Genomic DNA, 57519 nt, shown 5'->3' on the forward strand with positions numbered 1-57519 from the left:
GCGGCTGGTGCGGTGCATCGCAAGGCGGAGGATCGGCCTCGTACCGGGCGTACTCGGCCGACTCCGACACCGGGGGCACCTCCCGTGGCCCCCTGGGGCCCACGGGGGAGAGGCGCCGCGCCAGGCGCTGCGGGCCAGGCGGGACTTTCCGGACCCGCCCCAGGCCCTCACGCGCCCGCGACCGTCGCGCGCTCCTCCTCCGGCTCCCCCTCGGGCTGCCGCTCGCCGATGAAGCTGCGCCACAGTCGCGCGTACGAGCCGTCCAGCGCGAGCAGTTCACTGTGCGTACCGTCCTCGACGACCCGGCCGTGGTCCAGCACGACCACCCGGTCCGCGCGCGCCGCCGTCGTCAGCCGGTGCGCCACGACCAGCGTCGTGCGCCGCCCCGACAGCCGGTCCGTCGCCTGGTTGACCAGCGCCTCGGAGGCCAGGTCGAGCGCGGCGGTCGCCTCGTCCAGGAGCAGCACGTCCGGGTCGACCAGCTCCGCGCGGGCCAGCGCGATCAACTGCCGCTGGCCGGCGGAGAGATTGCGGCCCCGCTCGGCGACCTCGTGCAGATAGCCGCCCTCCAGCGTGGCGATCATCTCGTGCGCGCCGACCGCGCGGGCCGCCGCCTCGACCTCCGCGTCGGTGGCGCCCGGCCGCCCGTAGGCGATGGCGTCGCGCACCGTACCGGCGAAGAGGTACGCCTCCTGAGGGACGACGCCGAGCCGGTGCCGGTAGCTGGTCATGTCCAGGTCCCGCAGGTCGGTGCCGTCCGCCGTGACGCGGCCGGACGTCGGGTCGTAGAAGCGGGCGACGAGCTTGACGAGCGTGGACTTGCCCGCGCCCGTCTCGCCGACGAAGGCGACGGTCTGACCCGCCGGTATACGGAGGTTGACGCCCATGAGGGCGGTCTCCTCCTTGACCGGGGCCTTCGTCAGTACGACGGCCTTCTCCCGTTCCACGGCCATCTCCCGTACGACGGCCTCGTCCGGGTCTCCCGCGCCGCCGCCCTCCACCAGGCCACTCTCCAGGGTCCCGTACGCGAAGTGCACGTCCTCGAAGGCGATCTCACCGCGCAGCGACTCGACGGCGAGCGGCTTCCCGGCGGCCTCCGTGGAGGTCGGCTCGCGCAGCAGTTCCTGGATGCGCCCCAGCGAGACCGTGGCCTGCTGGTAGCCGTCGAAGACCTGCGACAGCTGCTGCACGGGGGCGAAGAACAGCTCGATGTACAGCAGATACGCGACGAGTGCGCCGGTCGTCAGCGTCCCCGCCTCCACCCGGCCCGCGCCGACGATCAGTACGGCCGCCGCGGCCACCGAGGACAGCAGCTGGACGAAGGGGAAGTACACGGAGATCAGCCACTGGCCGCGTACCCGCGCCTGCCGGTAGTGGTCGCTGCGGCCCGCGAAGCGCTGCGCGCCGTCCTTCTCCCGGCCGAATGCCTGGACGACGCGCAGCCCGGACACGGACTCCTGGAGGTCGGCGTTGACGACGCTGATGCGTTCGCGCGCCAGCTCGTACGCCTTGACGCTCTTGCGCCGGAAGAAGACGGTGCCGACGATCAGCACCGGCAGTGTCGCGAAGACGACCAGTGCCAGGCCGACGTCGATGACGAGCAGTACGACGAGGATGCCGAAGAACGTGACGACGGAGACGAAGGCGGTGACGAGCCCCGTCTGGAGGAACGTCGACAGCGCGTCGACGTCCGTCGTCATGCGGGTCATGATGCGGCCGGTCAACTCGCGTTCGTAGTAGTCGAGTCCGAGCCGCTGGAGCTGGGCGAAGATCTTCAGGCGCAGTGAGTACAGGACGCGTTCGCCGGTGCGGCCGGTCATCCGTGTCTCGCCGATCTGGGCGATCCACTGGACGGACACGACCAGCAGACCGAGCAGGGACGCCGCCCACACCGCGCCGAGCGCGACCTGTTCCACTCCGTTGTCGATGCCGTGCCTGATCAGGACCGGCAGCAGCAGGCCCATTCCGGCGTCGACGGCGACGAGCGCGAGGCTGACCGCCAGGGGCGGTCCGAAGCCGCGCAGCAGCCGGCGCAGCCCGTACGACGACTCGGCGGCGACGGCGCGCGCCTCGTCTATCGACGGGACGTCGGTGGCCGGGGGCAACGCCTCGACCTGTGCGAGGAGTTCGGGTGTCGCGCCGGGCGCGGCGGACTCCTCGGCGGGTGCCTCCGCACGCTCCCACAGGGTGGGGGTGATGCCGCGTTCGGCGTCGAACTCGGCGTCCAGTTCCTCCTGGACGGTCCGGTCGTCCTCCGCCGCCGCGGCGCCCACGACGGCCGGGACATGGCCGGGGGACACGCCGCCCAGCTCGTCCGGGTCGGTGAGCAGCCGGCGGTAGAGGGCGGACCGTTCCTGGAGTTCGTCGTGGGTGCCGATGTCGGCGAGGCGTCCCTCGTCCAGGACGGCGATGCGGTCGGCGAGGCCGAGGGTGGAGCGGCGGTGGGCGATGAGCAGCGTCGTACGGCCGGCCATGACCGAGCGCAGCGCCTCGTGGATCTCGTGCTCGACGCGGGCGTCGACGGCGGACGTGGCGTCGTCCAGGAGCAGCAGCCGGGGGTCGGTGAGGATGGCGCGGGCCAGGGCGATGCGCTGGCGCTGGCCGCCGGAGAGGGTCAGGCCCTGTTCGCCGACGGTGGTGTCGTATCCGGCGGGGAGGTCGGCGATGAAGCGGTCGGCCTGGGCGGCGCGGACGGCGCGTTCGATCTCCTCGTCGGTGGCGTCGGGTTTGCCGTAGGCGATGTTGGCGCGGACGGTGTCGGAGAAGAGGAAGCTGTCCTCGGGGACGAGTCCGATGGCGGCGCGCAGGGAGTCGAGGGTCAGTTCGCGTACGTCGTGGCCGCCGACGAGGACGGCGCCGTGCGTGACGTCGTAGAAGCGCGGCAGGAGCAGCGACACGGTGGACTTGCCGCTGCCGGACGATCCGACGACGGCGACGGTCTCGCCGGGGCGGATCTCCAGCGAGAAGCCGTCCAGGACGGTGCGGCCGTCTCCGTAGGAGAACGTCACGTCGTCGAACTCGACGGATGCCTCGGCGTCGGCGGGGAGGTCCTTCGTGCCGTCCTGGATGGACGGTTCGGTGTCGATGAGTTCGAGGACCCGCTCGACGCCGGCGCGGGCCTGCTGGCCGACGGTCAGGACCATGGCGAGCATCCGGACGGGGCCGATGAGCTGCGCGAGGTAGGTGGAGAAGGCGACGAACGTGCCGAGGGTGATCTGGCCCCGGGTGGCGAGCCAGCCGCCGAGCGCGAGCATCGCGACCTGCCCGAAGGCCGGGACGGCCTGGAGGGCGGGGGTGTAGCGGGAGTTGAGCTTGATCGTACGGAGCCGGCCGGCGAACAGTTTGCGGCCGGCGGCGCGCAGCTTGCCGGTCTCCTGCTCCTCCTGGCCGAAGCCCTTGACGACGCGTACGCCGGAGACGGACCCGTCGACGACTCCCGCGACGGTGGCGGCCTGCGACTGGGCGTACCAGGTGGCGGGGTGCAGCCGGGTACGGCTGCGGCGGGCGATGTACCAGAGGGCGGGGGCGACGGCGAGGGCGACGAGGGTCAGGGGCAGCGACAGCCACGCCATGATCACGAGGGAGATGATGAACAGCAGGACGTTGCCGATGGTCATCGGCAGCATGAAGAGCAGGCCCTGGATGAGCTGGAGGTCGCTGGTGGCGCGGCCGATGACCTGTCCGGTGGACAGCTCGTCCTGGCGGCGGCCGTCGAGCTTGGCGATGGTGCCGTACATCTCCGTACGGAGGTCGTGCTGGACGTCCAGGGCGAGGCGTCCGCCGTAGTAGCGGCGGATGTACGTCATGGCGTAGATGACGACGGCCGCGGCTATCAGCAGGCCGGTCCAGACGGCGATGGACCGGGTGCCGGTGCCGATGACGTCGTCGATGACGACTTTGGTGATCAGTGGGACGAGCGCCATGACGGCCATGCCGCCCAGGGACGAGCCGAGGGCGAGGATCACATTGCGCCGGTAGCGCCAGGCGTAGCCGATCAGCCGCCGGGCCCAACCGGCGTCCCCGCCGCTCGCCCCGGCTTCCGCCGCCTCGTCGCCCCGCGGGTCTGTCCGCTCCGCCGCCACTGTCGCCGCCCTCCGTTGCCCTGCCGTTTGTCGGTACGCGGGCGTCCCCCGTGGACCCCCTGCCGGAAGGCATCAACGCGTCCACGTGCGGATTTCATCCCACCGCAACAAATACCCGTCGCTGGTCCCAGTCGCGCGTCGTGAGACCTAGGACTGATGACCGAGCGAACCAGAGCCGGGCGGGGCTGGCCGGGCGGGGCTTTCCGGGCGGGGCTTTCCGGACTCGGCGCTAGGGCAGGTGGGTGGGGGCGAACAGTTTGAGGAGGGCCGGGAGCACCACCACCGAGGGGCCGGGGGCCGCCAGGGCCTTCGACAGGTCCTCGCGCAGCGACTCGGGGCTCGTACGGACCGCGGGGACCCCGAAGGACTCGGCGAGCGCCACGAAGTCCGGGCGGGCCAGCTCGGTGCCGGTCGTCTCGCCGAAGGAGTCCGTCATGTACTCGCGGAGGATGCCGTAGCCGCCGTCGTCGACGATCAGCCAGGTGACGGGGAGGTCGTACTGCCGGGCGGTGGCCAGCTCGGCGATCGAGTACATCGCCCCGCCGTCGCCGGAGACGGCGAGGACGGGCTTCGTGCGGTCGGCCGCCGCCGCGCCGATGGCCGCCGGGAAGCCGTAGCCGAGCCCGCCGGCGCCCTGGCCGGAGTGCATCGCGCCCGGCCAGGCCGACCAGGCCCAGTAGGCGAGGATCGTCATGTCCCAGAAGCTGGGCGCGGTGGCGGGCAGGGCGTCGCGTACGGCGGCGAGGACCCGCTGCTCCAGCTCCAGGCCCTGGGCGTCGATCCGTGTCCGTACCTTCCTCAGGACCGTGGCGACGGCGTCGTGGGCGGACCGGGCGGCCTCGGCGGTGGCCGGGTCGGTGCGCTCCGTCACCGACTCCAGGAGCGCGGACAGCGCCTCGCGCGCGTCGGCGTGGATGCCGAGCGCCGGGAGGTTGGACTCCAGCTTGCCGAGGTCGGCCTCGATCTGGATCACCCGGCCGCGTGGGCGGAACGTGTGGTAGTTGGAGGACAGCTCGCCGAGGCCGGAGCCGACGACCAGCACGACGTCGGCGTCCTCCAGGAAGTCGGTGGTGTGCCGGTCCTCCAGCCAGGACTGGAGCGAGAGCGGGTGCTCCCACGGGAAGGCGCCCTTGCCGCCGAAGGTGGTGACGACGGGGGCGGTCAGCTTCTCCGCGAGGGCGCGCAGCTTGCCGGCCGCGTCCGCCCGTACGACTCCGCCGCCCGCGATGATCACGGGGCGCTCCGCGTGCGAGAGGGCGTGCGCCGCCACGGCGATCAGCTCGGGGCGCGGCAGCAGTTCGCGCGGGGTGGCGTCGACGGCGGTGACCAGCGGCAGCGTCGTCTCCTTCAGGAGGACGTCCTGCGGGATCTCGACCCAGACGGGTCCGTGCGGCGCGGTGAGCGCGGACTCCCAGGCGGCGGCGACGGCGGACGGGATCTGGGAGGCCGTACGGACGAGGTGCACGGATTTGACGATGTCGCGGAACGAGGCCTGCTGGTCGCGCAGTTCGTGGAGATAGCCGTGCCGGCCGCCGCCGAGGCCGGCCGACGGGATCTGGCTGGAGATCGCGAGCACGGGCGAGGAGCCGGCGGCGGCCTCCTGGAGCGCGGCGAGGGAGGTCAGCGCGCCCGGCCCGGTGGAGAGCAGCAGGGGCGCGACCTCGCCGGTGACACGGCCGTAGGCGTCGGCGGCGAATCCGGCGTTGTTCTCGACGCGCAGCCCCACGTAGTCCAGGTCGGAGCGGCGCAGCGCGTCGAACATGCCCAGCGCGTGCTGGCCGGGCAGACCGAAGACGGTGGTGGCGCCGAGGCCGTGCAGGGTCTCCACGACGAGGTCGCCGCCGTTGCGCCCCGGGGGCGGGTTGAGTGCCCGCGCGGTCTGCTCGGGGGTGTAGCGGGGGGTCTCGTGGTGGTGGTCGTGAGTCACTTCGCGCGGTCCTCCGCGATCTGGCGGGACATGATCGTGGTCAGTTCGTACGCCGTGTGGGAGGCGGCGACGGAGGTGATCTCCGCGTGGTCGTACGCCGGGGCGACCTCGACCACGTCGGCGGAGACGAGGTGGCAGGAGGCCAGTCCCCGGAGGATTTCGAGGAGTTCGCGCGAGGTGAGCCCGCCGGCCTCGGGGGTGCCGGTGCCGGGCGCGTGGGCCGGGTCGAGCACGTCGATGTCGATGGAGATGTACAGAGGGCGGTCCCCGATGCGCTGCCGCAACTGGTCGGCGACCTCGTCCACGCCGCGCCGCATGACGTCGGCGGACGTGACGATGCCGAAGCCCATCCGGTGGTCGTCGTCCAGGTCCTTCTTGCCGTAGAGCGGGCCGCGGGTGCCGACGTGCGACAGCGCCTCCGTGTCGAGGATGCCTTCCTCGACGGCCCGGCGGAACGGGGTGCCGTGGGTGTACTCGGCGCCGAAGTAGGTGTCCCAGGTGTCGAGGTGCGCGTCGAAGTGGAGCAGCGCGACCGGTCCGTGCTTCTTGGCGACCGAGCGCAGCAGGGGCAGGGCGATGGTGTGGTCGCCGCCGAGGGTCATCAGACGGGCGCCGGTGCCGATGAGGTCGTCGGCCGCCGCCTCGATGGTGTCGACGGCCTCGTTGATGTTGAACGGGTTGGCGGCGATGTCGCCGGCGTCGGCGACCTGCGCGAGGGCGAACGGTGAGGCGTCCTGGGCGGGGTTGTACGGGCGCAGCAGCCGGGACGCCTCGCGGATCGCGTTGCCGCCGAAGCGGGCGCCCGGCCGGTAGGACACGCCGCTGTCGAAGGGGACCCCGACGACGGCGACATCGGCGGCCCCGACCTCGTCCAGCCGGGGGAGGCGGGCGAAGGTGGCGGGTCCGGCGAACCGGGGCACGCGGGAGGAGTCGACGGGCCCTCGCGGGCCGCCTTCCCGGCCGGTGCCGCCGCCGGTGGTGTCGGGTCCTGCTGCGCTGCTCATCGCTGTCGAGCCCTCTCGTGGTGCGTGTACGTGTCCAGCATGACCCTGGCCACTGACAATGGGTGCGGCGCCCTCCCGCCGGGCGCCGCCGGGCGCCGGTTCAGCCCGCGTTGCCGGCCGGGACGGGTCCGGGCCGGGCGGCGTCCCCGCTCCCGTCCGGGCCTTCGCCGTCCGGGCCGCCCTCGCCCGCGAGGCGGCGGCGCCACGCGGCCAGCACGGCGGCGTCCGTCGGCTTCGTCGCCAGGCTGACGACGACGTACACCACCAGCGAGGCGATCAGCCCGTAGTAGATGGGCTCGTTGGCGAGGATGCCGTACGCGGTCATCAGGCCGATCACCGAGAGACCGCCGACGACCATCGCGGCGAGCGCGCCCTGCACGGTGCCGCGCTTCCACAGGAGGCCGCCGAGGATGGGCACCAGCAGTCCGCCGACGAGGAGGTTGTACGCGACGGTCAGCGCCCCGACGACGTCGTTGAGCGCGATGGCGATGCAGATGACGGCGAGGCCCATGACCAGGATGAAGGCGCGGTTGTCCTTGACCTCGTCCCGCTCCCCCACCGTGTCCGCCCGTCCCTCGCGCTGTCCGACGAGGCTCCGCAGCCGCGCCCAGATGTCGTTGTTGGCGACGGTGGCGCAGGCGATGAGCGCACCGGACGACGTCGACATGACGGCGGCGAGGGCGGCGGCCAGCACCAGTCCCCGTACGCCGGGCGGGAGTTCGTCCTTGACGATGGTGGCGAACGCGTCGTCGGCGCTCGGCAGCTTCGGGTAGAGGACCTTGGCGGCGGTGCCGATGACGGCTCCGGCTATCGCGTAGAGGAGACAGTAGGTACCGGCGACGGTGCCGCCCCAGCGGGCCGTCCTGTCGCCGCGCGCGGTGAACACGCGCTGCCAGATGTCCTGCCCGATCAGCATGCCGAAGGTGTAGATCAGCACGTACGTGAAGATCGTCTCGCCGCCGATGCCCAGCGGGTCGAAGTACTCCGTGGGAAGCTTCGCCTTCATCTCGCTGAAGCCGCCCGCCTTCACGACGGCGATGGGCAGCAGGAGCAGCAGCACACCGATCGTCTTGACGACGAACTGCACCATGTCCGTGAGCGTGATCGACCACATGCCGCCGAGCGTCGAGTACGCCACCACGATGGCGCCGCCCAGGATGATCGCGACGGTGCGGTGCATGTCGAACAGGACGTCGAAGATCGTGGCGTACGCGATGGTCGAGGTGACCGCGAGCATGAGGGTGTAGGCCCACATGACGAGCCCGGAGATGATGCCGGCGCGTCCTCCGTACCGAAGGTCGAGCATCTCGGAGACGGTGTAGACCTTCAGCCGGGCGATGCGCGCGGAGAAGAACACCGACAGGGCCAGGAGTCCGAGGCCGATGGTGAAGACCATCCAGGCGCCGGAGAGTCCGTACTGGTAGCCGAGGCCGACACCGCCGATGGTGGAGGCGCCGCCGAGGACGATGGCGGCCATGGTGCCCGAGTACATCCAGGGGCCGAGCCGGCGGCCCGCCACCAGGAACTCGGACTTGGACTTGGCGCGGCGCATGCCCCACCAGCCCATGGCGAGCATGCCGGCGAGATAGACGACGATCACCGCGTAGTCCACAGCCATGGGGCTTCCTCCTGCTACTGGTCAACTCCGGGGTGCTGCCTTGTGCGAGTCGACGGTAGGTGGCCGGAAAGCAACGCTGAAGTGTACGTTTCATCCATTCTTCTCACTGTCGATGGATGGATCGTCCATGCCGGAACCCTCCGCTCCGCCCACCCCGCCGGTCCCGCTGGCCGCGCTGCTCGCGGACGGCACGCTCGGTCTGCGCCTGATCGCGGGGCTGCCGGACGCCGGAGCCGCGGGTGTCGCCGTCCACTGGGTGCACACCTCCGAGATGGCCGACCCGTACCCGTATCTGCTCGGCGGTGAGCTGCTGCTGACGGCGGGCGTGCAGCTGACGGACGCGCACGCCGACACCTATGTGAGGAGGGTCGTCGAGGCGGGCGCGACGGCGCTCGGCTTCGGGGTCGCCCCGGTGTACGACACGGTCCCCGCGGGCCTGGTCGAGGCGTGCGACCGCCATGGGCTGCCGCTGCTGGAGATCCCCCCGCGCACCCCGTTCACCACCGTGGCGCGCGGGGTGTGGCGGCTGATGGCCGAGGCCCGCCACCACGAGTTGCGCCGGGTCACCGAGGCCCAGCAGGGCCTCGCGGCGGCTGCCGCCCGCCCCGACCCGGTACCGGCGGTGCTGCGCCAGCTCGCGGTGCGGCTCGGCGGACGCGCGGTGCTGTTCGCCCCGGACGGCGCGGAGCTGCACGCCACGGGCCACGACCCGGCGCCGGGATCCCGTACGGCGCTGGCCCGGCTCTCACGCCTGGTGAACCCGCCGCACGGCACCGCCGCCGACACGGTGGGCGGCGCCCGTCTGGCCGCGTACGCGCTGGGCGGCGGCCAGGGCCTGGTCCTCGGCGTCGCCGCCGGCCGCCGGGAGGCCGGCGACCACACCGTCACGGGCGTCGCCGTCGTCCTGCTGTCGCTGCTCACGGCCCCGCACCAGGGCGCGGCGGAGGCGGCGCGCTCGGCGGCGCTCGTACGGCTCCTGCTGGGCGCCGCGCCCACCGAGGCGGCGCCGCTCCTCGGCCCCGGCCCCTGGACGGTGGTGCACGCGCACGGCGGCGACACGCCCTTCGCCGCGTCGGCGCTGGCGGCGGCACTCGGCAGCGCGCTGGCCGAGTCGGACGGCACCACCGTCCGTGTCCTCACCGACCGCCCGGTCACCGCGCAGCCCGGCTGGACGCTGGGGGTGAGCGCGCCGGCCGCCCCCGCCGCCCTGCCGGAGGCCGACGCCCAGGCGGACCGGGCGCTGCGCCGCGCGGAAGCCACCCGCGCCGCGCTCGTACACCACCACGAGCCGGGTCCGGGCGCCCTGACCGCGCTCGTGCCTCCTGAAGAGGCGGCGGCGCACGCCCGTTCCCGGCTGGCCCCGCTCGCCGGCTCCCCCGCGCTGACGGAGACCCTGCGCACCTGGCTTTCCCTGCACGGCAGTTGGGACCGTACGGCGGTGGCGCTGACGGTCCACCGCAACACCGTGCGCCAACGCATCGCCCGCTGCGCGACGCTGCTGGAGGCGGACCTGGACGAGGCGGACGTACGGATGGAGCTGTGGTTCGCGCTGCGGTCGCTGTGAATGGGAAGGGGTCGTCGGTCGCTGGGAGTAGGTCCCGCGCCTCAGGCGCGCCCGGTGATGCCTGTCTAGGGTCGGTCCTCATGGAGACCACAGGGAATGCCGGCCGCCGGACGGCGGAGCGTGTACGCGAGACCCTGGCGCGGCTCGTCGCCGAGCGGGACCTCTGGGTGTCGACGGCTCACCCCGAACACGGGCCGCACCAGGTGCCGCTGTGGTTCCTGTGGGACGGGCGAGCGGTGTGGATGTGCACCGGCGCCGCTTCGGTGACCGCGCGCAACGTCCGCGAGGAGCCGCGCGTACGCCTGTCGCTGCCGGACACCTCCGACGTGGTGCTCCTCCAGGGTGAGGCGGAGTGCTTCTTGGACCAGGAGGTGCCCGCGGGCGCGGCGGAGGCGTTCGCCGGCAGGTTCGGGTGGGATCCACGCGCGGAGGAAGGCTCGTTTCTTTACATACGCGTGGTCCCGACGACCGTGCGCGCCTGGCGCGGCGAGCCGGAGCTGCGCGGGCGCGTCGTCATGCGCGACGGGGTGTGGCTGGAGTAGGGCCGCCCCCTCGCCGGTGGCGGGCCCGTGGCCTCACACGTACCGGTCCAGCAGGGCCTGGACGTACTCCTCCAGCCTGCCGGCCAGCACGGCCGGGGTCAGGTCGGTCCGTCCCAGCTCCCGCCAGGGGACGGCGACCTTCTCGGCGTCCGGCGCGAACGCCAACGCGTCCAACAGGCGCCAGTACAGATGCGCCGCGCGGTCCTCGGCCAGTGAACCGCCCGCCTCCGTATAACGGTCGGCGAAACTCATGCCGGCGGGAACGCCGTGCAGCAGCGCCAGGGCGGTCGAGCAGTGCGCCACGTCCAGGTCGGCCGGTCCCCAGGAGGTCTCCACCCAGTCGACCACGCCGCTGATCCGCAGGTCGTCGCCCGCGCCGTCGAAGAGGACGTTGCCGGGGTGGAAGTCACGGTGCAGGAAGCAGGGTCGGCAGTCGGGAGGCTCGCGCCGGATGACGTCCACGGCGCGCCGCCACAGCTCGGGCCGCCGGGTGGTCTCCGGCACTCTCACCCGCTCCGGTCCGGTCCATGCCTGGTACACGCGCGGCCGGGTCTCCTCGCTCACTCGTACGCGGTGCACGCTCAGCAACTGACGGGCCAGCAGCGCGGCACGCCGCTCCGCTCCCTCGTCCGCCAGCCGGACCGTGCCGGGCAGCAGGGTCATGAGCAGCGAGGGGTGGTCGCACCGCTCCGCCGTGGCGTCGACGGCCACGAGCCGGGCGGCGGGCACCTCGGTGTGGTCGAGCAGCCGCTGGATGTCCGCCTCGCGGGTCAGCAGCCCTTCGGCGTGCCTGAGGTAGAAGGGCTTGACGAAGGACCGGAGCACCAGCGAACGCCGGCCTCGCGGCCCCCGGATGTCGAGACGGCGCATCCGCGATGTCCAGCCCCCACGCAGGCGTACGACGTCCTCGACGCGCTCCGACGGACGCAGCCACTCCTCAACCCACGCGCGCGTGGCGCCCAAGTCCCGCTCTCCGTCCGTCACTTCGCGTCCTCGGCCGTACCGACCCAGCGGCGGTACGCGTCCAGGTCGACGTTACCGCCGCACACGACGGTGGCGACGTGCCGGCCCGCGAAGCGGTCGCGGTCTTCGAGGATCGCCGCGATGCCGAGCGCGGCCGACGGTTCGACGACGAGCCCGGCGTGGTCGTGGAGCATCCGCACACCCGCGACGATCGACGCCTCCTTGACCAGGACGGCGTCGTCGGCGACCAGCAGGAGATCGTCCAGGACGGCCGGAATGGGGTACCGGCCGGCGACGCCGTCGGCGATGGTGTCGGTCGATTCGGTGGTGACCACGCGCCGTTGGCGCCACGAACGCGTCATCGCCGGTGCGCCCAGCGGCTGGACACAGATCACCTCGACGCCGGGCGCCAGGGCCTTCAGCACATGCCCCACCCCGGTGGCCAGCGCCCCGCCGCCGAGAGCGATCAGTACGGCGTCGAACGACGCGGCGGCGTCGGCCAGTTCCAGTCCGACGGTCGCCGCGCCCTCGCAGGTCTCGATGTCCAGACTGTCCTCGACCAGGCGGATCCCGTCGTACCGCGCGATCTCCGCCGCCCGCTCACGGGCCGACTCGTGGTCGCCGTCCACCAGTTCCAGCCTGGCGCCCAGCGCGCGGATACGGTCGAGCTTGGCCACGGTCGCGAAGCGCGACGCGACGACGGTCACAGCCAGCCCCCGGCCACGCCCGGACCAGGCGAGGGCCTGCCCGAGATTGCCCGCGCTGGCACACACCACGTCCCGCGCCCCCTTCTCGGCGAGCAGACTCGCGACCACCTCGGTGCCGCGCCCCTTGAAGCTGCGCACGGGATTCGCCGTTTCGAGCTTGACACTCACGGCGCACCCGAGGCCGGGCTCCAGCGCCTCGCAGCGGTAGAGCGGAGTGTCGAGGAAGACCGGGTCGATCACCCGGCGTGCCGCCCGGATCCGTGCGGTGTCGAGACGCGTCTGCTGCACGAGACCGGAGCGTAGCGCGGGAGGCAGCTCAATTCCGAAGGATCAAGAGGTTGGTTCGGGGCAGGGCGGGGTTGGGGGCAGGGCGGGGCCCGGCGCCGACGTGCCCCGGACTCTCACACCTGGTCGTCCTCCAGGAGCCGGAGCCGGTCCTGGATGTAGGCGACCGTGAGTTCGGCGCCGCCCGTGTGTGACAGGGAGAGCGCCCGTTGGTAGTGGGCACGCGCCTGGTCCGCGTCCCCCGCCCGCTGACAGACGAGGCCAATACCGGTGAGGACGTCCGCGAGTTGAGTGCGCTCGCCGATGGCCTCGGCAAGGGTCAGAGCCTCGCGGAAGAATCCGCCGGCTCGCTCGTCGTCGCCCTGTGCACGGTAGGTGTGACCGATACCGGTGAGGGCCTCGGCACGGCGGTAGCGGTCGCCGATGTCGTCGGCGAGCTCCAGGGCCTTGCGGTAAAGGTCTTCCGCTTGGTCGTAGTCCCCCCGCACGCGGTAGGAGCGAGCGATTCCGGTGAGGGCCTCGGCTTGTTGGTAGCGGTTGTCGATGGCCTCGGCGAGATCCAGAGCCTTGCGGAAGAAGCCGCGCGACCGCTCGTCGTCACCCTGCGCACGGTACGTGTGGGCGATACCGATGAGTGCGACGGTCTGACGGAGCCGATCACCGAGAGCCTCCGCGATACCGAGGGCTTCACGGAAGAACCGTCGCGACCGCTCGTAATCGCCCTGCATACGGAAGGTCTGAGCGATACCGGTGAGCGAACTGCCCTGGTGGAGCCGGTCGCCGAGAGCCTCCGCCATACCGAGGGCCCGGCGGAAGAAGCCACGCGACCCGTCGAAGTCGTCCTGCATGAAGTGGCTGTGAGCGATGCCGGTGAGGGCCGCCACTTGACGGACGCGGTCGCCGATGTCCTCGGCGAGGGCCAGTGCCTCGCGGAAGAGATCGCCCGCCCGGCCGTAGTCGTCCTGCATGCGGTGGGTGTGGGCGATACCGGTGAGGACTTCGGCCCGGCGGTGGTGGTCACCGCAGGCTTCGGCGAGAGTCCGTGCCTCGCGGTAGAGTTCGCGCGCCCGATCGTGGTCGTGCCGCATGTGGTGGATGTCGGCGATGCCGGTGAGCACACCGGACCGACGGGCACGGTCGCCGGTGGTCTCGGCGAGATCCAGAGCCTTGCGGAAGAAGTCCCTCGCCCGGCCGTAGTCGTACTGCGTGCGGTAGGTGTGCGCGACGATGATGAGGGCGTCGATCTGGCGGAGGCGATTGCCGCTGTCCTCGGCTGCCGCCAGGAGCGCGCTCGACAGCGCGCGGGCCTGCTCGACGACACCGATCAGGCGCAGCCAGCCCGCCAGTCGCAGAGCCAGCAGCCCTGATCCCGGCCATCCCTCGGCCAGGGCCTCGAAGGCGGCCGCCCGCAACTCGCCCGACCGCTGTTCGAGCCAGGCCCGCGCGGCCCGCGGATCCGTGAACTCCGGGCCGTCGGCGGTCTCCTCGCCGTGGACGGCCACGCCGTAGACACTGGTCGACGCCGCGTGCAGCCGATCGGCGAGATGGCCGTACAGCCGCGCCCTGGCCTCTGTTCGTACGGCCGCCGCACGCGGCTCCGCCGCCGCCGACGCGTGGCGCCGGAACAGGTCGTGGAAGGAGAGCCGGTCCCCGTCCGCCAACAGCAGGTTCCGCTGGACCAGTTGGGTGAGGCCGACACCCGCCCCGGGCTCGCCTACCATGACGGCGATCGAGTCCCGGCCGAAGTCGTCCCCCGGGTGCCACGCGCAGTGCCACAGCAGCGTCCGCAGCGCCTCCGGCAAGGCGTCGTACGAGGTGGTGAAAGCCAGGCGTACCGCCTCGTAGCCGTCCAGGACGTGCACCAGCGGATCGTCACGCCGCATGCTCGTCAGCACTTCCGCCACCGGCATGTCCCGCAGCAGTACACCGACAGGACGCAGCGCGACCGGGATGTCGTGGCACCGGGCCGCGATCTCCGCGAGATCGCCGCGCTCCGCGCCCGCGCCCGCGCCGTCACCTTCACCGACCTTGTGGAGCAGGGCGATCGATTCGGTACGGCTGAGCCCGGCCACGCCCAGACGTATGTCCGCGTCGATGTCGCCCAGCCTGTCCCTGCTCGAAATCAGCGCCAGCGAGGGCGACTTGGGACCCGGCAGCAACGTCCGCAACTGGTGCGCGTCACGGGCGTTGTCCAGGAGCAGCAGTGCGCGGCGGCCCGACAGCCAGGAGCGCCAGGCTTCGGCGCGTCCGGCGGGGTCCTGGGGGATCTCGGCGGGCTGGAAGCCGATCAGCTGAAGGTGTTCGATGATGATCTGGTCGGGATCGCGGGGCTCCCGTTGCGGTGTGAAGCCCGCCAGGTCGATCTCGAAGTGCGCGGCGTCGAAGAGCGGCGCCACTCGCGCGGCGACCTGGCGCAGCAGTTCCGACTTGCCGACACCGCCCATGCCGTGGACCACGCACACCCCCGGGCCGCCGCCCGCCTCGGCCGTCTGTCGGGCAGCAGCCGTGAGGCGGCCGATCTCCGTCTCGCGGCCGATGAAGACGTCCCGGACGGCCGACAGGGTGTTGAGCCGGGACGCCAGGTCCGGCACTCCCCTCCCCGGTCCGACGTACGCCCTGTTGCGGGCCAGCGGGATGTCGCCGCCGAGGTTGCGGCTGCCGACCTGGGGCAGCGGCAGTCCCTTCGCACGGAGGCCGGCGTGCAGGCTCCGGTAGACGACGTTGAGATCGAGGACCGGGCGGTGTTCGCCCGGCAGGCCGTCCTCGTCGCCCGGTACGGGGCCGGCCAGCCCGCCCTCCAGCAGCGCGATCAGTTCACCGGTGAAGGCGCTGTAAGGGCCGGACGGCGGGCAGAAGGCCGTGGCCGTTTCGGCGGAGGCGGTCAGTACGCATGTCTTGTCGATCTCGGCGCGGGTGGCCAGGACTTGAGGAGCCGCCTTCGCCGGCTCGGCGGCGCTCATGCCGCCGGCCAGTGCGATACCGCTGAAGCAGCAGTCGATGACGACGACCTTGTGCACGGCCGGTGAGCGACTCACGGCTTCGCGGATGTCGGCGTACCGCAGCGTCCGGTACCACTTCCCCGTCGGCTCCGATTCCGGCAGTGCCAGATACAACTGCCGTTCGTCGCCCGGGTCGGTGATGCCGTGTCCGGCGTAGTAGACCACCAGCAGATCCGTGGCCTCCTCCGCCGCGCGATGCAGATCGTCCAGCAGGCTGCCGGGGTCGGCGGGTTGCAGCCGCTCCACACAGTGGTCCGGGGTCAGGCCGCCTACGTCGTCGCTGGTCAGCAACTGGCCGAGCCTGGTCACGTTCCCTTCGACGGGTCCGAGCGGTGGCAGGTGCCGGAACGTATGCGCGCCGATCAGGACAGCCCTTGACGAATCCGGATCCGCCGGTTTCACCCGGCGTCCCCCGCCGGATCCCCGCCATCGCTCTCCGGATCCGCACCTTCGCCGGCACCCTCTCGAAGCGCGCGCAGAATTCGCTCGATCTCCTCGGCCGACGCGTCCGTGACGGTCACAACCGTGTCCCCGTGCTCCAGGCGCACCGTACGGCCGTTGAGCGCGGCTCCCCGCGCCGTACGCCAGGCGGCGATCGCCACAGCCAGGTTCGCCACCGCGACGCCGTTGCTGAGCAGCACGTCGAGCACATCGAACGTGCTCATCCCGCCACTCGCCGACGACTCCACCGCCACCGGAATGCGGCGTGTGCCCGGATCCCGTCCCAGCCAGGACCGCAGATGAGCGACGGACAGCGCGTCACCCTCGATGAAGATCCGAACCCTCACCCTTGCCCACCCTCTGTCGGCTGCTGTGGCAATCACCCTGCCCCATGGGCTTGTTGCTCCGCCACCGATCGCCTCATCCCAAGGAGGCTGTGACGCCGCTGACACCGCACCTCTCTGGACACCCTTGCGAACCCCCCGGTAACTTGAACTGAGCAAGCGCTTAGCCATCCGCGACTCGGATCGCTTCAGACCGCTTCAGACCGCTCAGACCGCTCAGACCGAAGGAGAGGGCTTCCGTGCGCCGTAGCGTTTACAACGAGGACCACGAGGCGTTCCGGGAGACCCTCCGCGCCTTCATCGAGGCCGAGGTCGTCCCCGTCTACGACGAGTGGTACGCCGAGGGCCTGGTGCCCCGGGAGTTCTACTACAAGCTCGGTGAGCTGGGCATCTTCGGTATCGAGGTGCCGGAGGAGTACGGCGGCGCGGGTGAGGAGTCCTTCAAGTTCCAGGCGATCGTCTCCGAGGAGTGCGCCCGCGCGGGCGTCTCCTTCGGAGGGTCGAGTGTGCATGTCGCGCTCTGCCTGCCGTATGTGAAGGCGTACGCCACCGAGGAGCAGAAGAAGCGCTGGCTGCCCGGCTTCGTGACCGGCGAGAGCATGTACGCCATCGCCATGACCGAGCCCGGCACCGGGTCCGACCTCGCGGGCATGAAGACCACGGCGAAGCTCTCCGCCGACGGTTCGCACTACGTCCTCAACGGCGCGAAGACCTTCATCACCGGCGGCGTGCACGCCGACCGCGTCATCGTCTGCGCCCGGACCGCCCCGCCGAGCCCGGAGGACCGCAGGCACGGCATCTCGCTCTTCGTCGTGGACACCAAGTCCGAGGGGTACGCGGTCGGCCGCAAGCTCGACAAGCTGGGGCTGAAGTCCTCGGACACCGCCGAACTGTCCTTCAGCGACGTCAAGGTGCCCCTCGACGACCTGCTCGGCGAGGAGAACAAGGGCTTCTCCTACCTGGGCCAGAATCTGCCGCAGGAGCGCCTGGGCATCGCCGTCGGCGCGTACGCGCAGGCGTCGGCCGCCGTCCGGTTCGCCCAGAACTATGTCCAGGACCGCACCGTCTTCGGCAAGACCGTCGCCTCGTTCCAGAACACCAAGTTCGAACTGGCCGCCTGCAAGGCCGAGGTCGACGCCGCCGAGGCCGTCTGCGACCGCGCACTCGAAGCCCACGACGCGGGCGAGCTGTCGGCAGCCGAGGCCGCGTCGGCGAAGCTCTTCTGTACGGAGGTCGCGCACCGCGTGATCGACAAGTGCCTTCAGCTGCACGGCGGCTACGGCTACATGAACGAGTACCCGATCGCCCGCCTGTACGCGGACAACCGCGTCAACCGCATCTACGGCGGCACGAGCGAGGTCATGAAGATGATCATCGCCAAGTCCATGGGCCTGTAAGGCCGCGGGGTCGCAAGGGCCGCGACACCGCAGGCTCGCTCAAGCTCAATCTCAAGCTCCGCAGCATCTCAGGTGCGGAAGTCCCGCACACACAAGCGCAAGCGATCAGAGCCACCATGAACGCACTGGAGTCCCTCCTCGATCTGCTCGACCTGGAGCGGATCGAGGAGGACATCTTCCGCGGCCTCAGCCGCCCGACGGTGGTCCCGCGCGTCTACGGCGGCCAGGTCGCCGCGCAGGCCCTGGTCGCCGCGGGCCGTACCGTCCCCGCCGACCGCCCCGCCCACTCCCTGCACGCGTACTTCCTGCGCGCGGGCGATCCGGGGGCGCCGATCGTCTACACCGTCGACCGCATCCGCGACGGCCGGTCCTTCACCACGCGCCGGGTCGTGGCCGTCCAGCACGGCCGGCCGATCTTCCATCTGTCGGCGTCGTTCCAGACGTACGAGGAGGGCCTGGAGCACCAGGCGGGGATGCCGCCCGCGCCGGACCCGGAGTCGCTTCCCACGGCGGCCGAACTGCTGCCCCGCCACACGGACCGCTTCGTCGACCCGTCCGTGGTCGACCGGCTGCTCGAGACACGCGCCGCGGTGGATCTGCGGTACGTGGACGACCCGCCGTACGCCACGGCCGGGCAGGTGCGCGAGGCCCGCTCGCAGGTGTGGTTCCGTACCGTCGGCAAGCTCGCCGACGACCCGCTGCTGCACGTCTGTCTGGCGACGTACGTCTCCGACATGACGCTGCTCGACTCGGTGCTGCTCGCGCACGGCCGGGGCGGCTGGGCGAGCGGGGACATCGTCGGGGCGAGTCTGGACCACGCCATGTGGTTCCACCGTCCCTTCCGCGCGGACGAATGGCTGCTGTACGACCAGACGTCGCCGTCCTCGTCCGGCGGCCGGGGGCTCGGCCAGGCGCGGATCTACACGCGGGACGGGCAACTGGCGATCTCGGTGATCCAGGAGGGCGTCATGCGCGTACCCAGGGGCCGGGACCGGGGAACGCGGGACGGCTCCGGGGCGGGGCGCGACTGAGCCCGGCCGCTGTTCATCTCCTCAGCGCCGGGCCGCTGTGGTGCCGTGGTGCCGCTCGTCCGTGCTCAGACGGCTCGGACGGCTCAGACGGTGTTCGTGAGGCCGGCCTCGTGCAGCAGGTACTCCGTCATCGGGTCGTAGAAGCGCGGGTCCGTGACGTGGTCGTCCAGCGGGACCGTCACCTGGAGCGTGCCCTCCGCCTCGCCGATGAACAGGGCCGGGTCGTTGCAGTCCGCGTACCCGATGGAGTCGAGCCCCCGCTGGCCCGCGCAGCCCGCCCAGCCGTGGTCGGCGAGCACCAGGTCCGGCTGCGGTCTGCCGTCGCGCTCCAGGCCGTCCAGGATGGCCCGCATCGGTTCGGGCGAGTGGGTGTGCCAGAGCGTCGCCCCGCGCTCCAGCATCGCGACGCCCGCGAACTGGAAGAGCATGCCCTCGTCGGCCGTGAGGCCGCCGGGGATCCGGATGATCTCGCAGCCCGCCAGTCGCAGCGCGTCCGCCGTCTGCCGGTGCACGTCGAGCAGGCCGCCGGGGTGGCCGGTGGCGAACAGCACGCTCTCACGGCCCTCCGCCGCCTTGCGCAGCCGCGTGGCCATCCGTCCCAGGGCGTCGACGGTCAGCTCGGGGTCGATGGTGTCCTGGCCGTGCCGGTGCTCCGGATCGTCGTTGACCCCGCACCGCTCGGCCATCACCGCGAGCACGTCCTGCTCGTCGGTCCAGCGGTCTCCGAGCTCCAGGCCCAGCCAGAAGTGGCGGTCGCCGTTGGCGAGCTTGCGATAGTGGGAGAGGTTGTTGTCCCTGGGTGTGGCCACGTCTCCGGCGATACGCGTGCGGACGAGGTGGTCGACGAGAGCTTCGCGGCTGGGTATCGGCATGAGCCCATTGTGCCGTCAGATGTACGCGCGGTGCCGCTCGTCCCCGCGATCGTCCCGGAGACCGGACGGGAACAGGGCGGGAACAGGACGGGAACAGCACGGGGGGACGACGGAGAGCACGGAGTGCCCGGTCCGCGGCGCACCCGAATCAGCGAAGGAGCCTCTTGTGGCAGCATCACCCGATCTCGGCGGTCCCGTCGCGAGCTTCACCCTGCCCGGCGGGGTGCTCGAAAGGGCGGCCGACGGGGAAGTCCGCGGGGACGACACCTTCGTACGGAGGGAGTACAGCCTCGACGAGCGGCGGGGCCACCCGCTGGTCCTCGCCTTCTACCCCGGTGACGACACGAGCGTCTGCACCAAGCAGTTGTGCTCGTACTCCAGCGGTCTGGAGACCTTCACCGAGCTGGGCGCGGAGGTGTGGGGCATCAGCCCGCAGGATCTCGACAGCCACGAGGCGTTCGCCCGTAAGTACGGCCTGCGGATCCCGCTGCTCGCGGACACCGACCGGGCGGTGGCGCGGGCGTTCGGGATCGCCGCGCCCGGGATCGGGCTGCGTCGCGCGGTCTTTCTGATCGCGCCGGACGGGACGGTGCACTGGAAGCACGTGGCGCTGCTCGGCGCGACCTTCCAGCCGGTTCAGACACTGGCCAGGGAGCTGGCCGGGCTCAGAACCTGACGTTCTCGGCGCCGGACCAGGACCAGGACCAGGGCTCGGCGCCGGATCAGGACCAGGACTCGGTGCCGGACTAGGAGTCGGTGTCGCCGAGGGCGGCGAACGCGCCGTGCGCGAGGCGCCGCAGGAGCGTTTCAGCCACGGCGCGCGGAGGGGTACCGCGCCCGGTGGGGCTCAGATGGGGCGTCGAGTTCAGCAGGCCGAAGACGGCGTGCACGGCGCCCCGCGCGACCGGCTCGGGCAGATCCTGGTGGATCTCGCGTACGACACCCACCCACAGCTCCACGTACTGCCGCTGGAGCTGCCGTACGAGCTTGCGGTCGCTGTCCCTGAGGCGGTCCAGTTCGCGGTCGTGCAGGGTGATCAGCGGGCGGTCGTCGAGGGCGAAGTCGATATGGCCGTCGATCAGCGAGGCGAGCACGGCCGCCGGGTCGCCCGTCGAGGCCGCCACGCGCTTCCTGCCGCCGTCCAGCAGCCGGCCGCTGATGCCGACGAGCAGTTCGGCGAGCATGGCGTCCTTGCCCGCGAAATGGCGGTACAGGCCCGGCCCGCTGATGCCGACGGCGGCCCCTATCTCATCGACGCCCACCCCGTGGAAACCGCGCTCGGCGAAGAGCCTGGCGGCCTCGTTGAGGATCTGCTCGCGGCGCGTCGGTGCCGCGGTCCTGGTGCTCATGGAAATCCATTCTAGACAGGACGGTTAGCGGTCGTTAACCTGAGAGCGTCACGTTAACGCTTATTAACCGAGCGAGGGAGCTCGACCGATGCAGCAGGCACCCGTGCTGGCGAGCGCCGCGGACCCGGCGTCGGAGGCCTGGCGCGCCAACGAGGCGGCGCATCAGGAGCTCTCCGACGCGCTGCGCGGCCGGCTCGCCGCCGCCCGGCTCGGCGGCGGTGAGAAGTCCCGCGCCCGCCATGTGGCGCGCGGGAAGCTGCTGCCCCGCGACCGCGTGGACACCCTGCTGGACCCGGGCTCGCCCTTCCTGGAGCTGGCCCCGCTGGCGGCCGAGGACATGTACGGGGGCCAGGCGCCGGCGGCCGGGGTGATCGCCGGGATCGGCCGGGTCGGCGGCCGTGAGGTGGTCGTGGTCGCCAATGACGCCACGGTCAAGGGCGGCACGTATTACCCGATGACAGTGAAGAAGCATCTGCGCGCCCAGGAGGTCGCGCTGGAGAACAGGCTGCCGTGCGTCTATCTCGTGGACTCGGGCGGCGCCTTCCTGCCGATGCAGGACGAGGTCTTCCCCGACCGTGACCACTTCGGCCGGATCTTCTACAACCAGGCGCGGATGTCCGGCGCCGGCATCCCGCAGATCGCGGCCGTCCTCGGCTCCTGCACGGCGGGCGGCGCGTATGTGCCGGCGATGAGCGACGAGGCCGTGATCGTCCGCGACCAGGGCACGATCTTCCTGGGCGGCCCGCCGCTGGTGAAGGCGGCGACCGGCGAGGTCGTCACCGCCGAGGAGCTGGGCGGCGGCGAGGTCCACTCGCGTACGTCGGGGGTGACCGACCATCTCGCCGAGGACGACGCGCACGCGCTGCGGATCGTGCGCACGATCGTCTCGACGCTCCCCGGGCGCGGCCCGCTGCCCTGGCGGGTCGAGCCGGCGGAGGAGCCGAAGGTCGACCCGGCTGGGCTGTACGGGGCGGTGCCGGTCGACTCGCGCACGCCGTACGACGTCCGCGAGGTCATCGCCCGGCTGGTGGACGGCTCGCGGTTCGCGGAGTTCAAGTCCGAGTTCGGTACGACGCTGGTCACCGGCTTCGCGCGGATCCACGGCCACCCGGTGGGGATCGTCGCGAACAACGGCATCCTGTTCTCCGAATCGGCCCAGAAGGGCGCGCACTTCATCGAGCTGTGCGACCAGCGGGGCATCCCGTTGCTCTTCCTTCAGAACATCTCGGGTTTCATGGTCGGCAAGGCGTACGAGGCGGGCGGTATCGCCAAGCACGGCGCGAAGATGGTGACGGCCGTGGCGTGCGCGCGCGTGCCGAAGCTCACCGTCGTGGTCGGCGGTTCGTACGGCGCGGGGAACTACTCGATGTGCGGCCGGGCCTACTCCCCCCGCTTCCTGTGGATGTGGCCCAACGCCAAGATCTCGGTGATGGGCGGCGAGCAGGCCGCCTCCGTGCTCGCGACGGTCAAGCGCGACCAGATCGAGGGGCGCGGCGAGCAGTGGCCGGCCGAGGAGGAAGAGGCCTTCAAGGACCCGGTGCGCGCGCAGTACGAGTCGCAGGGCAACGCCTACTACGCGACGGCGCGGCTCTGGGACGACGGGGTGATCGATCCGCTGGAGACCCGCCAGGTGGTCGGTCTGGCGCTGACGGCCTGTGCGAACGCCCCGCTTCCCCAGAAGGACAGCACCGCCCCCGGCTTCGGCGTCTTCCGGATGTGAGTGACAGATGACCACCATGACCACCCCTTCCACGACCGGCGTGTTCGACACGGTCCTCGTCGCGAACCGCGGCGAGATCGCGGTCCGCGTCATCCGTACGCTGCGCGCGCTCGGCATCCGTTCGGTCGCTGTCTTCAGCGACGCCGACGCGGACGCCCGGCATGTACGGGAGGCGGACACCGCCGTCCGGATCGGACCGGCGCCCGCCTCCGAGAGCTATCTGGTGAGCGAGCGGCTGCTGGAGGCGGCGGCCCGTACGGGCGCGCAGGCGGTCCACCCGGGCTACGGCTTCCTCGCGGAGAACGCGGCGTTCGCGCAGGCGTGCGCGGACGCCGGGCTGGTCTTCATCGGGCCGAGCGCCTCCGCCATCTCCCTGATGGGAGACAAGATCCGCGCCAAGGAGACCGTGGCGACGGCCGGTGTGCCGGTGGTGCCCGGCTCCTCGGGCAGCGGACTGACCGACGACCAACTCGCCGACGCGGCCCGGGAGATCGGCATGCCGGTGCTGCTGAAGCCGTCGGCGGGCGGCGGCGGCAAGGGCATGCGGCTCACCCGCCTGGAGTCGGCCCTGCGCGACGAGATCGCGGCGGCCCGGCGCGAGGCCCGCGCGTCCTTCGGCGACGACACGCTCCTGGTCGAGCGGTGGATCGACCGGCCGCGCCACATCGAGATCCAGGTGCTGGCGGACGGACACGGCAATGTGGTCCATCTCGGCGAGCGCGAATGCTCGTTGCAGCGCCGCCATCAGAAGATCATCGAGGAGGCGCCGTCCGTCCTGCTCGACGAGAAGACGCGCGCGGCGATGGGCGAGGCCGCCGTGCAGGCGGCGCGCTCCTGCGGCTACCGGGGCGCGGGGACGGTCGAGTTCATCGTCCCGGGCGACGACCCGGCGTCGTATTTCTTCATGGAGATGAACACCCGCCTCCAGGTGGAGCATCCCGTCACCGAGCTGGTCACCGGCCTGGATCTGGTCGAGTGGCAGCTGCGCGTCGCCGCCGGCGAGCGGCTCCCGTTCACCCAGGACGACATCACCCTCACCGGGCACGCGATCGAGGCCCGGATCTGCGCGGAGGACCCCGCGCGCGGCTTCCTGCCGTCGGGCGGCCGGGTGCTGTCGCTGCGGGAGCCAGAGGGCGACGGTGTCCGTACGGACTCGGGCCTGAGCGAGGGCACCGAGGTCGGCAGCCTGTACGACCCGATGCTGTCGAAGGTGATCGTGCACGCCCCGGACCGGGCGACGGCGCTGCGCCGGCTGCGGGCGGCGCTGGCGCAGACGGTGACGCTGGGCGTCCCGACGAACGCCGGCTTCCTACGGAGGCTGCTGGCCCACCCCGCCGTGGTGGCGGGCGATTTGGACACGGGCCTGGTGGAGCGAGACGCGGAGTCGCTGGTACCGGCCCAGGTGCCGCCGGAGGTGTACGAAGCGGCGGCGGCGGTACGGGAGTCGGCCCTGGCCCCCGCTCCGAGCCCGGTCACCGGCTGGACCGACCCCTTCTCCGTACCGAACGGCTGGCGGATGGGCGCCGCGCCCGTCCCCGTCACGCACCATCTGCGAGTGACGGGACATGAACCCGTTGCTCACCAACTGCTCGCCTCCGGCCCGCCGGCGCGGGTGGAGCCCGGCCGGGTGACCGTCACGGTCGACGGGGTGACGCACACCTTCCACCGCGCGGACGACTGGCTCGGCAGGGACGGCGACAGCTGGCACGTACAGGACCACGATCCGGTCGAGGCGGCGCTGCTCGGCGCCGCCGGCGCGGGCGGCCTGGACGCGCTCACGGCCCCGATGCCCGGCACGGTCACGGTGGTCAAGGTGACGGTCGGCGACGAAGTGGTCGCGGGGCAGGGCCTGTTGGTGGTCGAGGCGATGAAGATGGAGCACGTCATCTCCGCCCCGCACGACGGCACCGTCACGGAGCTGGACGTCACGCCGGGCTCCACCGTCGCCATGGACCAGGTGCTGGCCGTCGTCGCCCCGGCCGCCTCCGCCGAGGCCCCCGAGGCTCCCGAGGCTCCCGAGGAGGAGAAGAGATGACACTCCCGATGACCGTCATGGACGAGGGCCTGCCGACCCGGATCCGCATCCATGAGGTGGGCGCGCGCGACGGCCTCCAGAACGAGGCGACGATCGTCCCGACCGAGATCAAGGCCGAGTTCATCCACCGCCTGGCCGCCGCCGGGCTCACCACCATCGAGGCGACCAGCTTCGTCCACCCCAAGTGGGTGCCCCAACTGGCCGACGCCGAGCAGCTGTTCCCGATGGTGCGCGACCTGGAGAGCGTACGGCTGCCCGTCCTCGTACCGAACGACCGCGGTCTCGACCGGGCGCTCGCCCTCGGCGTGCGCCAGGTGGCCGTCTTCGCCAGCGCGACCGAGTCCTTCGCCAAGGCCAATCTCAACCGGTCCCTGGACGAGTCGCTGGCCATGTTCGAGCCGGTCGTCGCCCGCGCCCGCGCCGAAAGGCTCCATGTCCGGGGCTATCTCTCGATGTGCTTCGGCGACCCGTGGGAGGGGCCCGTCCCCGTCGACCAGGTCGCCCGGATCGTGCGCGCCCTGGTCGACATGGGCTGCGACGAGGTGAGCCTCGGCGACACGATCGGGGTGGCGACCCCCGGCCATGTGCAGAGCCTGCTCGCCACGCTCATCGAGGAGGGCGTGCATGTCTCGAAGGTCGGGGTGCACTTCCACGACACGTACGGCCAGGCGCTCGCCAACACCCTCGCCGCGCTCCAGCTCGGAGTGACCACCGTCGACGCGTCCGCGGGCGGCCTGGGCGGCTGCCCGTTCGCGAAGAGCGCCACGGGGAATCTCGCCACCGAAGACCTCCTGTGGATGTTGCAAGGCCTCGGTATCGACACCGGGGTCGATCTCGGCCTCCTGACCGCCACCAGCGTGTGGATGGCCGAACAGTTGGGGCGACCCAGCCCCTCCCGCACCGTCAGCGCCCTCTCCCACAAGGAGTCCTAGCCATGTCCCTGGACCACCGGCTGTCCGCGGAGCACGACGAACTGCGCCGTACCGTCGAGGCGTTCGCGCAGGACGTCGTCGCACCCAAGATCGGCGACTTCTACGAGCGGCACGAGTTCCCGTACGAGATCGTGCGCGAGATGGGCCGGATGGGCCTGTTCGGCCTGCCCTTCCCGGAGGAGTACGGCGGTATGGGCGGCGACTATCTGGCGCTCGGCATCGCGCTGGAGGAGCTGGCCCGCGTCGACTCGTCCGTGGCCATCACCCTCGAAGCCGGGGTCTCGCTCGGCGCGATGCCGCTGTATCTCTTCGGTACGGAGGAGCAGAAGCGCCAGTGGCTGCCGCGCCTGTGCTCGGGCGAGGTCCTGGGCGCCTTCGGTCTGACCGAGCCCGAGGCGGGCTCGGACGCGGGCGGCACGCGCACGACGGCCGTGCGGGACGGCGACGAGTGGGTCATCAACGGCTCGAAGTGCTTCATCACCAACTCGGGCACGGACATCACCGGCCTGGTCACGGTCACGGCGGTCACCGGTCGTAAAGAGGACGGCCGCCCGGAGATCTCCTCGATCCTCGTCCCGTCCGGCACCCCGGGATTCACGGTCGCCGCCCCGTACTCGAAGGTCGGCTGGAACGCGTCGGACACCCGCGAGCTGTCCTTCTCCGACGTCCGCGTGCCCCTGGCGAACCTGGTCGGGGCGGAGGGCCGGGGGTACGCCCAGTTCCTGCGCATCCTGGACGAGGGCCGTATCGCGATCTCCGCGCTGGCGACGGGTCTGGCGCAGGGCTGTGTGGACGAGTCGGTGAAGTACGCGAAGGAGCGCCACGCCTTCGGCCGCCCGATCGGCGCGAACCAGGCCATCCAGTTCAAGATCGCCGACATGGAGATGCGGGCCCACACGGCGCGCCTCGGCTGGCGCGACGCGGCGTCCCGTCTGGTGCACGGCGAGCCGTTCAAGAAGGAGGCCGCGCTGGCGAAGCTGTACTCCTCCACGGTCGCGGTGGACAACGCCCGCGAGGCCACCCAGATCCATGGCGGCTACGGCTTCATGAACGAGTATCCGGTGGCCCGGATGTGGCGGGATTCCAAGATCCTGGAGATCGGCGAGGGCACGAGCGAGGTCCAGCGGATGCTGATCGCGCGGGAGCTGGGTCTCTGACACGGGGCGGTCGTCGCGGCGGTGCGGTCGTACGCGAGTGCTGCCGTACGTGGGTGCCGCGCCGTGCGCGGCCTCATGGGTGAAAAGGGCACTCCGAGCCCGAGCCGCGATGAGTTCCGGCCATGTCGGGAGTCTGAATTGGTGACCGTCGTACGACGCCGTACGACGGTGCCCGGCACCTGACCCCACGGAGTACACCATGACGACCCCGCCCAGCGACCCGAACACCGCGCTCCCCGGCCGCCCGCCCATCACCGACCTGGCGACCTGGCAGGCCGCCCGTGACGAGCTGCTGGTCCGCGAGAAGGCACACACCCACGAGGGCGACGCCATCGCCGCGGCCCGCCGCCGGCTGCCGATGGTGGAGTTCGACCCGACGGTCGAGGTCGTCGGACCCGACGGACCGGTCCCGTTCCTCGATCTCTTCCAGGGCCGCGACGAGCTGCTCGTCTACAAGCACATGTGGTGGGACGGCGCGCCGCACCAGGGACAGTGCGAGGGCTGCACGGTCAGCGCCTGGCACCTGCGGGACGCCGTCTACCCCAACGCCCGCGGTGTCTCCCTGGCCATCGTGACCACGGGCGTGTGGGACGAGGTCGCCCCCTTCGTCGAGTTCATGGGCTACACCCAGCCCTGGTACTCGGTGCGCGGCGTGGCGGAGCCGGTCGGCGGCGACATGGGATATCTGACCTCCTTCCTGCGCGACGGCGACCGCGCGTTCCTCACCTACTCCACGACCGGCCGGGGCAACGAGCGGTTCAGCGGGTCCTTCGCCCTGCTCGACTCGACGCCGTACGGCCGCGGCGAGGTGTGGGAGGACAACCCGGCGGGCCGGCCCGAGGGACAGCACGCGTGCTGGTACTGGCGCTCGGACGCGGACGGCAACGCCACCTGGGGTCCGACCGGCCGCCCCGTACCGCAGTGGACCCGCCCCGGCGCGGGCCCCGAGACGACCCTCGGCAGGCAGGGCGACCACCCCTGACCGGCCCGTCGGCCGCGCCCGGCTCCCGTCGTACGCTGAAGTCCCGAACCGAACTCGCACCCGCACGCGCACGCGCACGCGACGGACAGGAGGCCGAGGTGAGCGACACGGCGGCGGCCGGCACGACGGCGGCCGGCACGACGGTGACCGGCACGAGCGTGGCCGAGGTCATGGCCGAGCTGGCAGCCCTTGAGGACCCCAAGGCGCGGGCGGTGAACGAGAAGCACGGTGACGATCACGGGGTGAACCTCGGCAAGCTGCGCGCCCTCGCGAAGCGGCTGAGGACACAGCAGGAACTCGCCCGGCAGCTCTGGGACACGGACGACACCGCGGCGAGGCTGCTGGCCCTGCTCATCTGCCGCCCGAAGGCGTTCGGGCAGGCCGAGTTGGACGCCATGCTGCGCGAGGCGCGCGCGGCGAAGGTGCAGGACTGGCTCGTGAACTACGTGGTGAAGAAGAGCCCCCACCGCGAAGCGCTACGGCCGGCCTGGTCCGCCGACCCGGATCCGGTGGTCGCGAGCGCCGGCTGGGCGCTGACCGCCGATCGCGTGGTGAAGAAGCCGGACGGTCTCGACCTCGCGGGGCTGGTCGATGTCATCGAGGCACGGATGAAGGAAGCGCCGGACCGTTTGCAGTGGGCGATGAACCACTGTCTGGCGCAGATCGGGATCGAGCATCCCGAGCACCGTGCCCGCGCGATCGACATCGGTGAGCGCCTGGAGGTGCTCAAGGACTACCCGACGTCGCCGGGGTGCACGTCCCCGTACGCCCCTGTCTGGATCACCGAGATGGTGCGCCGTCGGCAGGCCACGCCGTAACTCCCGACAGGGACACGCCGGAGGGCGGGTCGTCAGCGGTGGCCCAGCACGTTGACGACCCGCCCACCGGGATCGCGGACGAAGAAGCGGCGCACGCCCCACTCCTCGTCCCGCAGGGTGTGCACGATCTCCGCGCCGCTCGCGCGCACGGCCTCGTACGCCGCGTCCACGTCGGCCACCTCGATGCTCATGTCGGGGACGACGGGCCCGGTCGCGTCCTCGGTCAGGAAGCTGATCTGCGCGGTGGGGGCGGACGGTGAGGCGAGCGTCATGATCCAGCCCTGGTTCATGACCTCCTCCAGACCCAGCAGACCGTAGAACTCCCGGTTCCGCTCAAGCCCTTCGGGCGGCACATGGACATTGGGGACGACGCGGTGGACGGACATCGCTGGCTCCCGTGCGTGAGTGGTGACAACAACACCCACTCTGCCCCGGGCCACTGACACTCGCCCCCGTACGTAACGGTAAGCAAGGTTAGGCTAACCTACCTGAACCAGCCCATCGGCCGGTCTCCGACGCGTACGAAAGCGGACATCGACATGCCCAACGCCCTCAGCTCGCCCCTCAGCCGTCGCGGCGTCCTCGCCGCAGGCGGCGCTGTCGGTCTCGGAGTCGCGCTCGCCGCCTGCGGGAGCGGCGACGACAAGCAGGACGCCGGCGCGGGCGGCGACGCGAAGGCCGGGCCCTGGACCTTCAAGGACGACCGCGGCGAGACGGCGAAGGCCGACAGCGTCCCGAAGAGCATCGTCGCCTTCACCGGCACCGCCGCCGCGCTCCACGACTACGGGATCGAGGTCAAGGGCGTCTTCGGGCCGACCACCACCAAGGACGGCAAGCCGGACATCCAGGCGGGCGACCTCGATGTCACGAAGGTCGAGATACTCGGCAACGTCTGGGGCGAGTTCAACGTCGAGAAGTACGCGGCGCTCGCCCCGGACCTGCTCGTCACCGCGCAGTGGGTCAAGGGCGAACTCTGGTACGTCCCCGAGCAGTCCAAGGACAAGATCCTCACGCTGGCCCCCAGCGTGGCGCTCCTGGCGGCGGAGACCACCATTCCCAAGGCGGTCCAGCGCCACGCGGACCTCGCCGAGTCCCTGGGCGCGGATCTGGGGGCCGCGAAGGTCACCGACGCCAAGGCCAGGTTCGAGAAGGCGGCGGGCCGGCTGCGGGCCGCCGCGAAGTCGAAGCCGGACGTCCGGGTACTGATCGGCTCGGCCAGCCAGGACCTGTTCTACGTCTCGCTCGCGAAGATGTCCGCCGACACCCTCTACTTCCAGGAACTGGGCGTGCGGTTCGTGGAGCCGAAGGTGAACGCCCAGGGCTTCTTCGAGGAGTTGAGCTGGGAGAACATCGACAAGTACCCGGCCGACATCATCATGATGGACAACCGCTCCTCCGCCCTCCAGCCGGACGCCCTCGCCTCGAAGCCGACCTGGGCGCGGCTGCCCGCCGTCAAGGCCGGACAGGTCGTCCCCCGCGTCACGGAGCCCATCTACTCGTACGACAAGTGCGCGCCGATCCTGGACGATCTCGCGGCGGCCATCGAGAAGGCCAGGAAGGTCGCCTGACCCATGCCGACCGTGACGCCCGGGGCGACGGCCGACACCGCGCCGTTCCGCTTCTTCGCGCTTCAGGTGCTGCGGACTCGGCGGCTCGGACCGTCCCTCGTCCGCGTCACCTTCGGGGGCGACACCCGGTCGGCCCGAGGTGAGACCGGCGCGGGCCTCACCGGCCGCACCGGTCTCTCCGGCCTCACCGGTCTCATCTCCGGCGGGCGCGACCAGAGCCTGTCGCTCTTCCTGCCCCTGCCGGGGCAGGAGGCGCCCGTCGTCCCTGTCGAGGAGGGCGACGGCTGGTGGGCGGCCTGGCGGGCGCTGCCCGCCGACGTGCGGGCCGTGATGCGCTCGTACACGGTACGCGAACAGCGCCACGACCCGGACGAGTTGGACATCGACTTCGCCCTGCACCCCGACGGCGGCCCGGCCTGCCGCTGGGCGGGCGAGGCGGCGCCCGGCGACCGTGTCCTCGTCCTCGGACCGGCCGTCGCGGACAACACCGCGGTCCGTTTCCGGCCCCCGTCCGACACCGACTCCGTACTGATCTGGGCCGACGAGACGTCCCTGCCCGCAGCGGCCGCCATCCTGGAGTGGCTGCCCGCCGGGACGAAGGCGCGGGTGTGGCTGGAGGTGCCGTACGCCGCCGACCGGATGGAGCTGCCGACGGCGGCCGACGCCACCGTCCACTGGCTGGCGCGCGACGAGGACGCCCCCTCGGCCCTGGAGGCGGTACGCGCCGCCGAGCTGCCCGGCGGCGCGCCGTACGCGTGGCTGGCGGGCGAGGCCGGGACGGTGAAGGAGCTGCGCCGCCATCTCGTACGGGAGCGCCGGCTGGACCGGCGGCACGTCACGTTCGTCGGCTACTGGCGGCGGGGGCTGAGCGAGGAGCAGTTGCGGGACGAGGCGGCGAAGGAGTCGTAACCGCAAGGCCGTTCGCCGTCGACGAGCCGTCAGACGGTCGTGAGGGCCGCCGCCGCCTCGGCCACGGGCTCCTCGGCCACGGGCTCCTCGGCCATCGGCTCCTCGGTCCGGCCCGACGCGGTCAGCCACGCCTCGGTCACCGCGCGCCGGGCCTGGGCGGAGGCGGCCGGCAGATCGCCCGTCAGCCGCACCGGGGCGCCGATGTGCACCCGCAGAGCGGGGCGGCGCAGCGGCGCGCTCGCCAGGCTCGTGAACTGCCTCAGGCCGGAGCCCGACATGACGCGCCGGGCTCCGGTCTGGCCGAGCGGGACGACCGGGGCTCCGGTGGCGGCCACGAGGCGGGCGAGGCCGCTGCGGAACGGGTGGGGAGGTGTCTCGGTGGCGCTCGCGAAGTCCGGTATGCCGCCCTCGCCGTAGATCAGGACGAGCCGGCCACGGGCGAGCGCGGCGGCGGCGTCTTCGAGGCAGCCGGCGGCCCGGGGGTCGGCGCGGCGGACGGGGACGTGCCCGTCATGGGCGAGCGCGCGCCCGAGGAGCGGTATGCGCCACAGCCCCGCCGCCGCCATGACGACCGGCTCGACACCCAGCCGACGCAGCGCGGCGAGCACGATCGCCGGGTCGCTGAGCGACGTGTGGTTCGCGACGACGACGCTCCCGGGCGCCAACTCGGCGTCCGTGTCCAGCGTGACCGTGAGGCGCCCGAAGAGGGGTACCAGGGCGGCGGCTGTGCGGCTGAGCATCTGAGGTCCTCCGAGTGCGGACGCGCGGGACGACGAGCGGTGGCTCTCATGGTCGCCGGGAGCACGTCCGACGGCGTGAGTACGCGTACTCAACCCCCGGACGCCCGGAACCTGTTCATCCGTGCGTCGATGGAAACGGACGCCACTGACACCGTGCCGAGCCGCGGCACGGGCGGGCGAACGAACGGACCGACGGACGAACGGGCGGGCGTACGCCGACGACGGACCCGGGTGTACGCCCGGGCCCACCGCCGTCGGCGTACGGCCGGTCCGGCTCGACCGAGCCGCGCCGCACGCCCGTTGCCGCCCACCGGGCGGACCCGCCGCATCAGTCCGGGTAGCCCCAGTCCAGGCCCACCGCGGCCGACGGTGCCACGCCCCGTACCGCCTCCGTCACCTCGCGCTCGAACGCCTTGCTCCAATCACCGAACCGCCGAACGCTCAACGGCCACTTGCCCGTTGTCGCCTTGACCGATATCGGCTCCCGGAACTTCCGGAGCGTCACCTCGCGTTCGATCCCCTGTTCCCGAAGGATCTTCGCCAGCGCCTCTCTTACGGACGCCGCCTCGTCGAGCGATCGGAGCTTGTCGACGCGCAGCGTGAAGTGAATGTTCACAGACATGCCCGGCACCCTACCGAGGGCCAAGTGCCCTGGCGGCGCGGGTCCGTTGCCCAGTGCGGGGTGGTCCCGCACCGGCAACGGACCCGCATCACCGATGACGCCGGATCACCCCGCGGGCCACGGCACCACCGGTGAGCGGTAGTAGTCGATCCCCAGCGCCGTCAGCCGCGGCCCCTGCGCCGCGAGCCGTACCTTGTACGTGTCCCAGTCCCGCGCCGACTGCGGGGACCAGCCGATCTCCGCGACCCCCGGCAGTCTCGGGAACGCCATCTTCTCGATGTGGTCGCTGGTCGACAGGGTCTCCGACCACAGCGGCGCCTCCACGCCCAGCACCGCCCCGGGGTCGACCCCGGCGCCCGCGAGATAGGCCGCCGGATCCCAGTCGTAGGAGCGGTCCACCTCCACCAGACCGGCCCAGCTCTGGCCGAGGTCGGTGTTCCGGTCGTACTTCATGTCGAGATACGTCCGGTCGGCCGGCGACAGGATCAGCTTCGTACCCGCCCTGGTCGCCTCGGCCACCTGCGCGCGCTCGGCGGCGCCGGTGGCGTCGTACCCCCAGTACTGCGCGACCGCGCCCTTCACCGGATCGGCGCCGGTCAGCTGGTGCCAACCCACCACGGTCTTCCCGTACTTGGCCACGACCGCCTGCGTGCGCCGCATGAACTCCACATAGTCCGCGTGGCTGGTGGAGTGCGCCTCGTCGCCGCCGATGTGCAGATATCTGCCCGGCGTCAGCGCGGCCAGCTCACGCACCACGTCGTCCACGAAGTCGTAGGTGATCTCCTTCGGCGCGCACAGCGAGCTGAAGCCGACGGCCGTGCCCGTGTAGAGCGGTGGCGCGACGCCGTCGCAGTTCAGCTCGGCGTACGAGGCGAGTGCCGCGTTGGTGTGGCCCGGCATGTCGATCTCCGGGACGACTTCGAGATGGCGGGACGCGGCGTACCGCACCAGATCGCGGTACTGGGCCTTCGTGTAGTACCCGCCGGGGCCGCCGCCGACCTGGGTCGAGCCGCCGTACGTCGCCAGCCGAGGCCAGGAGTCGATCGCGATGCGCCAGCCCTGGTCGTCGGAGAGGTGCAGATGCAGGGTGTTGATCTTGTAGAGGGCCAACTGGTCGATATAGCGCTTGACTTGGTCGACGGTGAAGAAGTGCCGTGAGACGTCGAGCATCGCGGCGCGGTAGGCGTAGCGCGGCGTGTCGGTGATGGTGCCGCCGGCGACCCGCCAGGGGCCGCGCTGCCGGCTGTCGCGCTCCACGGCGGCCGGGAGGAGCTGGCGCAGTGTCTGGACGGCGTGGAAGAGCCCGGCGGGCTTACGCGCGGTGAGGGTGACCCCGCGGCGGTCCGACTCCAGCCGGTAGCCCTCGTCGCCGAGCGCGCGGTCCTTGGACGAGAGCCGCAGCCGGATTCCGTCGTCGCCCCGGCCGTGCCCACGGCCCCGGTCGTCGTCGGTGATCCGCAGGTCGTAGCCGGTGGAGGGCCGCAGCAGCCCCGCCAGATAGGTGCCGACCCGCCGTACCTCGCGGGAGTCGTCGTCGACCCGGATCCGGGTCGAGGCGGTGAGGGAGTACGGCGTACCGCCCGGCCGCACCGAGGCGGGTACGGGGACGACATCGCCCAGTGGCCGGGCGGCCGGGGCGGATCCGGCTCCCGTGCCCGAGGGTCCGGGAGCCGCGACGGCCCCGGAGGCGGCCACGCAGGAGAACAGGGCGACGGCGACGAGCAGTGTGCCGGAGAGCCGGGGGAAGGTGGGGGGTGTTCCGTGCTGTCTCACAGGTTTGCCCCTTCGACGGAGTTCACGACTGTGGATCCACGACTGTGCCGCAGAGCGACCGAACCCCTCCATCGGACCCCGGGCACCGGCCGCGGTCAAGGTGTAGACCACTTCTTCGACACCGTCTCGGGCGCCCCGATGGAACAATCGCCCCATGGCGGAAATCATCCAGACGGACGGCACCTGGACCTTCGACGGCGACACGGTGCGCATAGTGCCCGGCAGTGACAAGCGGGTGGGTCTGCTCCGCAAGTCCCTCGGCGAAGTCGCCGTGCCGCTCCGGGCGTTGGCGGGTATCACCTTCGAGCCGGGCCGTAAGTCGGGGCGGCTCAGGCTGCGGCTGCGCGACGGCGCCGACCCGCTGACGCGCGTCGCCGGGGGCAGGCTGAACGACGCCTCCGACCCGTATCAGCTGTCGGTGGAGAACGACCGCACGGGCGTCGCCGAGTACTTCGTCGACGAGGTGCGCAACTCCCTGCTGCTCGACGAGGTCGACGCCGGTCCCACCGACCGCTATCTGCTGCCCGGCCCCTCGCTGCCGGTCACGATGGGCGCCGGCGACGGGACGGCCACCTTCGACGGCGAGCGGATCACGCTGGAGTGGAACTGGAAGACCGACGAGCACAAGTCCTCGCAGGGCACCACCACGCTCACGCTCGCCGACGTGGAGAGCGTGGAGTGGCGGCCGAGCGCGGGGCTGGAGAACGGCTTCCTGCGCTTCCGGGTCGGCAGGGGCAATGTCCCGGCGCCGAAGCACGACCCGCACGCCGTGGAGCTGTACGGCTTCAAGAAGGACCCGCTGATGGCGCTGGTCGCGGCGGCAGTGGTCGCCCGGCTGCCGCACCCGAACGCCGCGCCGCCCACCGCGGCCGTCCCCCTGGCCAAGGCGCCCGAGCCCGCCGACGCAGCCGCCGCGTCGGACCCCGCGCCCGCGGCCGGCGACGATCATGACGCGCTGCTGCGCAGGCTGCGGGAGCTGGGCGAGCTGCACCAGGCCGGGATCCTGACGGCGGAGGAGTTCACCACCGCGAAGCAGGCCGTACTGAAGCGCCTCTGAGCGGCACCCCTGCCGACGTCCCGGTACCACCCCGGCCGACGTCCCGGATCGGATCCCGGCCGACGTCCCGGATCGGATCCCGACCGACGTCCCGGATCGGATCCCGCCGAGATCACGACCGAGATCACGGCCGAGATCATGACCGAGATCATGACCGAGATCATGGACACTTCTGCCCGGAATCGGGCAGGATTCTTGCAAAGAGCCTCCTGCGCCCGCAGTATCTACGGGTGCTCGAACGCCGTTCACCCTCGTCCCACGACGACCTCGTCGACCATCTGGTCCGCAGCACCGCGCTCCCGCGCGGCGAGGCGGCCCGGGTGATCCTGGACGTTCTGGCGTACTTCGACGAGACCACCGAGGAATTCGTCCGGCGCAGGCACCGCGAGCTACAGGCCGACGGCGCCACGAACCCGCGGATCTTCGAGCGGATCGCGGCCGAGCTGCCGCACCGCGCGGTGGCACCGCCGGAGCTGTCCCTCAGACAGCTCCGGCGCATCGTCTACGGCTGAGCACACCACTGAACGCGGATCGACGGAGGGGCGGAGACTGATATGTGCGGGATCGTCGGTTACATCGGACGGCGCGACGTCGCTCCACTGCTGCTTGAGGGCTTGCAGCGGCTGGAGTACCGGGGTTACGACTCGGCGGGGCTGGTCATCACCGGCAAGGCGACCGCGGGCAAGACCGCGAGTCTGAAGATGGTCAAGGCCAAGGGCCGCGTGCGCGAGCTGGAGTCCCGTGTCCCCAAGCGCTTCGCCGGCACCACCGGCATCGCGCACACCCGCTGGGCCACCCACGGCGCCCCGAGCGACGAGAACGCGCACCCGCACCTCGACCCCGAGAACAAGGTCGCCCTCGTCCACAACGGCATCATCGACAACGCCACCGAGCTGCGCGCGAAGCTGGAGGCCGACGGTGTCGTGTTCCTCTCCGAGACCGACACCGAGGTCCTGACCCATCTCATCGCGCGCTCGTCGGCCGAGACGCTGGAGGAGAAGGTCCGCCAGTCGCTGAAGCTGGTCGAGGGCACGTACGGCATCGCGGTCCTGCACGCCGACTTCGCGGACCGTATCGTCGTCGCCCGCAACGGCTCGCCCGTCGTCCTCGGCATCGGCGAGAAGGAGATGTTCGTCGCCTCCGACGTCGCCGCGCTCGTCTCCCACACCCGCCAGGTCGTCACGCTCGACGACGGCGAGATGGCCACCATCAAGGCCGACGACTTCCGTACGTACACCACCGAGGGCTCGCGCACCTCGGCGACGCCGACCACCGTGGAGTGGGAGGCCGAGTCGTACGACATGGGCGGCCACGACACGTACATGCACAAGGAGATCTCCGAGCAGGCCGAGGCCGTGGACCGGGTGCTGCGCGGCCGGATCGACGACCGGTTCTCGACCGTGCACCTGGGCGGTCTGAACCTGGACGCGCGCGAGGCGCGCGGGGTGCGGCGCATCAAGATCCTCGGCTGCGGCACCTCGTACCACGCGGGTCTCATCGGCGCCGGGCTGATCGAGTCGCTGGCGCGGATCCCGGCGGACGCGGAGCCCGCGTCCGAATTCCGTTACCGCAACCCGGTGGTGGACCCCGACACGCTCTACATCGCCGTGTCGCAGTCGGGCGAGACGTACGACGTCCTGGCCGCCGTGCAGGAGCTGAAGCGCAAGGGCGCCCGGGTGCTCGGCGTGGTCAATGTCGTCGGCTCGGCGATCGCCCGCGAGACCGACGGCGGTGTGTACGTGCACGCGGGCCCCGAGGTCTGCGTCGTCTCCACCAAGTGCTTCACCAACACGGTGGTGTCCTTCGCGCTGCTCGCGCTGCACCTCGGCCGGATCCGCGATCTGTCGGTCGCCGACGGCCGGCGGATCATCGCGGGGCTGCGCAGGCTGCCCGAGCAGATCGCGGAGATCCTTCGGACGGAGGCGGAGATCAAGAAGGTCGCGGAGGAGTACGCGGACGCGAAGTCGATGATGTTCATCGGCCGGGTACGCGGCTATCCGGTGGCACTTGAGGCCTCGTTGAAGCTCAAGGAGATCTCGTACATCCACGCCGAGGCGTATCCGGCCTCGGAGTTGAAGCACGGTCCTCTCGCGCTCATCGAGCCTGCGCTGCCGACGGTGGCGATCGTGCCGGACGACGATCTGCTGGAGAAGAACCGCGCGGCGCTGGAGGAGATCAAGGCGCGCAGCGGCCGGATCCTGGCGGTCGCGCACCAGGAGCAGCCGAAGGCGGACCAGACGATCGTGGTGCCGAAGAACGAGACGGAGCTGGACCCGATCCTGCTGGGGATTCCGCTCCAACTGCTCGCCTATCACACGGCGTTGGCGCTGGGCCGGGACATCGACAAGCCGCGCAACCTCGCGAAGTCCGTGACGGTGGAGTAGGCGCCGACCGGCGCGGTGGCGGGCCTACGGGATGTGGCGGGGCCTACGGAATGACGACGACGGGCCGTTGGGCCCGTCGTGCCAGGCGCCCCGCCACCGTGCCGAAGATCCGTCCGACGATGCCGTGCGTGGAGCCGACGACGATCGCGTCCGCCGAGTACTCCTGGCCGACCTCTTCGAGTTCGTGGCAGATGTCGCCGCCGCGCTCGACGAGGATCCACGGCACCTCCGCCAGGTAGTCGGCGCAGGCGAGTTCGAGACCGAGCACCTCGGTGCGGTGGTCCGGCACATCGACGAAGACCGGGGGTTCGCAGCCCGCCCAGACGGTGGTGGGCAGCCGGTTGGCCACATGCACGATGATCAGGGCCGACCCGAGCCTGCGGGCCATGCCGATGGCGTACGCGAGGGCGCGCTCGCTCGATGTCGAGCCGTCGAAGCCGACGACCACTCCGTGCCTGAATGCGGGATCACAGGAGTGGCGCGTCTCTTCGGCCGCTTGCAGGTCCGACGCGGGGTCGGTCAACTGCTCGCGGTCAGCGGGTTCGGGGATTTCGTGACCGGCCATCGATGTCTCGGCGAGGAAGGTCCTTGTGTGAAGGAGCAACAATTGACGGGGCAACGGAGCTGTGTCTGGGAATCATCTTCCCAACCCCTTACCCGCAAGGGTACGGCGACACTCCTCTTTTCTGCCCAGGGACAGCCGCCACGGACGCGGCGTCCTTGGGGAGCATGCCCGAGCCTGTCGGGGATCGCAACGCCGGATGGCACGTACACCGGGACATGACGGCGGCACGGACGGGGACGGGAACGGGGGCGCGTGGGGCGGGCCACCCGGGGGGTGCTGAGTGACCGGACGGCCGGACGTCTCGTTGATCATGGGTCCCCCGTAGTCGACACAGTCACTCCAGTCACCACAGCCACCCCCGTCACCAGGGAGCTCACGTGTCCGTACGACCGCACCACCACGCCTCCCCCTCGGGGCCGGAGTCCGCGTCGGCGGCGTCGGCCGAGTCCGCGAGCGACGTGGTCCGGTGGGCCGCGTTCAGCTGTGTGCTCGTCCCGGTGGTGCTTGTCGTTTTCGGCACTTCCGTCGGCGGAGCCGCGGTGCCCGCACTCGGACTTCTCGCCGTGACGGCCGTCTGCCGGCTTCTGCTGCGTCGCTCGGAGCAGTCGCTGCGTGCCCAACGTACGGCGGGTAACACCAGGCCCCAGGGGGCGCATCGAGGCGTGCGAACTCGGGACTGAAGCGCGCCGGGAGACTGAGGCTTCGCGGTCCGCACACCCGTAAGTTTTCAGCCAACTTCACCCCTGCGACCCATCCTTGGCGAAATGGCCTGCCAACCCCCTTGTCACCAGGGCAGAGAGGCCCTTTCCGGCCGCGAAGAGCCTACGGGGACGGGCCATGCGCGTGAGGCGTACTTCCCTGTGGGCCGTGCGGGTGGAACGCTTCGTGATCGAATGCTTCGCGCCAGGTTGCCTTGTCGACATAGCGCCGGATGGAGAACTTGTCACGCCGGCACCACGGGACACAGTAGATTCGATCATGAGTAGCGAAGACTGGGGTCCCGTGCAAAACCGAGGGGAATCGTGCAGGAGCGAAAGACCCGACACGAACGGGGAGACGCGAACACCGAGGGGGGCTTAGCGCCATGAGCCAGGACTCCATTGCCGCACCGGAGTCAGCACGGAAGCTTTCCGGCCGTCGCCGCCGGGAAGTCGTCGCCGTGCTGCTGTTCAGTGGTGGGCCCATCTTCGAGAGCTCCATTCCGCTCTCGGTGTTCGGCATCGACCGCCAGGACGCCGGGGTTCCGCGCTACCGGCTGCTCGTGTGCGGTGGGGAGGAAGGCCCGCTCCGCACCACCGGCGGGCTCGAACTCACCACGCCCTACGGCCTGGAGGCGATCGGCAGAGCGGGCACGGTGGTGGTCCCCGCCTGGCGGTCGATCACCTCGCCGCCGCCACCGGAGGCGCTCGACGCGCTGCGCCGGGCGCACGAGGAAGGCGCCCGGATCGTCGGACTGTGCACCGGCGCGTTCGTGCTCGCCGCGGCCGGTCTGCTGGACGGCCGCCCGGCGACCACGCACTGGATGTACGCGCCGACGCTGGCCAAGCGGTATCCGTCCGTCCATGTGGATCCGCGTGAACTGTTCGTCGACGACGGCGATGTGCTCACCTCCGCCGGGACCGCGGCCGGAATCGATCTGTGCCTGCACATAGTGCGTACGGATCACGGGACCGAGGCCGCCGGGGCACTGGCGCGCAGGCTCGTCGTCCCGCCGCGGCGCAGTGGCGGTCAGGAGCGCTATCTGGACAGGTCTTTACCAGAGGAAATCGGCTCCGACCCGCTCGCCGAGGTCGTGGCCTGGGCGCTGGAGCATCTGCACGAGCAGTTCGACGTGGAGACTCTGGCGGCCCGCGCCTATATGAGCCGCAGGACGTTCGACCGCCGCTTCCGTTCGCTCACCGGCAGCGCGCCGCTCCAGTGGCTGATCACGCAGCGCGTGCTTCAGGCACAGCGGCTGCTGGAGACCTCCGACTACTCGGTCGACGAGGTCGCCGGCCGCTGCGGCTTCCGCTCGCCGGTGGCATTGCGCGGGCACTTCCGGCGCCAGCTGGGCTCGTCCCCCGCCGCGTACCGGGCCGCCTACCGGGCCCGCCGTCCGCACGGGGACCAGCTCGCCTCGGCTCCGGTGGAGCAGGTCGTACCGGCGCAGGCCTCCCCGCAGGTCCGGCGGACAGCGGCGGCAGCCGCCCCGTCCGGCTCCGCGACGGCCTCGTCGGCGGTGCCGGAGCCGGTCAAGTCCTACTCCGAGGCCTTCGCCTCGGGTCAGGGCCGCCCGAGCCTGCCCGGCCAGCGGAGCGCACCGTAGGGTAAGGCGCATGAACGATCGAATGGTGTGGATCGACTGCGAGATGACCGGGCTCTCGCTGACGGAGGACGCACTCATCGAGGTGGCCGCGCTGGTCACCGACTCGGAGCTGAACGTGCTCGGCGAAGGGGTCGACATCGTCGTGCGTCCCCCGGACGCGGCGCTGGAGACCATGCCCGAGGTGGTGCGGCAGATGCACACCGCCTCGGGCCTGCTCGACGAGCTGGCCGCCGGCACCACCCTGGCCGAGGCCGAGGAGCGGGTGCTGGCGTACGTACGCGAGCACGTCAAGGAGCCGGGGAAGGCGCCGCTGTGCGGAAACACGGTCGGCACCGACCGCGGCTTCCTGCTGCGGGACATGCCGGAGCTGGAGGGCTACCTCCACTACCGGATCGTGGACGTCTCGTCGGTCAAGGAGCTGGCCCGCCGCTGGTATCCGCGCGCCTACTTCAACAGCCCGGAGAAGAGCGGCAACCACCGGGCGCTGGCCGACATCCGCGAGTCCATCGCGGAGCTGCGCTACTACCGCGAGGCGGTCTTCGTGCCCCAGCCCGGCCCGGACTCGGACACCGCGAAGGCGATCGCGGCGAAGCACGTCCTGTGACGGGCGTACGGGTCCCCCGGCGCCCCCGATAACTCGGGCGCGAGCACCCTCGCGGACCCTGTACACTTTTTCTCGGCCGGTCGGGCACGGATTGACCGGGCATGGTGGGTATAGCTCAGCTGGTAGAGCACCTGGTTGTGGTCCAGGATGTCGCGGGTTCAAGTCCCGTTACTCACCCTGACGAATGAAGGGCCGGTTCGCGCGAGCGGACCGGCCCTTCGTCGTGTCGCCGCCCGGTCCCTTGACACCTCCCATGTGAGCGGGGACGCTCGACCCGTTCCATGGGAGCGCTCCCATGCCTCCCGTGCCTGCCTCTCCAAGACCTGTCCCAGGAAGGACGTCATGCGCACACATTCCCGTGCGTCCCGTCGGCTGGTGGGCCTCGCGGTCGTCGTCGTGCTCGGGGTCGGGGCGGTCGCCGGATGTGCCGAGGACCCCGCCGAGCCCGCGGCTGGCGTCGCGACCGCGGGCGGTGTGAACCGCGAGGGTGTCGGCCGTGCCGGCGGGACCACGCTCACCGTGGGGGTCTTCGGGGCGTTCGGTCTCAAGGAGGCCGGGTTGTACGACGAGTACATGAAGCTCAACAAGGACGTCGTGATCAAGCAGACGTCCATCGAGCGGAACGAGAACTACTACCCGCAGCTCCTCACCCATCTCGGCAGCGGCAGCGGGCTCGCCGACATCCAGGCCGTCGAGGTCAACAACATCGCCGAGATCACCGCCACCCAGGCGGACAAGCTGGTGGATCTGGGCCGCACCGAAGGCGTGCGGAAGGACAGCTTCCTGCCCTGGAAGTGGTCGCAGGCCACCACCGCCGACGGGAGGACCGTCGGCCTCGGCACGGACATCGGGCCGCAGGGCATCTGCTACCGCCGGGACCTCTTCGCCAAGGCCGGGCTGCCCACGGACCGTACGGCCGTCGGGAAGCTGTGGGCGGGCGACTGGCGGAAGTATCTGGCGGCGGGGAAGCGGTACCAGGCGCGGGCGCCCAGGGGGACGGTCTTCGTCGACTCGGCGGCGGGGGTGATGGCGGCGATCACCGGCGGGCACGCGACGCGGTTCTACGACGCGAGGGGCAAGGTCGTCTACAAGACCAACCCGGCCGTACGGCAGGCCTGGGACACCGCGGCCGAGTTCGCCCGTGCGGGGCTGACCGGCCGGCTCCAGCAGTTCACGCCCGCGTGGGACCAGGGCTTCGCCAACGCGCGGTTCGCCACCGTCTCCTGTCCCGCCTGGATGCTCGGCTACATCCAGGACAAGGCGGGCGCCGCGGGAAGGGGCAAGTGGGACGTGGCGGCGGCGCCCCGGCCGAGCAACTGGGGCGGTTCGTTCCTGACGGTGCCGACGGCCGGGCGGCACCGGGCCGAGGCTGCCAGGCTCGTCGCCTGGCTGACCGCGCCCGAGCAGCAGGCGAAGCTGTTCGAGAGGCGCGGCAGCTTCCCGAGCGCCCGCGCGGCGTACGACCTCCCGGCCGTCTCCCGCGCCCGGCACGCGTACTTCGGCAACGCGCCCATGGGGCGGATCTTCGCGGGCGCGGCGCGAGGCGTACCGGTCCAGATCGTGGGCCCGAAGGATCTGATCATCGCCCAGAACCTGGCGGACGTCGGCATGCTCCAGGTCGATCAGAAGGGGCGGTCGTCGAAGCAGGGCTGGGACGCCGCCGTGAAGGCGATCGACAACGCGCTGGACCAGTGAGCGACATGGCAGGCGACACCACCACGGTGGCGCCCTCCGAGTGGCGGGAGGGCGCGGCGCCGTTCCCGGAGCCGGCCGACGGCAAGCGGGGGCGCGGGCGGGGGCGGCGGGCGAGCCGGTGGCACCGCTGGGACCTGCGGTGGAGCCCGTACGCCTTCGTCGCCCCCTTCTTCCTCTTCTTCGCCGTCTTCGGGCTCTTCCCGCTCCTCTACACCGGCTGGGCCTCGCTGCACCGGGTCGAACTCACCGCGCCCGACGACATGGAGTGGGTGGGCCTGCGCAACTTCTCCCGGCTGCTCGGTGACGAGTTCTTCTGGAACGCCCTGACGAACACCGTGACCATCGGGCTGCTGTCGACCGTCCCGCAGCTGCTGATCGCGCTGGGCGTCGCGCATCTGCTCAACCAGCGGCTGCGCGGCTCGATGTTCTTCCGGGTGGCCGTCCTCACGCCGTACGCGACGAGTGTCGCCGCGGCCACGCTGGTCTTCGTGCTGCTCTTCGGCCGGGACCACGGAATGATCAACTGGGGGCTGGGGCTGGCCGGTTTCGACGCCGTCGACTGGCAGAACGGCACCTGGACGTCCCAACTGGCCGTCTCCACCATCGTCGTGTGGCGGTGGACGGGCTACAACGCGCTGATCTATCTGGCGGCGATGCAGTCGATCCCGGACGAGCTGTACGAGTCGGCGGCCCTCGACGGGGCATCGGCGCGGCAGCAGTTCCTGCATGTGACGGTGCCGTGTTTGCGGCCCACGATCCTCTTCACCTGTGTCGTGTCGACGATCGGCGCGACCCAGCTGTTCGGTGAGCCGCTGCTGTTCAACGGCGGCGCGGGGGCGACGGGCGGCGCGGACCACCAGTTCCAGACGCTGGGGCTGTATCTGTACGAGCAGGGCTGGGTGAATCTGCACCTCGGCCGGGCCTCGGCGATCGCCTGGGCGATGTTCCTGATCCTGCTGATCATCGGCGCGGTGAACTGGCTGATCGCGCGCCGGCTGCGGAGGAGTGTGTGATGCCGAGCGGGACACCGGGGCGCCGCGCCGGATGGCTCACCTACGCCGTACTGGCAGTGTTCGCCGCCGGCTCGCTGTTCCCCCTCGTATGGACGGCGATCGCCGCGTCACGTAACACCACGCGCCTGGCGCAGACTCCGCCGCCGTTCTGGTTCGGCGGGAATCTGGTCCGCAATCTCCGTATCGCCTGGACCGACGCCAACATGGGTACGGCGCTGTTCAACACGGTCCTGGTGGCGGGCACGGTGGCCGCCGGGACGGTCCTCTTCTCGACGCTCGCGGGCTTCGCCTTCGCCAAGCTCCGCTTCCGGCTGAAGAATCTGCTTCTGCTGCTGGTGATCGGCACGATGATGGTGCCGCCGCAGCTCGGCGTCGTACCGCTGTACATGCTGATCGCCGAGCTGTCCTGGACCGACCGGCTCCAGTCCGTCGTCCTGCCCACGCTGGTCAGCGCGTTCGGGGTGTTCTTCATGCGGCAGTATCTGCTCCAGGCGCTGCCGACGGAGCTGGTGGAGGCGGCTCGGGTGGACGGCGCGAGCAGTTGGCGCGTGGTGTGGCACGTCGTCTTCCCGGCGGCGCGGCCCGCGATGGCGGTGCTGGGGATGCTGACCTTCGTGCTGGCCTGGAACGATTTCTTCTGGCCGATCATCGCGCTCACCCAGAGCGGCAACCCCACGGTGCAGGTGGCCCTGACGGGGCTGGGCCGCGGTTACATTCCCGACCAGTCGGTGATCATGGCCGGTGCCCTGCTCGGTACGCTGCCGCTGCTGCTGGCCTTCGTGATCTTCGGCAGACACATCGTCGGTGGCATCATGACTGGTGCGGTCAAGGGCTGACCGCCCGTTTCTCCCGGTCCGCCGACCCACGACCGACCGCCCACTCCCCGACCCGGAGCGCACCCATGTCCCTCAGTTTTCCGTCCGACTTCATATGGGGCACCGCCACCGCCGCCTACCAGATCGAGGGCGGCGCGCGGGAGATCGGCCGTACCCCGTCGATCTGGGACACCTTCAGCCACACGCCGGGCAAGGTCGAGAACGGCGACACCGGTGACACCGCCGCCGACCACATCCACCGGCGGGCCGAGGACGTGCGCCTGATGGCGGACCTCGGGGTGAACGCGTACCGCTTCTCGGTCTCCTGGTCGCGGGTCCAGCCCATCGGGCGCGGCCCTGCCGTGCAGCGCGGGCTGGACTTCTACCGCAAGCTCGTCGACGACCTGCTGGAGCGCGGTATCCGGCCCGTGCTGACCCTCTACCACTGGGACCTGCCGCACGATCTGGAGACGGCGGGCGGCTGGCCGGTGCGTGAGACGGCGTTCCGGTTCGCGGAGTACGCGCGGATCCTCGGTGACGCGCTCGGCGACCGTGTCGACCGCTGGGTCACCCTCAACGAGCCCTGGTGCAGCGCGTTCCTGGGGTACGCCTCCGGTGTGCACGCGCCGGGCCGGACGGATCCGGTGCTGGCGCTGAAGGCCGCGCACCATCTCAACCTCGGCCACGGGCTGGCGACGCAGGCGCTGCGGACCGTGCTGCCCAGACGGGCGCAGGTGACCGTCTGCCACAACGCGGCGGCGGTACGGGCCCGTTCGCAGTCGCCGGACGATCTGGACGCGCAGCGCCGTATCGACGCGCTGGCGAACCGGATCTTCACCGGGCCGATGCTGGCGGGCGCCTACCCCGAGGACCTGTTCAAGGACACCGCGCGGATCACGGACTGGTCCTTCGTGCAGGCGGACGACACGGCGACGATCAACCAGCCGCTGGACTGGCTGGGCATCAACTACTACACCCCTCATCTGGTGTCGGCCGCGACCGGCACCGGCGCGGACGCCGCCCGCCGCGACAGCCACGGGCACGCGCACGGCGCGGGTGAGAAGTCCCCCTGGCCGGGCGCCGAGTCCGTGACGTTCCATCAACCGCCGGGCGAGATCACGGAGATGGGCTGGTCGGTCGATCCGACCGGGCTGTACGACGTGCTGATGCGCTTCACCCGCGAGGCGCCCGACGTACCACTGGTGATCACCGAGAACGGCGCGGCCTACGACGACACGCCCGACGCGGCGGGCGTCGTGCACGACCCGGACCGGATCCGCTTCCTGCACGGGCATCTGTCGGCGGCGCACCGCGCGATGGCCGACGGGGCGGACGTACGGGGGTACTTCCTCTGGTCGCTGCTGGACAACTTCGAGTGGGAGCGCGGGTACGGGAAGCGCTTCGGCGCGGTGCACGTGGACTACGGGACGCAGTCGCGTACGCCGAAGTCCAGCGCCCGCTGGTACGCGCGGCTGACGGAGACGGGCGTGCTGCCCGACCCGCCGCTCGCGTAGGCCCGCCCGGACCTGGCAGTCGGGGCGCGTCCCGGCCGGGTGGGGGGTTCGGTGGGCCGGCCGGGACGCGGGCGGGGCGGCGACCGGTGGGGGACGGCAGCCTTGCGGTCGGTACGGTCTGGCGTTCGTACGCTAGCCGCCCCGTTCCAGACAAGTCGCCGATAACGGGCGGGTGTTGATGTTCTTGAGGTCCCCTTAAGGAACCATTGGGAGCGGATTAATGCTCGGCCCGCCTGCGGCGCGGGCGGTTTCCGCGGCGACTTCCGGCGGGCCGGGTGGCGCGCCGGCCGTCGAGCCCGATCCAGATCCGTACCTCCGTGCCGCCGAGCACGGAGCGTCCGATGCGTACGTCGCCGCCGGTCGACTCGGCCACCCGGCGCACGATGTCGAGCCCGAGCCCCGTCGAGCCGTCACCGGCGCCGCTGTTGCCGCGTACGAGGGCCGCCTCGGGGTCCGCGATGCCGGGGCCCGCGTCCGAGACGAGGACGATCACGGCGTCCTCGGCGTGGTGGACGTCGACGGCGAAGGCGGTGCCCTCCGGGGTGTGCCGGAAGACGTTGCCGAGCAACGCGTCGAGGGCGGCGGCCAGTTCGGGCCTGGCGACCGGGATGCCCACCGGGCGGCCGACGCCGGCCAGCCGTACCTTCCGGCCCTCGTCCTCGGCCAGCGCCGACCAGAAGGCCATGCGCTCGCGGATGACCTCGGAGACGTCGCAGCCCACGCCGGGCGCCGTCGCGCGGGTCTGCGGCTTGGCCTTGCGGGCCGTACGGATGATGGTGTCGACCTCGCGTTCGAGCTGCGCGACGGCCGCCCGGGTCTGGTCGGCGGCCGGACTCTCGCCCAATGAGGCGGCGTTGAGACGCAGCACGGTGAGCGGGGTGCGCAGCCGGTGGGACAGGTCGGCGGCCAGCTCCCGCTCGTTGGCGAGGAGTTGGACGACCTGGTCGGCCATCGAGTTGAAGGCGACGGCCGCCGAGCGCAGTTCGGTGGGGCCCTCCTCCGGGACCCGGGCGCCGAGCCGGCCCTCGCCGAGGTCGTGGGCGGCGCCCGCGAGCCGCTGGGCGGGCTGGACCATCCGTACGCCGAGGCGGTCGGCGACGGCGACCGAGCCCACGATCAGCGCGATCCCGACGCCCGCGAGGACCAGCCAGGCGGTGGTGACACCGTTGGAGACCTCGTCCTCGGGGACGAACACCTCGATGATGGCGATCTTCCCGGTGGAGATCGCGGTCGGCTGGAGGAGCGACGACCCGCCGCTGACCTCCGCGATGGAGGCCCGGCCCAGCCGCTCCGTGGCGCGCAGGTCCCGCTGTGCGGCCCGGCGGGTGCCGATCTCCATCGGGACGCTGCCCGGCTCGCCGGAGGCCGGCACATGGACGGCCAGCTGTCCCGTGCCGGCGATGGGGCTGGACTCGACGGCCCACTCCAGCTGTTCGCGGCCCTGGGCGATGGAGAGCACGGGGCCGAGGCTCGCCGCCTGGCGTTCGGCGTTGGAGAACGCCCGGTCCTTGGCCATCTCCTTGATGACGAGGCCGAGCGGTACGGCGAAGGCGATCACGACCATCGCGGTCACCGCCAGCGAGACCTTGACCAGCGCCCATCTCATGACAAGGGCTCGGGGGCGCCGGGGCCGGACCCGGGCACCCGGGAGTCCGGCGGCTCCAGCTTCACGCCGACGCCGCGCAGGGTGTGCAGATAGCGGGGCCTGGCCGCGGTCTCGCCCAACTTCCGCCGCAGCCACGACAGATGCACGTCGATGGTCTGGTCGTCGCCGTACGCCTGCTGCCACACCTCGGCCAGCAGCTCCTTGCGGCCGACGACAACTCCCGGCCGCCCGGCGAGAAACGCGAGCAGGTCGAACTCACGCCGCGTCAGATCCAGCCGGGCTCCGTCGAGTTCGGCCTGGCGGCGCAGCGGGTCGATGGCGAGACCGCCGACCCGGATGACGCGCGAGGGCGGGTCGTCGGCGGTGGCGCGCGAGCGGCGGAGCACGGCGGCCATCCGGGCCGACAGATGCTCCACCGAGAACGGTTTGGTGAGGTAGTCGTCCGCGCCGTCGTTCAACAGCCGTACGATCTCCGCCTCGTCGTCGCGCGCCGTGGCGATGATGACGGGCACGTCGGTGATCCCGCGCAGCATCTTCAGCGCCTCCGATCCGTCGAGATCGGGCAGTCCGAGGTCGAGGATGACCACGTCGAACCGGAAATGGGCGACCTCGCGCAGCGCCTCCAGGGCGGTACCGACGCTGCGTACGGTGTGGGACGCGTCGGTCAAGTGCCTGATGAGGGCGGAGCGTACGAACTGGTCGTCCTCGACCACGAGCACACTTGGCATGGGCGGCACCGTACGCCATCCGGGGACACGCGCGGGGCGGGTGGTGCAGTATGGCCCCGATGCGCAGAGGACTCGTACATGCCATGGCGTGGACGCTGGCGACCGGGGCGGCGGTCACGCTGTCCTGGTGGGGCGTGCACACGGTCGTGGTGGGCACGGTGTACGACCGGCCGCGCGCGCTGCCGATCACCGGGGAGAACGTGACGACGCAGCGCGCCCGTCCGCAGTCCTCGTCGACGCACCGCCCGCCGAGCCCGCCGCCCGCACCGTCGCGGTCCGCCGACGCGTCCCCGGAGCCGTCCAGGTCCGCGGCGGACAAGCCGTCGGCGACCCCGTCCGCGAAGCCGCCGGCGCGGAAGAAGCCCCCGGCGGACGCGGGCGGGGCCCCCGCCGGGGACGGCGAGGTGCGCGGCTATCCGGTGGACGGCGGGCGGGTCGTCTTCGATCTCGGCAGCCACTCGGCCGAGTTGGTCTCGGCGACGCCCGAGTCGGGCTGGCAGATGCAGGTGTGGAAGCAGGACTTCTGGATCCGGGTGACGTTCACCCGGGACGACCGGGAGGTCTCGGTCTTCTGCACCTGGCACGACTCGGCGCCGCGCGTGCAGGTGGACGAGCGGTAACTCCCCCGCGGGCGCGCTCAGTCGAAGGTCCCGGCCGGCGGTGCGGGCGAGGGCTTGGCGTTCGCGTCGCTGACGGGCGCCGCCCCGCCGGTGAAGTCCGTGAGCGAGCGCCCGTGTTCGACGCGTCCTGGATGCGGGTCGCCCGCGACCCGGCGCGTCAGCTCGGCGACGGGCAACTCGCGGTCCGACGCGAGGAGTACGGCGTTGCCGAAGCGCCGGCCGCGCAGCACGGCGGGGTCGGCGGCGAGCGCCAGCTCGGGAAAGACGGTGGCGGCCGTCGCGATCTGGGACCGCAGATGCGCGAGCGGCGGCCCGTCGGCCAGGTTGGCCGCGTAACCGCCGCCGGCCCTGAGCACGCGCCGTACGTCGGCGAGGAACTCGGCGCTGGTGAGATGCGCCGGGGTACGGGCTCCGTCGAAGACGTCCGTGATCACCAGGTCCGCCCAGTCGTCGGGCACCTTGGCGAGTCCGGCCCGCGCGTCGGTGGAGCGGACCCGGATCCGGGCGCCGGGGTCCAGCGGCAGCTCCGCGCGGACGAGTTCGACCAGCCGCGCGTCCAGCTCCACGATCTGCTGGGTGGACCGGGGGCGGGTCGCCGCGACGTAACGGGCGAGGGTGAACGCGCCGCCGCCGAGATGCACCACCCGCAACGGCCGGCCCCCGGGCGCGACGAGGTCGGCGAAGTGACCGAGTCTGCGCTGGTAGGCGAAGGCCAGATGGGCCGGGTCGGCGAGATCGACATGGGACTGCGGGGCGCCGTCGATCAGCAGCGTCCAGGCACGGGAGCGCTCGCGGTCGGGAACCAGCTCGGCGAGGCCGCCGTCGACGGGCGCGCCGACGGTCTCGGGCCCGGAGGCGCCCCGGCCACGTCGTCTGTTCCTCGCCGCCGGGTTCTTCGCCACCGCCCCATTGTCGCGCGGCGGCGTCCACCGGCGTTCACCGGCGTACGACAGGGCCCGGAGCATGTCCGGAAAGTCCCGTCCGGCCCACGACGCCCGGCACGCGACGTCGCAGGCCGCGACGTCGCAGGCCGCGACGCCCGGCCCGCCCCGCCCGGCGCGCCCTAGCGGTGGCCGTCCGCCGCCTCGATCAGCCGGGCCGCCTCGCCCAGGGCCTCCCGCAGCACCGCCGGGTCCGTCAGGTCCGTGACCTCGCCGGTGCCGGAGGCCGGCGGCACCAGCCAGCCGCCGCCGGTGACGGGCGGCTCGGCCGGGATACGCAGTCCCCGCCCGGCCGTCCCCGTACACGCGCTGCCCGGCATGTCCCAGGCCGCGGCCGTGCCCGGCGGCACCAGGAACGCGAGGTTGTCGCAGTTGTCGTCGAGGAGCACGGGCCCCACCGACGGAGCCTCGCCCGCGCCGCGACGCAGGATGTCGACGGCCTCCAGCCCCTGCCGGGCCGGGACGGTCACCAGGTCACAGGGCACAGCGTGGTCCCCGTCGGAAGTGTCACCGGGCGGCGCCGCGCTCGCCTCGGCCGTGGGCTTGTGCCGCGCAGTCGTCCATGAGCCGTCACTGGTCTGCATACCGACCTCCAACTCCAACAAGGGAACCCCTCCTCGTCGAGTGGAGACACGTGGCGCGTCTCCACATGGTTCAACGCTTCGCGGCGTCAACAGCTACGGCAGGAGTCCGCCGCAAAGGATGGCAGTTCATGGCAGATCGTGGGTGAGATATCCGGTTTGTAGCCAAACCCTGTGTAGGCAACTCGTCACAACAGGTACCTTCTTGGACGCCGGAGCCGGCGCACCGGACCCCGCTCACCAGCTGAACCGGCACGCAGGACCACGGTGTTCCAAGAGAGGTCTCGGCCATGGTGTCGACCCGGGCAGTTCCGAATCTCGCCTTCCGCCGACTGCGCGGCCGTCGCTCACCGGGCGAGTTCGCGGCGGCCGTGCGCAGGTCCGCGCGGGAGATCGGTGAACAAGTCGCGTGCGACGCACGTTATATCGGACGGGTGGAGGCCGGCGAGATCCGCTGTCCCAACTACGCGTACGAACGGGTCTTCCTCCATATGTTCCCCGGCCTCACCTTGGCCGACCTGGGTTTCTCGGCCCGTGAGAGCGTGCGCGGCCGGGCCTCCAGAGCCACGGCCGACGCCCGCCCGGCGGCGCCGGCCCCTGTCACGAACCCGACCCCGATGTACAGCGACACCGGTGACATCAGCGAGGAGAGCGACGTGCTGCGTCGCGCATTCATGACCAACGGCACGGCGTCGATGGCGGCGGCCTCTCTCGGCCTCGGCATCGGCGCCGTGCCCGCGGCGTCGGCATCGGCATCGACGCCGGCCGCCGCCGTGCCCGGCCCGCGGCGGGTGGGCGAGGCCGAGGTGGCCGCCCTGGAGGAGGCGGTGCGCCGTATCCGGCTGCTGGACGACCGGCACGGCGCGGACGGCCTGTACCGGCGGGCGGCGCAGCCGCTGCGGACCGCGTACGCGCTCCTCGACGCGGGCACCGCCACGCACGGCGCGACCGCCGACCGGCTGCACACGAGCGCGGGCGAACTGGCCATCTCGGTGGGCTGGCTGGCGCACGACTCGGGCCGCTTCGAGGACGCGCGTTCGCACTACGCGGAGGCGCTGGCGACCGCACGGGTCGCCGGAGACCCGGGACTTGAGGCGCACGCGTTCTGCAACACCTCGTTCCTGGCGCGGGACGCGGGCCGGCACCGCGAGGCGGTACGCGCGGCGCAGGCCGGCCGGCGCGCGGCACGGGACCTCGCGTCGCCGCGGCTGCTGTCGCTCCTCGCGCTGCGCGAGGCGGGCGGCTGGGCCGGGCTCGGGGACCGTACGAGCTGCGAGCAGTCCCTCGGGCAGGCGCACACGTACTTCGAGCGCGGTACGTCGGACTCCGATCCCGAGTGGATGTCGTTCTTCGGCGAGCCCGAGCTGGAGGCGCTTCAGGCGCAGTGCCGCGCGGCGCTGGGCGACTGGTCGACGGCGGCCCGGCACGCGTACCGGGCCACGGTCCTCCAGGACCCGCACTTCACCCGCAATCTCGCGCTCTACCGCGCGGAGTTGGCCACGGACCTGGCGCGCGCGGGCTTCATGGACGAGGCCGCGGCGGCGGGGCACCAGGTGCTCGACCTGATGGACGAGGTCCAGTCGTCCCGTATCCAGGGCATGCTCGCGGCCATGGTGCGCGTACTGCTGCCGAGGCGGCGTACGGCGGAGGTGAGCGGCTTCCTGGACCGCCACGCGTCGACGGCGTCGACGGCCCACCGGGGTCGGTGACGCCCGGCTCCGCGCTGTCGCGCCGGGATGGGCGGCCCCGGCCGGCGGGACCGGCACTACCGGCCCGCGAGATGCCCCGTGTCGTTCCAGACGTCGATCGCCGGCGCCCCGTACGCCCAGTCCAGGACCGACAGCGACGTCGGTGCCAGCCGGATCCGGGCCGCGAAGGACACGTCCTCGCCCAGCCAGCGCGCGGCGATGGCGCGCAGGATGTGGCCGTGGGCGAAGACCAGGACGTCGCGGTCGGCCGAGCGCGCCCAGGCCACGACCTCGTCGGCCCGGGCCGCGACCTGCGCCAGGGTCTCGCCGTCGGGGACGCCGTCGCGCCAGATGAACCAGCCGGGGCGCACCGCCTGGATCTCGGCCGGGGTCATGCCCTCGTACGCGCCGTAGTCGAACTCCATCAGCGCGTCCCAGGGCCGCGCCCGGCCACCGCCGAAGCCGGCGAGTTCGCAGGTGTCGCTCGCGCGCAGCAGCGGACTGGTGCGGATCTCCGCGTCGGGCAGGCCCGCCCACGGCTCGCGGTGCAGCCGCTCGCCGAGCAGCTTGGCGCCGCGCCTGCCCTCGTCGAGCAGCGGGACATCCGTCCTGCCGGTGTGCCTGCCGGACAGCGACCACGCCGTCTGACCGTGCCGGGCGAGGAGGACGCGCGGTGCCATGGAATCTCTCCCTGAGGTTCACAACAGGTGCCGCCCCATCATCCCGCACCTGAACGAAGGGCAACCTCCGGGACGATCTCGGCGTCCCCATGTGCAGCCGACGGTCATGGTGCGGAGGTTCCGTGGACGCACGAGGGTTCGTGGGGGACCCCTCGCTTGCGCGCGATCGCCTACACCGTACGGTTGAACGTCGGCGGAAGGCCGCGTTAATTGATGAGGGAGAACGTTCCGGATGCCGCAGACCGCCCGTGCGCGCACCTCCCACCGGCCCCGCTGGTGGGCCGAACTGCTGCTCCTGGCAGTGGTGTACGGGGCGTACTCGGCGGGCCGGCTGCTGGCGCGCGGTGATGTGTCCACGGCCGTCGACCACGGTCTGGCGATCCTCCGAATAGAGAAGGCGTTCTTCCTGAACGCCGAACATCCGCTCAACCGGCTCTTCACCAGCACGCCGGCCATCGGGATACCCGCCGACTTCGCGTACGCCTCGCTGCACTATCTCGTCACACCGGCCGTGCTGATCTGGATCTTCCGCCGCCGCCCCGCGCACTACCGGGCTGCCCGTGCCTGGCTGATGCTCTCCACCCTGCTCGGCCTGATCGGCTTCACCCTGCTGCCGACGTGCCCGCCGCGGCTGCTCGACGCGTCCTACGGATTCGTCGACACGATGGCGCAGTACAGCTCGTACGGCTGGTGGGGCGCCGAGGCGAGCGCGCCGCGCGGTCTCGGCGGGATGACCAACCAGTACGCCGCGATGCCGAGCCTGCACGTCGGCTGGGCCGTGTGGTGCGGAGTGCTGCTGTGGCGGCACGGCAAGTCGCCGCTCCTGCGGGTCCTCGGTGTCGTCTATCCGCTGGTCACGGTGATCGTGGTGATGGGGACGGCGAACCACTACTTCCTCGACGCGGTCGCCGGCGTGGCCGTGATGGGGGCGGGCGCCCTGCTGACGGCTCCCGCGCTGCGCGCCGCCGACCGGGGCTGGACGCGGGCGGCCGACCGGTACGCGTTCGTGGCCGGGTTCGCGCGGCTGCCCGCGCCGGGGGACCGGTCCGTCACGACCGTGAAGGATTCCGCGGCGCGGGCGGCCACGACGGCCTCGGCCTCAACGGCGTCGGCGACTTCGGTCAACTCCCCGGTCAAACCTCCGATTGTCAGTGACGGATGCGAGACTTCGGCGGGTGAGCGATTCCCCGGGCAGCGCACCCGCACCAACAGCAGCACCCGCACCGCCGGCGGCACCGGAGCCGCGGCCGACGACGCTGCGGCAGCGGCTCGCTGAGCTGCGCGGACCGGACGTCGCGCCGCATCCGCTGGACGCCCGCGCGCTGGCCGCCCTCGCCGCCAATCCCGGCTGCGGGCGCCGTGCGCTGCTGGACGGCGCCGGGGTCGACAAGACGGCGCTCGCGGCGGCGCTCGGCTCACCCGCGCCGTTCGGGCAGTCGCAGTTCGCGTTCATGCGCGGGAACGCCTTCGAGGCGCGGGTGAAGGCCGACGGCGGTACGGAGCTGATGCGGCTGCTGTACGAGCGCATGGGCGCCGGATCGCCGCCGCCGGTGCCCGGAGAGGTGCTGGTCCCCGATCTGTCGGCGGCCGGTCCCGAGGGGCGCGTCGCGCGTACGGCGCTGGCGCTGCGGGAGGCGACCGGCGCGGACGGTCCGCCCGGGACCTGGACGCTGCTCGTGCACCCGCTGGTCGCGCTGGAGGTGGCGGGCTCGCCCGCGTATCTGGAGCCGGACGCGGTGGTGGTGGGCCCGGACGGCCGGTGGTCGGTCGTGGAGATCAAGTCGTTCCCGATGATCGACAGTTCGGCCGACCCCGCGAAGGTGGGCGCCGCCGCGCGCCAGGCGGCCGTGTACGTACTGGCCCTGGAGCGGGTCGCCGCGCGGGTGACCGGCGCCCGGGTGGACCACTCGGTGCTGCTGGTGTGCCCCAGGGACTTCTCCAACCTGCCTACCGCCTCGGTCGTGGACGTACGCAAGCAACTGTCCGTGACCCGGCGGCAGCTGACCAGGCTCACCCGGATCGAGGATCTGGCCGCCGCCCTGCCCGAGGGCATCAGCTTCGATCTGGAGCGGTGCTCACCGGCGGAGCTGACGGCGGCCGTCGACTCGGTGGCGGCGGCGTACGCGCCGGAGTGCCTGGCCGCCTGCGAGCTGGCCTTCCACTGCCGGGGCCGGGCGCGCTCGGCGGGGGCCGTGGAGGCGCTGGGGCGGGGTGTACGGGGCGAGTTGGGCGGCCTGACGACGGTCGGCGCGGTGCTGGCGGCGGCGCGCGGCGAGAGCGCGCCGGGGACGGCCGACGACGATCCGACGGTGGTGGCGCTGCGCAGGGCCGCCGCGCTGCGCGCCGAGGCGCTGCGGCCTCTTACGGAAGGCGCGGTCGCCGGATGTCGCTGATCAGCACCCTCGCCCGGCTGGAGGCGGTGGAGAGCGGGCGCGCGCAGCCGCTGGCCACGGTGCGCCACCGGCGGCTGTCGGACCGCCCGCTGGTGTTCGTGCCGCTCACGACGGCCGGTGAGGCCGGTGCCCCGCTCGGCGCGCTGGTCGGCACCGACCGTGACTCGCCCCGGCTGCTGACCGTGGCGCAGCCGCGCGACCGCGATCTGCGGTTCGCCTTCCTCGCCGACCTGGCGGAGACGCTGCTGCCGCATCTGGACGCGTACGCGGACGACGTGGAGCCCGCCGAGCGGAACGAGACCGACCCGGAGACGGGCAAGCGCGTCAAGGTCGAGGTCGATCTGTGCGTGGACGCGCCTCAGTTGATCGTGCCGAACCGGCCGGGGATCGACTTCGTACGGCTGCTGGGGCGTTCGATGCGGTTCCGGCGTACGGCGGAGCAGGACCCGGACACGCCGTATCCGGCGCCCGCGCGGGTGCCGCTGCTGGGGCGCTGGCTGACGCACTACGGGGAGCGGGCGCGGGTGCCGGGGTCGTCGCTGCTGCTGGCGGCGACCGATCTGCTGAACAGGCACTGGGCGACGGGACAGTCGAATCTGGAGGACCAGCATCTGGGGGCGCTGCTGGCCTGGATCGACCCGCCGGACGGGGGTTCGGGCCGGGACGCCGCGCTGCGCGCGGAGACGGAGCGGGACGGACGCGGGCAGTTGCGGTGCCCGCCCGCCGGTCCGGCGACGGACCCGGCGTTCGACAACAGGCTGCTGGCCCCGGCGATCGACGAGTACGACCGGGCGCGTCAGTTTCTCGGGGCCGCCGTGGACGGCCTCGGCGCGGACGAGCAGCTGGGCCGGCTGACCAGGGCCGAGCGGGAGATCAGGGCGCTGCTGGAGAGCCAGTCGCGGCCGACGTGGGACGCGGTGTGGCGGGGGCTCGATCTGCTGCGGGAGCTGCCGGAGGGGGCGCGGGTCGCCGACCGGTGGACGCGCGACCGCTGGTCGTTCACGGGTCACCGGGACCGGGTGCGGTCCGGGGAGCCGCCGCAGCCCCGGCACGACGACGCGGTGACGGCCGCGCAGAAGCTGGCCTCGCGGGAGACGGCGCAGCAGCAGTTGGAGGCGCAGGAGGCGCTGGACGACCCGCTGGTGCTGGCGGGGCGCCGGCTGGCGGGCGAGGCGTTCATCGGGGAGGTGACGGACGTGGTGATGGCGTACAGCGAGAGCAAACGGCCGAGCCCGCGTCCGCTGGTCACGCTGTACAGCGAGGACCGGCCGCAGCTCGGTGAGCGTACGAAGGTCTACCGCTCGCTGGACGGCAAGCCGCAGTCGGCGGAGTTCGTGGGCTGGGAGCGGGACGGGGACGGCACGCTGGTGGTGCGGCTGACGGACCGGATGGGCCGTGGCAGGGAACCGGCCGAGGGGTCGCTCCCGGAGAAGGGCGACGTGATCGCCTGGACCCTGTTCGAACACGACCAGCGGGGCGGCCCGAAGCTGCCCTCCACGGAGGAGACGCCGTGGACGCACGGGGGGCCGCCGGGGTCGGAGGGACCGGGTGCCGGGGCCGGTGGCGGCGACGGGGCCGCACCGCCGCCCCCGCCGCCCCTTCCGCTGCCCGACCGGGTCACCGAGGAGGACTTCCTGTGATCGCCACCACCGTGTCCGACCGGGCCGGTTTCGACCCGGGCGCCGAGGCCGCGCGCGCCACCGACGCGATCCTGCACGACACGCTGTACGGCGCGTACCGGGGCGTGGTCGTCGACTCGCCGCCCGGCGCCGGCAAGTCGACGCTCGTGGTCCGGGCGGCGCTCGAACTGGCCACGGCGGGGCGGCCGTTGATGGTTGTCGCGCAGACCAACGCGCAGGTGGACGATCTGGTCACGCGGCTCGCCGAGAAGGCCCCCGACCTGCCGGTGGGCCGGCTGCACAGCAACGACCCTGATCCGTACGACCCGT

49 protein-coding genes and 1 tRNA gene (1 of these 50 running past the window's edge) are annotated in these 57519 nt (G+C 71.9%); 29 read left to right on the forward strand and 21 right to left on the reverse strand.

Going from position 1 to position 57519, the window contains the following annotated elements; translation table 11 throughout:
- Positions 1-167: 167 nt before the first annotated feature.
- From ACFYNU_RS01380 to ACFYNU_RS01395, 4 genes are all read right to left on the reverse strand, one after another.
- Positions 168-3998: an ABC transporter ATP-binding protein gene (locus ACFYNU_RS01380; RefSeq protein ID WP_356590382.1), complete on the reverse strand. Its 3831-nt coding sequence runs from the start codon at positions 3996-3998 to the stop codon at positions 168-170.
- A gap of 313 nt (positions 3999-4311) precedes the next feature.
- Complete coding sequence (locus ACFYNU_RS01385; protein WP_356590361.1) at positions 4312-6009, reverse strand: thiamine pyrophosphate-binding protein; 1698 nt, start codon at positions 6007-6009, stop codon at positions 4312-4314.
- Positions 6006-7013 carry an agmatinase gene (gene speB / locus ACFYNU_RS01390; protein ID WP_356590359.1) on the reverse strand — a complete coding sequence of 336 codons (1008 nt, stop codon included), beginning with the start codon at positions 7011-7013 and terminating at the stop codon, positions 6006-6008. Before speB ends, ACFYNU_RS01385 begins: the two co-directional genes overlap by 4 nt.
- 100 nt (positions 7014-7113) lie before the next feature.
- Positions 7114-8631 carry a sodium:solute symporter gene (locus tag ACFYNU_RS01395; protein WP_356590357.1) on the reverse strand — a complete coding sequence of 506 codons (1518 nt, stop codon included), beginning with the start codon at positions 8629-8631 and terminating at the stop codon, positions 7114-7116.
- Between the two features lie 127 nt (positions 8632-8758).
- Between ACFYNU_RS01395 and ACFYNU_RS01400 the strand changes: the two genes are divergently transcribed.
- On the forward strand, positions 8759-10195 hold the full coding sequence (locus tag ACFYNU_RS01400) for a PucR family transcriptional regulator (RefSeq protein WP_356590355.1): 1437 nt from the start codon (positions 8759-8761) through the stop codon (positions 10193-10195).
- An 80-nt stretch (positions 10196-10275) separates the two neighbouring features.
- Positions 10276-10737 carry a pyridoxamine 5'-phosphate oxidase family protein gene (locus ACFYNU_RS01405; protein ID WP_356590353.1) on the forward strand — a complete coding sequence of 154 codons (462 nt, stop codon included), beginning with the start codon at positions 10276-10278 and terminating at the stop codon, positions 10735-10737.
- Between the two features lie 33 nt (positions 10738-10770).
- Here ACFYNU_RS01405 and ACFYNU_RS01410 read toward each other — a convergent pair whose 3' ends face one another.
- The 4 genes from ACFYNU_RS01410 to ACFYNU_RS01425 all read right to left on the reverse strand — a co-directional run bounded on the left by ACFYNU_RS01410 (position 10771) and on the right by ACFYNU_RS01425 (position 16479).
- Positions 10771-11721 carry an aminoglycoside phosphotransferase family protein gene (locus tag ACFYNU_RS01410; RefSeq protein WP_356590351.1) on the reverse strand — a complete coding sequence of 317 codons (951 nt, stop codon included), beginning with the start codon at positions 11719-11721 and terminating at the stop codon, positions 10771-10773.
- Positions 11718-12695, reverse strand: a complete 978-nt coding sequence (locus ACFYNU_RS01415; protein WP_356590349.1) for a pyridoxal-phosphate dependent enzyme — start codon at positions 12693-12695, stop codon at positions 11718-11720. The genes ACFYNU_RS01410 and ACFYNU_RS01415 overlap by 4 nt, the downstream gene beginning before the upstream one ends.
- A gap of 113 nt (positions 12696-12808) precedes the next feature.
- The gene (locus tag ACFYNU_RS01420) at positions 12809-16093 is read right to left on the reverse strand and encodes a tetratricopeptide repeat protein (RefSeq protein WP_356590347.1); all 3285 of its coding nucleotides are present in this window, start codon (positions 16091-16093) and stop codon (positions 12809-12811) included.
- Positions 16090-16479 (reverse strand): hypothetical protein, encoded by a 390-nt coding sequence (locus ACFYNU_RS01425; protein WP_356590345.1) that lies wholly within the window; start codon positions 16477-16479, stop codon positions 16090-16092. Before ACFYNU_RS01425 ends, ACFYNU_RS01420 begins: the two co-directional genes overlap by 4 nt.
- A 236-nt stretch (positions 16480-16715) precedes the next feature.
- Between ACFYNU_RS01425 and ACFYNU_RS01430 the strand changes: the two genes are divergently transcribed.
- Both ACFYNU_RS01430 and ACFYNU_RS01435 read left to right on the forward strand, forming a co-directional pair.
- A complete protein-coding gene (locus tag ACFYNU_RS01430; protein WP_356590343.1) occupies positions 16716-17873 on the forward strand; it encodes an acyl-CoA dehydrogenase family protein in 1158 nt (385 codons plus the stop codon).
- A gap of 116 nt (positions 17874-17989) precedes the next feature.
- Positions 17990-18904, forward strand: a complete 915-nt coding sequence (locus ACFYNU_RS01435; protein ID WP_356590341.1) for an acyl-CoA thioesterase II — start codon at positions 17990-17992, stop codon at positions 18902-18904.
- 83 nt (positions 18905-18987) lie between these two features.
- Here the strand turns inward: ACFYNU_RS01435 and ACFYNU_RS01440 are convergent, their stop codons facing one another.
- The gene (locus ACFYNU_RS01440; RefSeq protein WP_356590339.1) at positions 18988-19776 is read right to left on the reverse strand and encodes a phosphatase; all 789 of its coding nucleotides are present in this window, start codon (positions 19774-19776) and stop codon (positions 18988-18990) included.
- A 166-nt stretch (positions 19777-19942) separates the two neighbouring features.
- Between ACFYNU_RS01440 and ACFYNU_RS01445 the strand changes: the two genes are divergently transcribed.
- Complete coding sequence (locus ACFYNU_RS01445; RefSeq protein WP_356590337.1) at positions 19943-20452, forward strand: peroxiredoxin; 510 nt, start codon at positions 19943-19945, stop codon at positions 20450-20452.
- A gap of 70 nt (positions 20453-20522) precedes the next feature.
- Here ACFYNU_RS01445 and ACFYNU_RS01450 read toward each other — a convergent pair whose 3' ends face one another.
- The gene (locus ACFYNU_RS01450) at positions 20523-21125 is read right to left on the reverse strand and encodes a TetR/AcrR family transcriptional regulator (protein ID WP_356590335.1); all 603 of its coding nucleotides are present in this window, start codon (positions 21123-21125) and stop codon (positions 20523-20525) included.
- Positions 21126-21213: 88 nt separating this feature from the next.
- Here ACFYNU_RS01450 and ACFYNU_RS01455 point away from each other — a divergent pair, with 88 nt between their 5' ends.
- The 6 genes from ACFYNU_RS01455 (at position 21214) to ACFYNU_RS01480 (ending at position 28769) form a co-directional block, all read left to right on the forward strand.
- Positions 21214-22845 carry a carboxyl transferase domain-containing protein gene (locus tag ACFYNU_RS01455; protein ID WP_356590333.1) on the forward strand — a complete coding sequence of 544 codons (1632 nt, stop codon included), beginning with the start codon at positions 21214-21216 and terminating at the stop codon, positions 22843-22845.
- Positions 22846-22861: 16 nt separating this feature from the next.
- Positions 22862-24880, forward strand: coding sequence for an acetyl-CoA carboxylase biotin carboxylase subunit (locus ACFYNU_RS01460; protein WP_388764737.1), 2019 nt, complete (start codon positions 22862-22864; stop codon positions 24878-24880).
- Positions 24877-25812, forward strand: a complete 936-nt coding sequence (locus ACFYNU_RS01465; protein WP_356590329.1) for a hydroxymethylglutaryl-CoA lyase — start codon at positions 24877-24879, stop codon at positions 25810-25812. The genes ACFYNU_RS01460 and ACFYNU_RS01465 overlap by 4 nt, the downstream gene beginning before the upstream one ends.
- A gap of 2 nt (positions 25813-25814) precedes the next feature.
- Positions 25815-26969, forward strand: a complete 1155-nt coding sequence (locus ACFYNU_RS01470; protein ID WP_356590327.1) for an acyl-CoA dehydrogenase family protein — start codon at positions 25815-25817, stop codon at positions 26967-26969.
- 199 nt (positions 26970-27168) lie between these two features.
- A complete protein-coding gene (locus tag ACFYNU_RS01475; protein ID WP_356590324.1) occupies positions 27169-27951 on the forward strand; it encodes a DUF899 family protein in 783 nt (260 codons plus the stop codon).
- 170 nt (positions 27952-28121) lie between these two features.
- Entirely contained in the window at positions 28122-28769 is a 648-nt protein-coding gene (locus ACFYNU_RS01480) for a DNA alkylation repair protein (protein ID WP_356590380.1), read from the forward strand.
- A gap of 32 nt (positions 28770-28801) precedes the next feature.
- Here the strand turns inward: ACFYNU_RS01480 and ACFYNU_RS01485 are convergent, their stop codons facing one another.
- Entirely contained in the window at positions 28802-29155 is a 354-nt protein-coding gene (locus ACFYNU_RS01485; protein ID WP_356590322.1) for a VOC family protein, read from the reverse strand.
- Between the two features lie 153 nt (positions 29156-29308).
- Here ACFYNU_RS01485 and ACFYNU_RS01490 point away from each other — a divergent pair, with 153 nt between their 5' ends.
- Together ACFYNU_RS01490 and ACFYNU_RS01495 are read left to right on the forward strand one after the other, a co-directional pair.
- Positions 29309-30337 (forward strand): ABC transporter substrate-binding protein, encoded by a 1029-nt coding sequence (locus tag ACFYNU_RS01490; RefSeq protein WP_356590320.1) that lies wholly within the window; start codon positions 29309-29311, stop codon positions 30335-30337.
- A gap of 3 nt (positions 30338-30340) precedes the next feature.
- Positions 30341-31246, forward strand: a complete 906-nt coding sequence (locus ACFYNU_RS01495; protein WP_356590318.1) for a siderophore-interacting protein — start codon at positions 30341-30343, stop codon at positions 31244-31246.
- Between the two features lie 29 nt (positions 31247-31275).
- On the opposite strand, the gene ACFYNU_RS01500 is transcribed toward ACFYNU_RS01495, so the two are convergent.
- From ACFYNU_RS01500 to ACFYNU_RS01510, 3 genes are all read right to left on the reverse strand, one after another.
- Entirely contained in the window at positions 31276-31986 is a 711-nt protein-coding gene (locus ACFYNU_RS01500; RefSeq protein ID WP_356590316.1) for a lysophospholipid acyltransferase family protein, read from the reverse strand.
- A gap of 328 nt (positions 31987-32314) precedes the next feature.
- On the reverse strand, positions 32315-32608 hold the full coding sequence (locus ACFYNU_RS01505) for a hypothetical protein (protein ID WP_356590314.1): 294 nt from the start codon (positions 32606-32608) through the stop codon (positions 32315-32317).
- A 105-nt stretch (positions 32609-32713) separates the two neighbouring features.
- Entirely contained in the window at positions 32714-34381 is a 1668-nt protein-coding gene (locus ACFYNU_RS01510; RefSeq protein WP_388764743.1) for a beta-N-acetylhexosaminidase, read from the reverse strand.
- Between the two features lie 154 nt (positions 34382-34535).
- Between ACFYNU_RS01510 and ACFYNU_RS01515 the strand changes: the two genes are divergently transcribed.
- From ACFYNU_RS01515 to glmS, 3 genes are all read left to right on the forward strand, one after another.
- On the forward strand, positions 34536-35438 hold the full coding sequence (locus ACFYNU_RS01515; RefSeq protein WP_356590312.1) for a DUF4429 domain-containing protein: 903 nt from the start codon (positions 34536-34538) through the stop codon (positions 35436-35438).
- Between the two features lie 230 nt (positions 35439-35668).
- A complete protein-coding gene (locus ACFYNU_RS01520) occupies positions 35669-35950 on the forward strand; it encodes a hypothetical protein (protein WP_356590310.1) in 282 nt (93 codons plus the stop codon).
- Between the two features lie 42 nt (positions 35951-35992).
- Complete coding sequence (gene glmS / locus ACFYNU_RS01525) at positions 35993-37822, forward strand: glutamine--fructose-6-phosphate transaminase (isomerizing) (RefSeq protein WP_356590308.1); 1830 nt, start codon at positions 35993-35995, stop codon at positions 37820-37822.
- Between the two features lie 43 nt (positions 37823-37865).
- Here the strand turns inward: glmS and ACFYNU_RS01530 are convergent, their stop codons facing one another.
- Positions 37866-38387, reverse strand: coding sequence for a universal stress protein (locus ACFYNU_RS01530; RefSeq protein ID WP_356590306.1), 522 nt, complete (start codon positions 38385-38387; stop codon positions 37866-37868).
- Positions 38388-38760: 373 nt separating this feature from the next.
- A complete protein-coding gene (locus ACFYNU_RS01535; RefSeq protein WP_356590304.1) occupies positions 38761-38907 on the reverse strand; it encodes a hypothetical protein in 147 nt (48 codons plus the stop codon).
- Between the two features lie 564 nt (positions 38908-39471).
- On the opposite strand from ACFYNU_RS01535, the gene ACFYNU_RS01540 reads away from it, so the two are divergent.
- From ACFYNU_RS01540 to ACFYNU_RS01570, 7 genes are all read left to right on the forward strand, one after another.
- On the forward strand, positions 39472-40692 hold the full coding sequence (locus ACFYNU_RS01540; RefSeq protein ID WP_356590303.1) for a helix-turn-helix domain-containing protein: 1221 nt from the start codon (positions 39472-39474) through the stop codon (positions 40690-40692).
- Between the two features lie 10 nt (positions 40693-40702).
- On the forward strand, positions 40703-41296 hold the full coding sequence (gene orn / locus ACFYNU_RS01545) for an oligoribonuclease (RefSeq protein ID WP_356590301.1): 594 nt from the start codon (positions 40703-40705) through the stop codon (positions 41294-41296).
- 104 nt (positions 41297-41400) lie between these two features.
- A tRNA-His gene (locus tag ACFYNU_RS01550) sits at positions 41401-41473 on the forward strand.
- A 165-nt stretch (positions 41474-41638) separates the two neighbouring features.
- Entirely contained in the window at positions 41639-42991 is a 1353-nt protein-coding gene (locus ACFYNU_RS01555; RefSeq protein WP_356590299.1) for an ABC transporter substrate-binding protein, read from the forward strand.
- 5 nt (positions 42992-42996) lie between these two features.
- Positions 42997-44004: a sugar ABC transporter permease gene (locus ACFYNU_RS01560; protein WP_356590297.1), complete on the forward strand. Its 1008-nt coding sequence runs from the start codon at positions 42997-42999 to the stop codon at positions 44002-44004.
- Positions 44004-44840, forward strand: a complete 837-nt coding sequence (locus tag ACFYNU_RS01565; RefSeq protein WP_356590295.1) for a carbohydrate ABC transporter permease — start codon at positions 44004-44006, stop codon at positions 44838-44840. The genes ACFYNU_RS01560 and ACFYNU_RS01565 overlap by 1 nt, the downstream gene beginning before the upstream one ends.
- Positions 44841-44905: 65 nt before the next feature.
- A complete protein-coding gene (locus ACFYNU_RS01570; protein ID WP_356590293.1) occupies positions 44906-46333 on the forward strand; it encodes a family 1 glycosylhydrolase in 1428 nt (475 codons plus the stop codon).
- 217 nt (positions 46334-46550) lie between these two features.
- On the opposite strand, the gene ACFYNU_RS01575 is transcribed toward ACFYNU_RS01570, so the two are convergent.
- On the reverse strand, positions 46551-47939 hold the full coding sequence (locus ACFYNU_RS01575) for a HAMP domain-containing sensor histidine kinase (RefSeq protein WP_356590291.1): 1389 nt from the start codon (positions 47937-47939) through the stop codon (positions 46551-46553).
- On the reverse strand, positions 47936-48667 hold the full coding sequence (locus tag ACFYNU_RS01580) for a response regulator transcription factor (protein WP_356590289.1): 732 nt from the start codon (positions 48665-48667) through the stop codon (positions 47936-47938). The genes ACFYNU_RS01575 and ACFYNU_RS01580 overlap by 4 nt, the downstream gene beginning before the upstream one ends.
- A gap of 50 nt (positions 48668-48717) precedes the next feature.
- On the opposite strand from ACFYNU_RS01580, the gene ACFYNU_RS01585 reads away from it, so the two are divergent.
- Positions 48718-49287, forward strand: a complete 570-nt coding sequence (locus ACFYNU_RS01585; protein WP_356590287.1) for a hypothetical protein — start codon at positions 48718-48720, stop codon at positions 49285-49287.
- A 17-nt stretch (positions 49288-49304) separates the two neighbouring features.
- Here the strand turns inward: ACFYNU_RS01585 and ACFYNU_RS01590 are convergent, their stop codons facing one another.
- Both ACFYNU_RS01590 and ACFYNU_RS01595 read right to left on the reverse strand, forming a co-directional pair.
- On the reverse strand, positions 49305-50252 hold the full coding sequence (locus ACFYNU_RS01590) for a spermidine synthase (protein WP_388764751.1): 948 nt from the start codon (positions 50250-50252) through the stop codon (positions 49305-49307).
- Between the two features lie 98 nt (positions 50253-50350).
- Positions 50351-50824, reverse strand: coding sequence for a hypothetical protein (locus ACFYNU_RS01595; RefSeq protein ID WP_388764878.1), 474 nt, complete (start codon positions 50822-50824; stop codon positions 50351-50353).
- 275 nt (positions 50825-51099) lie between these two features.
- Here ACFYNU_RS01595 and ACFYNU_RS01600 point away from each other — a divergent pair, with 275 nt between their 5' ends.
- Positions 51100-52518 (forward strand): tetratricopeptide repeat protein, encoded by a 1419-nt coding sequence (locus ACFYNU_RS01600; protein ID WP_356590283.1) that lies wholly within the window; start codon positions 51100-51102, stop codon positions 52516-52518.
- Positions 52519-52574: 56 nt separating this feature from the next.
- Here ACFYNU_RS01600 and ACFYNU_RS01605 read toward each other — a convergent pair whose 3' ends face one another.
- Positions 52575-53177 carry a histidine phosphatase family protein gene (locus ACFYNU_RS01605; RefSeq protein WP_356590281.1) on the reverse strand — a complete coding sequence of 201 codons (603 nt, stop codon included), beginning with the start codon at positions 53175-53177 and terminating at the stop codon, positions 52575-52577.
- 232 nt (positions 53178-53409) lie between these two features.
- Here ACFYNU_RS01605 and ACFYNU_RS01610 point away from each other — a divergent pair, with 232 nt between their 5' ends.
- The 4 genes in view from ACFYNU_RS01610 to ACFYNU_RS01625 are tightly spaced (each overlapping or abutting the next) and all read left to right on the forward strand, a layout consistent with a single transcriptional unit that may run on beyond the window.
- On the forward strand, positions 53410-54453 hold the full coding sequence (locus ACFYNU_RS01610) for a phosphatase PAP2 family protein (protein WP_356590279.1): 1044 nt from the start codon (positions 53410-53412) through the stop codon (positions 54451-54453).
- Positions 54353-55570, forward strand: a complete 1218-nt coding sequence (locus tag ACFYNU_RS01615; protein WP_356590277.1) for a hypothetical protein — start codon at positions 54353-54355, stop codon at positions 55568-55570. Before ACFYNU_RS01610 ends, ACFYNU_RS01615 begins: the two co-directional genes overlap by 101 nt.
- Complete coding sequence (locus ACFYNU_RS01620) at positions 55561-57210, forward strand: hypothetical protein (RefSeq protein ID WP_356590275.1); 1650 nt, start codon at positions 55561-55563, stop codon at positions 57208-57210. The genes ACFYNU_RS01615 and ACFYNU_RS01620 overlap by 10 nt, the downstream gene beginning before the upstream one ends.
- Positions 57207-57519 carry the start of an AAA domain-containing protein gene (locus tag ACFYNU_RS01625; RefSeq protein ID WP_356590273.1) on the forward strand. 1043 nt of this gene lie beyond the right edge of the window, so only the first 313 of its 1356 coding nucleotides appear in the window; its start codon is at positions 57207-57209; its stop codon lies beyond the right edge, outside the window. Before ACFYNU_RS01620 ends, ACFYNU_RS01625 begins: the two co-directional genes overlap by 4 nt.

This window comes from Streptomyces sp. NPDC006643, from assembly GCF_042870175.1.
GTDB lineage: Bacteria > Actinomycetota > Actinomycetes > Streptomycetales > Streptomycetaceae > Streptomyces.

Coding starts and splice junctions, on each gene's coding strand:
- ACFYNU_RS01455 (WP_356590333.1), top strand. CDS start 21,214: ATGCAGCAGGCACCCGTGCTGGCGAGCGCCGCGGACCCGGCGTCGGAG.
- ACFYNU_RS01485 (WP_356590322.1), bottom strand. CDS start 29,155: ATGTCCGTCCACCGCGTCGTCCCCAATGTCCATGTGCCGCCCGAAGGG.
- ACFYNU_RS01600 (WP_356590283.1), top strand. CDS start 51,100: ATGGTGTCGACCCGGGCAGTTCCGAATCTCGCCTTCCGCCGACTGCGC.
- ACFYNU_RS01505 (WP_356590314.1), bottom strand. CDS start 32,608: ATGTCTGTGAACATTCACTTCACGCTGCGCGTCGACAAGCTCCGATCG.
- ACFYNU_RS01460 (WP_388764737.1), top strand. CDS start 22,862: ATGACCACCCCTTCCACGACCGGCGTGTTCGACACGGTCCTCGTCGCG.
- ACFYNU_RS01570 (WP_356590293.1), top strand. CDS start 44,906: ATGTCCCTCAGTTTTCCGTCCGACTTCATATGGGGCACCGCCACCGCC.
- ACFYNU_RS01500 (WP_356590316.1), bottom strand. CDS start 31,986: ATGCTCAGCCGCACAGCCGCCGCCCTGGTACCCCTCTTCGGGCGCCTC.
- ACFYNU_RS01450 (WP_356590335.1), bottom strand. CDS start 21,125: ATGAGCACCAGGACCGCGGCACCGACGCGCCGCGAGCAGATCCTCAAC.
- ACFYNU_RS01590 (WP_388764751.1), bottom strand. CDS start 50,252: ATGCTCCGGGCCCTGTCGTACGCCGGTGAACGCCGGTGGACGCCGCCG.
- ACFYNU_RS01480 (WP_356590380.1), top strand. CDS start 28,122: ATGGCCGAGCTGGCAGCCCTTGAGGACCCCAAGGCGCGGGCGGTGAAC.
- ACFYNU_RS01515 (WP_356590312.1), top strand. CDS start 34,536: ATGGCGGAAATCATCCAGACGGACGGCACCTGGACCTTCGACGGCGAC.
- ACFYNU_RS01495 (WP_356590318.1), top strand. CDS start 30,341: ATGCCGACCGTGACGCCCGGGGCGACGGCCGACACCGCGCCGTTCCGC.
- ACFYNU_RS01470 (WP_356590327.1), top strand. CDS start 25,815: ATGTCCCTGGACCACCGGCTGTCCGCGGAGCACGACGAACTGCGCCGT.
- ACFYNU_RS01555 (WP_356590299.1), top strand. CDS start 41,639: ATGCGCACACATTCCCGTGCGTCCCGTCGGCTGGTGGGCCTCGCGGTC.
- ACFYNU_RS01490 (WP_356590320.1), top strand. CDS start 29,309: ATGCCCAACGCCCTCAGCTCGCCCCTCAGCCGTCGCGGCGTCCTCGCC.
- orn (WP_356590301.1), top strand. CDS start 40,703: ATGAACGATCGAATGGTGTGGATCGACTGCGAGATGACCGGGCTCTCG.
- ACFYNU_RS01610 (WP_356590279.1), top strand. CDS start 53,410: ATGCCGCAGACCGCCCGTGCGCGCACCTCCCACCGGCCCCGCTGGTGG.
- ACFYNU_RS01440 (WP_356590339.1), bottom strand. CDS start 19,776: ATGCCGATACCCAGCCGCGAAGCTCTCGTCGACCACCTCGTCCGCACG.
- ACFYNU_RS01435 (WP_356590341.1), top strand. CDS start 17,990: ATGAACGCACTGGAGTCCCTCCTCGATCTGCTCGACCTGGAGCGGATC.
- ACFYNU_RS01475 (WP_356590324.1), top strand. CDS start 27,169: ATGACGACCCCGCCCAGCGACCCGAACACCGCGCTCCCCGGCCGCCCG.
- ACFYNU_RS01560 (WP_356590297.1), top strand. CDS start 42,997: ATGGCAGGCGACACCACCACGGTGGCGCCCTCCGAGTGGCGGGAGGGC.
- ACFYNU_RS01565 (WP_356590295.1), top strand. CDS start 44,004: ATGCCGAGCGGGACACCGGGGCGCCGCGCCGGATGGCTCACCTACGCC.
- ACFYNU_RS01530 (WP_356590306.1), bottom strand. CDS start 38,387: ATGGCCGGTCACGAAATCCCCGAACCCGCTGACCGCGAGCAGTTGACC.
- ACFYNU_RS01395 (WP_356590357.1), bottom strand. CDS start 8,631: ATGGCTGTGGACTACGCGGTGATCGTCGTCTATCTCGCCGGCATGCTC.
- ACFYNU_RS01580 (WP_356590289.1), bottom strand. CDS start 48,667: ATGCCAAGTGTGCTCGTGGTCGAGGACGACCAGTTCGTACGCTCCGCC.
- ACFYNU_RS01585 (WP_356590287.1), top strand. CDS start 48,718: ATGGCCCCGATGCGCAGAGGACTCGTACATGCCATGGCGTGGACGCTG.
- speB (WP_356590359.1), bottom strand. CDS start 7,013: ATGAGCAGCGCAGCAGGACCCGACACCACCGGCGGCGGCACCGGCCGG.
- ACFYNU_RS01540 (WP_356590303.1), top strand. CDS start 39,472: ATGAGCCAGGACTCCATTGCCGCACCGGAGTCAGCACGGAAGCTTTCC.
- glmS (WP_356590308.1), top strand. CDS start 35,993: ATGTGCGGGATCGTCGGTTACATCGGACGGCGCGACGTCGCTCCACTG.
- ACFYNU_RS01620 (WP_356590275.1), top strand. CDS start 55,561: ATGTCGCTGATCAGCACCCTCGCCCGGCTGGAGGCGGTGGAGAGCGGG.
- ACFYNU_RS01400 (WP_356590355.1), top strand. CDS start 8,759: ATGCCGGAACCCTCCGCTCCGCCCACCCCGCCGGTCCCGCTGGCCGCG.
- ACFYNU_RS01465 (WP_356590329.1), top strand. CDS start 24,877: ATGACACTCCCGATGACCGTCATGGACGAGGGCCTGCCGACCCGGATC.
- ACFYNU_RS01405 (WP_356590353.1), top strand. CDS start 10,276: ATGGAGACCACAGGGAATGCCGGCCGCCGGACGGCGGAGCGTGTACGC.
- ACFYNU_RS01605 (WP_356590281.1), bottom strand. CDS start 53,177: ATGGCACCGCGCGTCCTCCTCGCCCGGCACGGTCAGACGGCGTGGTCG.
- ACFYNU_RS01575 (WP_356590291.1), bottom strand. CDS start 47,939: ATGAGATGGGCGCTGGTCAAGGTCTCGCTGGCGGTGACCGCGATGGTC.